This is a genomic window from Paenibacillus beijingensis (assembly GCF_000961095.1).
Lineage (GTDB): Bacteria > Bacillota > Bacilli > Paenibacillales > Paenibacillaceae > Paenibacillus_O > Paenibacillus_O beijingensis.
Genome location: NZ_CP011058.1, coordinates 2287501 through 2345171 on the forward strand (window position 1 = coordinate 2287501; position 57671 = coordinate 2345171).

The following is a 57671-nucleotide window of genomic DNA, read 5'->3' on the forward strand; positions in this document are numbered from 1 at the left end:
TTACCAAGTCCAGTCAAACTCCGAATGCCATAGACGTAAGACCGGGAGTCAGACGGTGAGTGCTAAGATCCATCGTCAAGAGGGAAACAGCCCAGATCATCAGCTAAGGTCCCCAAGTGTGTGTTAAGTGGGAAAGGATGTGGAGTTGCCCAGACAACCAGGATGTTGGCTTAGAAGCAGCCACCATTGAAAGAGTGCGTAATAGCTCACTGGTCGAGTGACTCTGCGCCGAAAATGTAACGGGGCTAAACACACCACCGAAGCTATGGCATGTACCTTTTAGGTACTTGGGTAGGGGAGCGTTGAATGCGGGTTGAAGTCAGACCGGAAGGACTGGTGGACTGCATTCAAGTGAGAATGCCGGTATGAGTAACGAAAAGATGGGTGAGAATCCCATCCGCCGAAAGCCTAAGGGTTCCTGAGGAAGGCTCGTCCTCTCAGGGTAAGTCGGGACCTAAGGCGAGGCCGAAAGGCGTAGTCGAAGGACAACAGGTTGATATTCCTGTACCACCGTAATCCGCTATGAGCGATGGGGTGACGCAGAAGGGTAGTGACGCGAGCTGATGGAAGTGCTCGTCCAAGCAGTGAGGCTGGTTGATAGGTAAATCCGTCAACCGTTAAAGCTGGGCTGTGATGGGGAGGGAAAATTACAGTACCGAAGGTCATGTGCTCCGGCTGCCGAGAAAAGCCTCTAGCCAGGAGAAGGTGCCCGTACCGCAAACCGACACAGGTAGGCGAGCAGAGCATGCTAAGGCGCGCGGAGTAACTCTCGTTAAGGAACTCGGCAAAATGACCCCGTAACTTCGGGAGAAGGGGTGCCTCGGTAGGGTGAATAGCCCGAGGGGGCCGCAGTGAAAAGGCCCAAGCGACTGTTTAGCAAAAACACAGGTCTGTGCGAAGCCGTAAGGCGAAGTATACGGGCTGACGCCTGCCCGGTGCTGGAAGGTTAAGGGGAGCGGTTAGGAGCAATCCGAAGCTGTGAACCGAAGCCCCAGTAAACGGCGGCCGTAACTATAACGGTCCTAAGGTAGCGAAATTCCTTGTCAGGTAAATTCTGACCCGCACGAATGGCGTAACGACTTGGGCGCTGTCTCAACGAGAGATCCGGTGAAATTTTAATACCTGTGAAGATGCAGGTTACCCGCGACAAGACGGAAAGACCCCATGGAGCTTTACTGCAGCTTGATATTGGACTTGGGTACGATCTGTACAGGATAGGTGGGAGCCTAGGAAGCCGGAGCGCCAGCTTCGGTGGAGGCGCCGTTGGGATACCACCCTGATCGTACTTGAGTTCTAACCCGCTACCGTGAAACCGGTAGGGGGACCGTGTCAGGCGGGCAGTTTGACTGGGGCGGTCGCCTCCTAAAATGTAACGGAGGCGCCCCAAGGTTCCCTCAGAATGGTTGGAAATCATTCGCAGAGTGCAAAGGCATAAGGGAGCTTGACTGCGAGACCTACAAGTCGAGCAGGGACGAAAGTCGGGCTTAGTGATCCGGTGGTACCGAATGGAAGGGCCATCGCTCAACGGATAAAAGCTACCCTGGGGATAACAGGCTTATCTCCCCCAAGAGTCCACATCGACGGGGAGGTTTGGCACCTCGATGTCGGCTCATCGCATCCTGGGGCTGAAGTAGGTCCCAAGGGTTGGGCTGTTCGCCCATTAAAGCGGTACGCGAGCTGGGTTCAGAACGTCGTGAGACAGTTCGGTCCCTATCTGTCGTGGGCGTAGGAAATTTGAGAGGAGCTGTCCTTAGTACGAGAGGACCGGGATGGACGTACCGCTGGTGTACCAGTTGTTCCGCCAGGAGCACCGCTGGGTAGCCAAGTACGGACGGGATAAGCGCTGAAAGCATCTAAGCGTGAAGCCCCCCTCAAGATGAGATTTCCCAGTATGTAAGACCCCTGGAAGACGACCAGGTTGATAGGTTCGAGGTGGAAGCGCGGCAACGTGTGCAGCTGACGAATACTAATCGGTCGAGGGCTTATCCTAATGGGTTTTCCAAGTGAGGAAAACCGCAAGGCATATGATTCAGCTAAGGAAGCACAAGCAATCTTTCGCATCTAGTTTTCAAGGTGTAAAACCTTAACGTTCCGAAGAGGAACCCGTTTGGTGGCGATGGCGGAAGGGAACCACGCGTACCCATCCCGAACACGACCGTTAAGCCTTCCAGCGCCGATGGTACTTGGACCGCAGGGTCCTGGGAGAGTAGGACGTCGCCAAGCACGAGGAACCCGCTGCATTCGCAGCGGGTTTTTTGTTGTTCGGTTAAGTATATTGTCGTCCCTTTAAGTATTCGCTTTAAACGTTGATGAATTCGGTATATGATCTCAGAACAGAAATCGACATCAAGAAATAGAGTTCGGCAAGTTTCCGGAGAGGGAAAAGAGTTAGCGATGATAGAACGATATTTCCTGCCCGTCCATCTTCACGACCCCGTCTTTTCGCTGTTTTCGGAGACGGTAGGAAACAAACAGCCGGGGCGCCAGATACCAAATATGCCAGACGGATAAGCTGATCAGCAAAGATTCCGAACCCCACGGATAAAATAGAGCTATCATGCAAAATCCGAGCCAAAATGAATGCCGCTGCGTTTTTCGAAACAGTGCATTTTCAATCGGCAAACCGGGTAAATAACCTACAAAAGGAAGTCCGAGCCGCCATCCCCAGCGCCTGCTTCGAACGATTCCGGCTATGCGCAGCAGCGTCAAGCGAACGATCGCAAAGTGCAGGATCGGGACAATGAAAAAACCGGCAACCAGCGAGGCGGCGCCTGCCCAGGAATAGAAGGCCAGCAAAAATGCAGCAATGATTAACGCTGCGGCGTTATAGCTCCATACAAGCTCGCGTCGAATCGAGAGGCGCTGTATGAGCTGATATTGATATATTGTAGCTTCCTGCTGCTCAGAAAGCGGCTGCACCATTGTTTTCCCTCCACAAAAGTACGATACCATGTATTATCGGAAGGAAGGCGCTCAACTTGTAGAAACCGCATTAAATTTTACGGGTCAGGCACCAGCCGGCAAAACCGTTCATAGCTTATATAAAATCCTCTTGCATGGATCTGAAAGATTTTGCGGACGAGAGTGGAATAAAATGATAGAATGTCGGGAATACTAGTGCTAGCTGTATTTTGCGAAAGGCGGTAGAATCAAAAATGGGAGAAAACAGCGTTTGCCGTTGTATCATATGCGAGCAGCAGAAGCCTATTCATGAAGGAATACACATCGTGTCAGAATTTATTTGCGGCAGCTGCGAAGCCGAGATGGTCCGGACCGATGTAAAAGACGATAAATATCCGTTCTACGTTCACCAGCTAAAGCAAATATGGATGCAAAACAATGCATGAACTTTCTTTCGAAATCGATAGAAAGTTCTTTTTTTATTTTCGCCACATCGAGTCGATCTTTCGATACAATAGAAAAATATATTGAAATAAGAAAGGACGGGCCGTATGAATACGTTTGTCGCACCGCTGCTGGAGGCATTGATATTCCATCAATCGCGTAATCCGGTCAGCTTTCATGTGCCTGGCCATAAATACGGTACGATGCTGTCGGACGTGAACATAGGAAAAAGGGTACCGGAAACCGATACACCGGGAGCGACGAGGCTTAAAAGCTGGTTCGAGCAGATCATGAAGCTCGATGTAACCGAGCTTTCCACGACCGACGATCTTCACCATGCGGAAGGTGTCATTAAAGAGGCTCAGCAGCTCGCAGCGAGATGCTTCGGAGCGGAGGAAACGCACTTTTTAACCGGCGGAAGCACAGCGGGAAACATCGCGCTCCTTATGGCCGCTTGCAACCCCGGCGATATCATCATCGTGCAGCGCAATGTACATAAATCGGTGCTGAACGGACTTATGTTGTCCGGAGCGAGAGCGGTATTTATCGGATCGCAATTGGACAAGGAAAGCGGACAATATACGATCCCCGCTCTGGACACCGTACAGGAGGCGCTGCGGCGGTATCCGGAAGCGAAAGCGGTCTTTTTGACCAACCCGAATTATTACGGCATGTCGACCGGTTTGAAAAAGTATGCGGAGGCTGCACACCGCCAAGGTGCATTATTGCTTGTCGATGAAGCGCACGGTGCGCATTACGGCCATCATCCGGAATTGCCCCAGTCGGCCCTTCAGGCCGGAGCGGATGGTGTTGTTCAGTCGACTCACAAAACGTTAAGCGCGATGACGATGGGCGCAATGCTCCATGTGCAGGGACATCGGTTAAATCGTGCCGCGCTTTCCAATGCGCTGTCGATGATTCAAAGCTCCTCACCCTCATATCCTATAATGGCGTCCCTTGATATTGCCCGGGCAATATTGGATGCATTTGGAGAAAAATGGTTTGAAAAAGGGCTGAATGCCGCTTCATTCCTGCGAAATTGGTTGAATCGGAACGATCATCCGTTCATATTATTGGAACAAAGCGGCTCTTCCGCTTTTGATCAATTGGATCCATTGCGGATCGTAATACGCGATATGACCGGAACGCTGAGCGGGTATGAGCTGCTTAAACGTCTGGAAGAGAAAGGCTGCTGGGCTGAAATGGCCGACAACCGGCATGTCGTGCTTCTCATAGGAGCGGCTTGCGGGAACGATGAGGCGGTGCGTTTAACGGACGCCCTCATGGACATCGCTTCTGAATCCGGCTTGCGCATGGTAAAGGAAAACAGCTGCAAATCGACTGCATCGGCATTCGCTTCGACAAGCGCCGTTTTTTCGACGAATGCATTCGCTTCGACTAAAACCGTTATTGAGGCTGACATCACGGAACCGATCGCTTTTGAGCGGCGCAGTTTGACCGAAGCAGAAGTGATGACAGTGGCGGTCGAACACGCGGCAGGATACCGGTCGGCGGAACAAGTGACGCCCTATCCGCCTGGAATTCCGCTCCTTTATGCCGGTGAACCGATCACCGAAGGCAAGGTAAAGGCGCTGCGTATATTGTCGGATAGCGGCGCAAAATGTCAAGGAGCGGCGGATTCCAGCCTCCGGACGATACGGGTAATAAAACGCGAGACGAACAAGTAATCAGATCTTTACCCGCCTGGGCAGCCGCATTTATTTGAAGAAACTCCCCTTTATAAGAGCTCTTTTTTGGCGAAACTGTCAGGTTAGAGCTGTTTTTGTGCTATGATTTAGAGGGAGTTGCTTAGCAGTATGAATAACGGCGGTAAGGAGCGTCCAGCGTTGAATAATGGCATGTTGATTACGATAGAAGGCGGAGAGGGCGCGGGAAAAAGCTCGATCATCCAAGCGCTCGCCGCATATTTGGCCTCCAAAGGCGTGACCGCGGTAACGACGCGGGAGCCCGGGGGCATTCCGATTGCGGAGCAGATCAGAAACGTGATATTGGATCCGGCTCATGTGGGCATGGATGCCCGCACAGAGGCACTGCTCTATGCCGCGGCGCGCAGACAGCATCTTGTCGAAAAAGTGATTCCGGCGCTAAAGGAAGGCCGGTGGGTGCTGTGCGACCGTTTCATCGACAGCAGCCTGGCTTACCAGGGGTATGCCCGGGGACTCGGCATGGAGGAGATTATGGCGATTAATTCGTTCGCGATTGCCGAAACGATGCCGGATCTGACGCTGTATCTCGATGTTTCGCCGCAAACGGGCTTGAAGCGGATTGCCGAGGCAGGTGTCAGAGAAGTGAACCGGCTCGATCTGGAAACGATGACGTTCCATGAGCGGGTCCGCGAAGGATACCGGCAGCTCGTTCGGAAATTTCCGCAGCGAATCGTCCAGGTGGATGCCGAAGGGGCGCCTGAGCACGTATTAAACGAGGCGACCCGCGCTATCGAGCGGCGTTTTGAAGGAATATTTGCAGCGGGTGTCAAAAAGATATAGATACCGACAAATTCCGAAAGACCCATCAACCAGGAGGGATGAACGATGAAACTTGTTGTGGCGATTGTTCAGGATAAAGACAGCAACCGGCTTTCAAATGCGCTAGTCCGGGAAGGATTCCGCGCAACCAAGCTTGCCAGTACGGGCGGCTTTCTGCGGGCCGGAAACACGACGTTTATGATCGGGATCGAGGATGAACGGGTGCACGAGGTGCTGCATTGCATTCGTTCCAACTGCAAAGTCCGCGATCAGCTCGTCACGCCGGTTTCGCCGATGGGCGGAACGACCGAGTCGTATATTCCGTTCCCGGTAGAAGTGCAGGTTGGCGGGGCGGCGGTTTTTGTCGTACCGGTTGAACGTTTTGAACATTTCTAAAGCAATGGGTGTGAGCGGAAGATGAAAATTGATCCCGGCTTCAGGACGATTGGACAGGAGCGGACCCGAAGCGACGGCAGCGGCCGGCCGGCTGCGCCCAAAGCATTTGCCGATGTAATGCATCAGCACGATCAGGAGCGGACGCACGAAGAACTGCAGCAGAAGCTGCAGGATATACAGCTGCAGGGAGAGCGGCTGACCCGGTCGATGACGGTGCGTGAATTGAAGCTGTACCGCCATATGGTCAAGCAGTTTTTGGAGCTGACGGTGCGCAGAGGGATCGGGCTGAAGGAAGTACAGGCGATGGACCGCCGCGGCCGGATCAAACGCCATAAGCTGCTCGATGAAATTGACGAAGCGCTCGTGTCGATGGCCGATGAGCTGCTCGACAGCGAGCACGGACGAATCGAGCTGCTGCAGAGAGTCGGCGACATTAGAGGACTGCTCATTAATCTTTTGTTCTAAAAAAAGGGTGAAGAAGTACGATGAATATCGCAGCAGTGCCGGGACAGACGAAAGCGAAACGAATCCTGCAGTATGTGCTCAAAAGCGGTAAAGTATCGCATGCGTACTTGTTCAGCGGGCCTTCCGGAACGGGTCGAATGGCGCTCGCTCTGGCATTTGCCAAAGCGTTGTTTTGCACCGCAGGCGGCGATGACGCTTGCGGGGAGTGTCTGGAATGCCGCAAATTCGAGCACGGGAACCAGCCCGATCTGCACCGGGTCGCTCCGGATGGCGCTTCCGTCAAGCTGGGGCAAATTCAGGAGCTGCAGCGGGAAATGGCTTTTCGGACGACTTCGCAGCACCGGAAAGTTTACATTATGGAGCATGCGGAGACGATGACGGTGCAGGCGTCGAACAGCCTGCTGAAATTTCTGGAAGAGCCGCTGTCGCCGACGGTTGCCATTTTGCTGACGGACAATCCGCTCGCCGTGCTGCCGACCATCAGGTCCCGCGCTCAAATCATTCCGTTTCTGCCGTTTCCGCCGGAACAAATGCTGCAGGAGCTCGTGAATGAAGGCCAGCCGCATCTTCTTGCGCGCGCTGCCGTTCATTTGGCGTCCGGCATTGACGGCGCCCGCCAGTTAATTCAGCAGAATGGGTTTGCAGAAATGAGAAACGTAGTGATACAATTAGGCAAGGAGGGCTTGACCCGATTCACCGCGGCGATGATTACCGCCCAGCAGCGTCTGTTCAAGACGGAGCTGGGAGAGCAATCGGAGCTGTTCCTGTCATTATTGTTGCTGTGGTTTAAGGATATGATACATTTTCAGGCCGGCAGGCAGGAAAAGATGGTTTTTATAGATCAGAGCGAATGGATTGGCACCCATGCTTTCGCTCACTCGGTCGATTATTGGGTGGAATGTATGGAGCATACGCTTGAAGCCGGCAAACGGATCGCCGCCAATGTGGCGCCGCAGCTGGCCGTTGAGCAATTACTGGTGAATCTACAGGAGGGCTAAGTTCTTGTACAATGTCGTCGGTGTCCGCTTTAAGAAAGCGGGCAAGATCTACTACTTTGATCCGGTCGAGCATCCCGTTGACAAAGATCATTTCGTCATTGTCGAAACGGCACGAGGCATCGAATACGGCAAAGTGGTAGTGGGACAGAAGCAAGTCGGTGAATCGGATGTTGTCCTCCCTCTGAAGAAAGTGATTCGCATTGCCGGCGAGAGCGACGCACAGGTGGTGGAAGAGAATAGAAATGCCGCCCAGAATGCGTTCGGCACTTGCCTGGACAAAATAAAAGCCCATCAGCTAAAAATGAAGCTGGTCGATGTCGAATTTACGTTCGACCGCAACAAAATCATTTTTTACTTCACCGCTGAGGGGCGAGTCGATTTTCGTGAGTTGGTCAAAGACTTGGCCAGCGTATTCCGTACCCGGATCGAGCTGAGACAGATCGGTGTCCGCGACGAGGCGAAGATGCTGGGGGGCATCGGACCTTGCGGACGGATTCTCTGTTGTTCGTCGTGGCTCGGCGATTTCGAGCCGGTGTCGATCAAGATGGCCAAAGACCAAAACTTGTCGCTTAATCCGACGAAGATATCCGGATTGTGCGGGCGGCTGATGTGCTGCCTGAAGTACGAGCATGACAACTACGAGAGCACCCGGGAAGAGATGCCTGCGATCGGCAAGATCGTAATTACGTCTTACGGAGAAGGCAAGGTGACCGGAATTAACGCCTCATCCAAGTCCGTATACGTGCAATTGTTTGAAACGGGCGGCAAGCCGAAAGAGCTTCCGCTTGACGATGTAGTTCTGAAATAGTGAGAACGCAAGCTATGCTTGAAAGCTCTGGGGTGAAAACTTGGAGAAAAAAGACCTTTTCTTGCAGATGAATGAGCTTGAAAACCGGCTTGGCGGCATCCACGGGGAGCTGGGCTTAATGAAGCAGCTTGTGAAGCAGCTGCTGGAAGAGAATAAAAAGCTGTCGATCGAAAATCAGCAGCTGCGCGACGTGCTGAAGCGGGAGACGTCTCCGAAACCGGAGCCGGTCAAATCCGCTTCGGCCGCACGCCGCAGTTCATCTCCGGCAGGAGCTGCTTCGGTGACGGAAAGCGCGGCTGCGGACAGCGGTGCGGTTGGGGAGGGCTATGACAATCTGGCCCGGCTGTACCACGAGGGGTTCCATATTTGCAATGTCTATTATGGGCACCTTCGGACGGAGGGCGATTGTTTGTTCTGCCTTTCTTTTCTGAATAAATAGCTTTCATTTCAAGGACCCTTATAGGGTCTTCTTTTTTGTCATCGTTTACTTAGCTTTCAACGCGAAACCTTTTTGTTCGGCGAATAAGTCGGCAATAGCCGTTTTTGCTTGACGAACGGAATGAAAGGAAGGCAAAATGTCGAATATTGAAAATGAGCTGCTGCCGAGCGAGCGGCTCGATGATCTGCTGACCCACCAATTGCGCATTATCCAGAGCAGGGAAGTGTTCAGCTTCTCGATGGATGCGGTGCTGCTCGCCCGGTTTGCGGGCGTGCCCCGCTACGGCCGGATAGCGGATTTGTGCACGGGCAACGGGGTTATTCCGCTGCTGCTGACGACCCGTACGCAGGCGAAAATCGACGCGGTCGAAATTCAGCCCCGGCTGGCCGATATGGCAAGGCGGAGCGTAAGGCTCAACGGGCTCGAGGAGCGGATTACGATTGTAGAGGGCGACCTGCGTGATTATCCGAAGACGGCCGGTTACGGCGTGTATGATGCCATCACGGTCAATCCTCCTTATATGCAGGGGAACAGCGGCGATACGAACGAAAATCCTTACTATGCGATGGCGAGACACGAAATGCACGGCACATTGGAGCAGATTGTCGAGGCATGCGCAAGGCTCGTCCGTACCGGGGGCAAGGTTGCCATGGTGCACCGCCCCGAGCGGCTCGCGGATATTATCGTATCGATGCGGAAATGGAAGCTGGAGCCGAAACGGCTGCGCTTTGTCCACCCTTATGCCGAAGCGGGGGCGAACATGGTGCTCATTGAAGCGGTGCGGGACGGAAAACCGGCGGTCAAGGTGCTTCCGCCGCTCATCGTGTACAACAAGGACCGCCGCTATGAACGCGAGCTGATGGAAATTTATTATGGACCGGAAACGGGGAATGATTCGTGATGCATGTGCAAAAGAGCTTTGCCGCCGCAGAAACGCAGCGCAGCGGCACGTTATATTTGGTCGGCACGCCGATCGGCAATCTGGAGGATATGACCTTTCGTGCGGTGCGGACGTTAAAGGAAGTTTCGCTGATCGCGGCCGAAGATACCCGCCAGACGCGCAAGCTGCTGACGCACTTTGACATTTCAACCCGGCTAGTCAGTTATCATGAGCATAACAAAGAGCGGAGCGGCAGCGGGCTGCTTTCGCTGCTGGAAGAAGGAAACAGCATCGCCCTTGTGAGCGATGCCGGAATGCCGGCCATTTCCGATCCCGGCAGCGATCTGGTGCGGGACGCGGTCCTGCGCGGAATTGCGGTCGTTCCGGTGCCGGGCGCGAATGCCGCCTTGTCTGCGCTTGTCATTTCCGGCCTGCCGACCGAAAGATTCACGTTTGCCGGGTTTCCGCCACGCGAACGCAAAGAGCTGCTTCAGTGGCTGGCGTCGCTCGAACAGTTGGAAGGCACATTAATCGTCTACGAATCGCCTCATCGAATCGTCAAAACGCTTGGAGCGATGCTGGAGCAATGGGGGGAGCGCAACATCGCGATGATCCGCGAGCTGACGAAGCGTCACGAGGAGGCGGTCCGGGGCGGCATATCCGATTGCTTGACGTGGCTGGAGCAGCATCCTCCGCTTGGCGAATATTGTTTGGTCATCGGGGAAAGAAGCGAGGAGCAAAAAAACGAAGCGATAGGGCCGCCCTGGTGGGAGAAGCTGAGCCTCGAAGAGCACGTCCTTCATTATGAAGCGGAAGCCGGGGACCGCAAGGAAGCGGTCAAACGGGCTGCACAGGACCGCGGCCTGCCGAAGCGGGAGGTTTATAATGAAGTGATGAAGAAGAAAGCGGATTAAGCAGATGAGGGCGGTCATCCGGCCGACAAAAAAAAGACCTTCCTGAGCCGTGATTCAGCGCAGGAAGGCAATAAAGGAGTATAAAAAGGTTAGAATTACCGAATATCGCAAATTAATTATAACCGATCTTTCTTATTTTGTCACAGGGGTAGGCATTTCAGAAAGACAAGTATTGCAAACAATTTTGCCTTTGAAGTAGGCTACGTTTTCGGCGTTGCCGCAGAAAATGCAGGCAGGCTCGTATTTTTTGAGCATGATGCGCTCGCCGTCCACGTAGATTTCGAGAGCGTCCTTCTCGCCGATGCCAAGCGTACGGCGAAGCTCAATCGGAATGACAACACGTCCCAATTCATCAACTTTACGAACAATACCAGTAGACTTCATCATAATCTATCGTTTCCCCTTTCAATAATTGTGTTCGCCATCGTTCGACATGGTTTTACTTTTTATGATTTTTATAATACCAACCATTCCCATAATAGTCAACCTAAAATATTAAAGAAACTAGAGAGAAACACTGGAAATATGTTAAGAAATAAGGTTTTACAGCTCTATCACTCTTGTAAAATGATACTTTACAATTGCTCCATTTGGAAATTATTTTACGACATTAATCGACAAATGTCTTGAGATGATGTCGAAACAGAAGCTAAAATATTCGACAAGAGGTGAGATCGATGCAGCTGGCAGAAGAGAAAGTGTTTAAGGATCCCGTTCATAAGTATATTTACGTCCAGGATCAGATCGTTTGGGACTTAATCAATACGCCGGAATTTCAACGGCTGCGCCGCATCCGGCAGCTTGGAACGTCCTATCTGACTTTTCATGGAGCCGAACACAGCCGGTTCTCGCATTCGCTCGGCGTCTATGAAATTACGCGTAAAATCATCTCGCAGTTTGAGCGGAGCGGATACGCCGATTGGCCCCGGGAAGAAAAACAAGTGACGCTTTGCGCTGCCTTGCTGCATGACCTGGGTCACGGTCCTTTTTCACATTCGATCGAAGAAGTGTTTGATACCCATCATGAAGATTGGAGCTGCGAAATCGTGCTCGGAGATACGGAAGTGAACCGGGTGCTGCGCAGGGTCGATGACCGTTTCCCGGAGCAAGTGGCCGCCGTCATACGCAAGACGTACCCGAAACCGATTGTCGTTAATCTTGTGTCAAGCCAGATGGATGCCGATCGTATGGATTATTTGCTGCGTGATGCGTACTTTACAGGCGTGAATTACGGAACGTTTGACTTGGAGCGGATCTTGCGGGTGCTGCGTCCATATCGGGGACGGATTGTGGTGAAAGAAAGCGGCATGCATGCGGTCGAAGATTATTTGATGTCCCGCTATCAAATGTACTGGCAAGTTTATTTTCATCCTGTAACCCGCAGTTCGGAAATTATATTACGGCACATTTTTCGGCGGGCAAAGGAGTTGTACGGAGCAGGGTATCCATTCCAATGGCTGCCGATGCCGATGAAGCGGATGTTGGAAGGTTCTCTCGATGTAGCGGATTATTTAAAGCTCGATGAAGCGCTTGCACAGACTGTTTTTGCCGCTTGGAAAGAAGAGCGCGACGTTATACTTGCCGATTTATGCAGAAGGTTTCTAAACCGACAGCTGTACAAATATATAACCGTTGACAAAGAAAATGAAACACTCGTGAAGCAGCTTTGTTCGGAATTAACGGAAGCGGGATTAAATCCGGACTATGGACTGGAAATTGATTCTCCTTTCGATCTTCCTTATCATGTGTATCGTCCCGATTCCGGATCGTCGGATGGCGGCGTTAGCGAAAAACCGCCGATTTTGCTCCTTGACGGTGAGGAAAAGGTGACGGAAATTTCGCTTCGTTCCGACATTGTGCGCTCGATTACCGGTTTGCATCGGGGCATGTATCATTTATATTATACGGAGGAGGAACTGCAAAAAATCGCTCCCCGTTTAAACGAAAAAACCCGCAACCGGTTCAGACTATGAATCCGTTTGCAAACCATCGAGAAAATCACTCTTATTATAGAAGAAAGACAAAAGTAAATAAAGTGAAAATATCCAAAAAATGTATTAATTTTTGTCTCTCTCCACTCTAGCAAAAAGGAGTCGTTTTATGATGAATTTAATCGACACGCATACCCATTTGGACAACCCGAAATTCGACAATGACCGTGAAGCGGTAATCGAAAGAGCGCAGGCGGCAGGCGTTACGAAACTGCTGAATGTCGGCTTCAACCGCGAAACGATTCCGACAACGATAGCGCTCGCCGAAAAATATCCGTTTATTTATGCCATCGTCGGCTGGCACCCGGTGGATGCAATCGAGATGAGAGAAGGGGACCTGGAATGGATCGAGGAGCTGACCGCTCACCCGAAAGTGGTTGCAGTCGGGGAAATCGGGCTCGATTACCATTGGGACACGTCCCCCAAAGACGTCCAACAGCGGGTATTCCGCGAACAAATCCGGCTTGCCCGCAAAGTGGGCAAACCGATCGTCATTCATAACCGCGACGCTCATGAGGATGTCGTCCGTATATTGCGGGAAGAAAAAGCGGAGGAAGTCGGAGGCGTGATGCACTGCTTCTCCGGCAGCTGGGAGACTGCGCGCAAATGCCTTGATATGAACTTCTATATTTCGTTCGGCGGACCGGTCACGTTCAAAAATGCGAGAGTGCCGAAAGAGGTGCTGGCCAAGGTGCCGCTTGACCGTCTGTTGATCGAAACGGACTCCCCGTATCTTGCTCCCGATCCGTATCGCGGGAAACGAAATGAGTCTGCATATGTCACCCTCGTGGCGCAGGCTGCAGCGGAAATAACAGGAAAAAGTAAGGAAGAAATTACAATTTTAACTACTGAAAATGCTACAAATTGTTTCCGCTTGAAATGAAAACCGGTGAAATTCGAAGAGAAAATTACCTTTAAGTCGTTAAAACTGATTTTCCTTGCGAAAACTGCTCTGAAATTCCGCATTTTTCTTTAAATTTGCCTTAAATCGTCTTTAATCTGTTCTTTACAATGGGTGCATGAAGAATGTATGATTCATTTCAGAGCTTTGAATATTGTATTGGATTTCCAATTTCGCTTAATCTCCCGGCAGGGAGAGCGGGGGAACCAAACGATGGTTCGCACTTGATTGTTTGCATCGTACATAGAGATGCGAAAGGCAAGGGCCGTGTCGGTAAATTCCTTGGGGTGAATTGCAAGTGTTGCCACGAGCAGGGCAATGACTTGCATAGGGCAGCTCTCTTAGCCCGAACCCGGCAGCTAACCTCGCAAGCGCATAAAAGAGAGATCAACCTCGTGCATCCACTTTCCTAGTTTTGGCGTGACTAACCCGGGAAGCCACGAAACAGATCCTCTGTCGACGGCTTCTTTTTGTTTGAATATTGGCTAAACCGTCGACATAGGGTTAACGTAGGAGGTGGGAGAGGTTGATAAATGGAGCGTGTTTGCTCACACGCCAATAACCCAATAGTTACCGTCCTAATTAATCATGCGTAACACTAGGCGGCGGGACTATGAAGGAGGACCGAAGAAGTGGGCGCAATTCCGTTAAAGGACACCCATGTAAAGCGATCATCCAGCATGTCTTTCGCAAGGCGATGGAAGCATGAAAACCTGCGTTTGATTTTACTTAGTGGAATCATCTCAATCGCGATGATATTCATGTTATTGGTGTTGTTGTACGGATCGTCTGAGAAGCACGTATCCGTCGTGTTGAATGGACAAGAAACCGTTGTGAGCACGAAGCAAGGAGTCCTGCAACGCCTACTGGATGAACAAGCTATTACGGTCGGACCGCACGATAAAGTTTCCGTTCCTTTGGACTCGAAGATCAGCGATGGAGACAAGATCATTATCGAGCTGGCGATTCCGATTACCGTAAAGGCTGATGGCAAGACATCAACAGTATATACGACAGAGAAAACCGTGGAGTCAGCGATCGGGGAGTTAAATATTACACTTCGCGATCTCGACAAAATTACGCCTTCGCTCGGAACTGTACTGAAACCGAATACAACGGTGAAAGTGGTGCGGGTCGACAAGAAGATTTCGCACACTGAGCATGAAATTCCGTTTAAAGTTGTGAAGACAACAGATGCAACGATGGAAAAGGGTAAATCGAAGATGATAACGGCCGGAAAGAACGGTCATATCGTCAAAAGTTTTGAGCATATTTTTGAAGACGGGGTTCTCGTTTCCACAACCCTGGTCACCAAAGTCGTTGAAAAATCGGTCGTCAACAAAGTTGTGGCGGTCGGTACGAAGAAAAAGCCTCAAGTATCGGTTCTAAGCGCATCCCCGGAATTTGGCTCCATTACAGCTAAAGGGTTCAAAGCACGCAAAACGCTGAACAATGTGACGTTAACCGCCTATACGGCAGGAGTGGCGTCCACAGGAAAAAGCGCAAGCCATCCCCAATACGGCATTACCGCCTCCGGCGCCAAAGTCAAGGAAGGAAGGACGATCGCGGTTGATCCCGACGTTATTCCGCTCGGCTGGTGGGTTTACATTGAAGGCATCGGCTTCCGGCGCGCCGAAGATACCGGCAGCGCGATCAACGGCAATAAAATCGACGTCTATTACGAGAGCGAATCGTACGCGAACAAGTTCGGAAAAAAACGCGGGTATACCGTCTACGTGCTTGGACCGACGAAACCGAGTTCAAGCTAGCCATTTTGCCGTCTTTGAAGCGTCCTTAGAATGATCTCGTGATTTATTCATATCGTATTTCGGAATGGAATATGCCAATATAAGAAGAGGCGAAGCCTCTTCTTTTTGCGTGTACAGCGATAACAAGGGAGTGGAATTAACCGTCATGATTAAGGAAGTCATCGTGGTCGAAGGGAAGGACGATACGGCCGCCATCAAACGGGCGGTTGAAGCCGATACGATCGAGACGAACGGTTCGGCCGTCGGCGAAGAAGTGCTGAAGAGGATCGCACTGGCGAAGGAAAGACGGGGCATCATAATATTCACGGACCCCGATCATGCCGGCGAGCGCATCCGCAAAATCGTCTCCCAGCGCGTTCCGGGCTGCAAGCATGCGTTTCTTCCGCAGGAAGAGGCGCTTTATAAAGGGGATATCGGGGTGGAAAACGCTTCGCCGGAGGCGATCCGCAGAGCCCTCCGCAGCGTGCGCACGGAAGCCGAAGGAGGAGCCGGCGAAATCAGCTGGGACGATCTCGTGAAGGCGGGGCTGATCGTCCATCCCGACGCGGCCCGCAGAAGGCTGCTGATGGGCAATTTGCTCGGAATCGGCTACGCCAACGGCAAGCAATTTTTTAAACGGTGCACCAGCTTTCGGATTACAAAAAGCGAATTCGCGGCGGCGCTGCTGACAATGGAGGAGGAAAGAAGTCGTGAGTGAGCAGGATACAAGCGGGGGCGGACGCCATTCCAAACCGGCCGAGGTGGCGACGCCGAAGCGGACACAGGACATTATTAAGCGGCACGGCTTTTCGTTCAAAAAAAGCCTGGGCCAAAACTTTTTGATCGACAGCAATATTTTGCGCAAAATCGTCGCGGCAGCAGGCCTGGACAAAAGCAAGGGAGCCCTTGAAATCGGGCCCGGTATCGGCGCGCTGACCCAGCATTTGGCCGAGGAGGCTGCCGTCGTGACGGCGGTGGAGATCGACGAGAGGCTGATCCCGATTCTGGGCGAAGTGCTGTCGGATTATGACAACGTAGAGATCGTGCACGGCGATGTGCTGGGGCTTGATCTGCACGAGCTGTTCCGCAGGCGGTATGCGGACGTCACCGGGGTAAGCGTCGTCGCGAACCTGCCTTATTACGTGACGACGCCGATTCTGATGAAGCTGCTGGAGGACAAGCTACCGCTCGAGCATATCGTGGTGATGATCCAGAAGGAAGTGGCGGAGCGCATGGCGGCGTCGCCGGGAAGCAAAGCTTACGGCAGCCTCAGCGTCGCCGTCCAGTATTATTGCGAACCGGAGCTGGTCTGCATCGTGCCGCATACGGTGTTCATCCCCCAGCCGAACGTCGATTCGGCCGTCATCAAGCTCAGCCTGCGCAAGGTGCCGGCGGTTCAGACGCCGGACGAAGCGTTCTTCTTCCGTACCGTTCAAGCCAGCTTCGCACAGCGCCGCAAGACGCTGTGGAACAATTTGCAGTCCTGGATCGGCAAGGACAAGCGCGAGCTGCTTGAGCGTGCGATGACGCAGTCCGGCATCGACCCCATACGCCGGGGGGAAACGCTGTCGCTGGACGAATTTGCGAAGCTCAGCTTCGCGCTGTACGAAGCGGGAATAAGATAAGCGAGTCACCAAACCCTCCTTACGCCCATAGGATAGCTCTTAGAGGTGATTTGCCCATGAAGCAGGGAGATTTGGTCATCCGCAGCTCATACGGCGGGGACGTTGTTTTTCGAATCGAGTCGTTATTCGCCAATTCCGCTGTCATTAAAGGGATCGACTACCGTTTGCTTGCGGATGCTCCGGTTGCCGATTTGTCGATTGTGGACGATCCGGATCAGACGGCTGCGTCGCGGCAGGTGCGGTTGAAAGTATACGAGACGACGAAGCGGATGCGCGAGGGCATGGCACAGCAGTCTTTGGAAGCCGATTTTAACCGCCGTGACAGCTCGCCGGACGCTTCCAGCTCGTCTTATTTTGAAATACCCGGTAAAGTGCTTCATCTGGACGGGGACCCGAATTATATGCGAAAAAGTATGGAGCTGTATACGCAGCTGCGCGTCCCCGCTCACGGCATCTACGCTCACGAGTCGCAGATGGCCGATCTGCTGTACCGCATGCTCCCTCAAGTCAAACCGGACATCGTCGTCATCACCGGCCATGACGGACTGCTGAAGCACCGGCGCAGCACCGAGCTGTACAGCTTGAGCAGCTACAAAAACTCTCAGCATTTCGTCAACGCCGTCGGCGTCGCCCGCGAGTATGAGAAAAACAAGGATGGCCTCATTGTCGTTGCGGGGGCGTGCCAGTCGCATTATGAGGCACTGCTGCAGTCGGGCTCGAATTTTGCCAGCTCCCCGGGGCGAATCCTGATCCATGCGCTCGACCCGGTCTATATCGCGATCAAAGCGAGCTATACGTCGATCCGCGAGCCGGTTCAGCTCGGCGACGTCATCCAAGGCACGATCAGCGGCATTGACGGCATCGGCGGCATCGAGACGCTTGGCCGCTACCGGATCGGTCTTCCGAAGCCGAAAATGTCTGCGGTCTCAGAGACCCAATCCTTTTCTGCCGCTGGGCCTCAGCCGTCAGGTCCTTCTATGGTCAATCCGGCCGTGCCGCCGCAAGCGGTGCCCGTGCAAGCGCCTTATCCGCCGTATGCGCCGAAGCCAAACAGTTATTATGTGTAAGACGCAGTAAATTATACCGGATAGACCCAAAAAAAGCTGACAATACCGTTGACAAAATCTTTAGACTGCTGATATAATATTTTGCTTAATTTGACAACCACCCTTTTCTTAGGTATAATGGACAAGGAAAGAGGTGGTAGTGGACAATGGCAAAAAATGCGCTGTTGGAAATCAAACGCAGTTTGGAAGCCCACGTAGGTGCCAAAATTCGTCTTCGAGCAAACGGTGGCCGTCGTAAGACCATCGAACGTACCGGCGTTCTGGAAGAAATCTACCCATCTGTTTTCATCGTCAAGCTGGATCAGGAGCAGCATGCGTTCAAGCGCGTCTCATACAGCTACGCGGACATTTTGACCGAATCGGTTGAAGTCACGGTATGCAACGACGACGGTCAGGTACGCATTAACTATATCCAGTAAAAATAAATAAGTCTCCATTGGGGAAAGATAAGTACGGATCCAAACAATCCGTACTTTTTTTTGTATTAAGGAGGGACGGCGAATGAGCCGCAGACGTCGCAGCGTGATGTCCGAACAATTGAAGAATGAGCTCGCGAAAGATCTCGGATTTTACCATACCGTCCAGCAGGAAGGCTGGGGCGGGATTCGCGCCAAAGACGCCGGCAATATGGTGAAGCGCGCCATTCAGCTGGCGGAACAATCGGCGGCCAAGAATCAGCGGTAAAGGCCGGGCGGTTTTTCCGTGTAACGGAGTTAATGTGCAGCCGGGAGAGCGGCGTTTTCTCAGACAGAGAAGAACCGCTCTTTCCGGCTGTCTTCGCTTTTCTGCCACCTGTTTGCTATAATGGATGCAGCTAAATCTACGAACGGGTGAACGATGTGAAAATATACGAAAAAGCGCCTGCCAAAATTAATCTATTGCTGGATGTGTTGCGCAAGCGGCAGGATGGATACCACGAAGTCGAAATGATTATGACGATGGTAGATTTGGCCGATCGTCTGGAGATGGAGGAGCTGGGCCGCGACGCCATTATCATTTCCAGTCAGGCCGGCTATATTCCGCTCGATGAGAAAAACCTCGCCTTTCAAGCCGCACGGCTGATCAAGGAGCGTTATGACGTCCGCAAGGGCGTTTATATCCACCTCGACAAGAAAATTCCCGTCGCCGCCGGCCTTGCAGGCGGAAGCAGCGATGCCGCCGCGGCGCTGCGCGGTCTTAACCGGCTCTGGAAGCTGAATATTCCGACCAGTGAGCTGTGCCGTCTCGGCGCCGAGCTTGGCTCCGACGTGCCGTTCTGCGTGACGGGGGGAACGGCGCTGGCAACCGGCAGGGGCGAAGTGCTGCAGCATATCGATAATCCCCCGCAATGCTGGGTCGTGCTGGCCAAGCCTCCGATCAACGTTTCCACCGCGGATGTATACGGGCGCTTCCGGGCCGATGAGGTGCGGCGGCATCCTTCGCTGAGCGGCATGATGAATGCGATTAAACAAGGATCGCTGCACGGGGTATGCAGCGAGCTCGGCAATGTGCTCGAGGATGTGACGCTTTCACTCTACCCGCAGGTGATGCAGCTGAAAGAAAGCATGCAGCGGCTCGGTGCCGACGGCGTGCTGATGTCGGGAAGCGGGCCGACCGTATTCGGGCTTGTATCCAAGGAAGCGAAGCTGGCCCGTATTTACAACGGACTGCGCGGTTTTTGCAAAGAAGTGTATGTGGTAAGAATGCTGACATAAATAAGCGGTTTTTCTTGATTAAATCCGTATAAAGATGTTATATTGACATTATATTATTCGGATTTAGGGCGGAGGGAACAAACCGTGAAGAAGCTAAAGCGCAGCGCAAGATTGGTTGAGATGACTCAATACCTGTTAAACCGCCCCCATACGTTAATTTCGCTTACAGCGTTCGCCGATCGTTATCAATCCGCCAAATCGTCGATCAGCGAGGATTTGGCGATTATTAAAGAGGTTTTCGAAGAAGAAGGCATCGGTGAACTGCACACGCTCGCCGGAGCGGCCGGCGGGGTTAAATATATACCGAAGATGACGACCACAGCGGCGGTCTCGATTATGCACAACATCTTTCGCCAGCTGGAACAGCCGGAGCGCGTCCTGCCGGGCGGCTATCTGTATATGACGGATATGCTCGGACAGCCGGAGCTGCTGCACGATGTCGGGCGCATCTTTGCCACCGCTTTCGCCGACCGCAGCATCGATGTCATTATGACCGTCGAAACGAAAGGCATTCCGCTTGCCTACGCGACCGCGACCTGCCTGAATCTGCCGGTTGTCATCGTGCGCCGGGACAACAAGGTGACCGAAGGGTCGGCGGTGAGCATCAACTATGTTTCCGGCTCCAATAAACGGATCCAGACGATGTCGCTGGCCCGCCGCGCGCTGAAGGAACGTTCCCGCGTCCTTATTATCGACGACTTCATGAAAGCGGGCGGTACCGTGCAGGGGATGATGGATTTGCTCTACGAGTTTAATGCCACGGTTGCCGGGGTCGGCGTGTTTGTGGAATCCGGAGAAGTCGGCAGCGAGGACCGGCTGCTGGAAGATTATATTTCGCTGGCGAAGCTGACCGCCGTCGATATGAAGACGAAACAAACGACGGTTGTGCTCGGCAATTATTTTGACGATAAAGTGTAAAGAAGAGGCACGAATGCATTCGCTTTTGTAGACGGATTTTTACCTTATCTAGCCGATAAGTTGAAAAATCCGTCTACAGGTGCGAACGAAACGGACATGCCGTATATTACGCCAACGCTTTATTATTTTTTTTCCAATTCTACCAAAGAGAGGAACGTTAAAAATGAAATTGCAACCCATTGAAGCGAAACAGGCTCCGGCCGCGATCGGACCGTATTCACACGCGATCAAGATGGGCGGTTTGCTGTTCACGTCGGGACAAATTCCGCTGCTGCCTAGCGGAGAGCTGGTAGAGGGCGGCATTGAGGAACAGACGCGTCAAGTGTTCCGCAATTTGGAAGCTGTTCTGCAGGCGGGGGGAGCTTCGCTGTCCAGCGTCGTGAAAGCGACCGTGTTTATGAAAGATATGAACCAGTTCGCAGCGGTCAATGCGATTTACGGCGAATACTTCGGCGATCATAAGCCGGCCCGTTCGGCAGTGGAAGTGGCGCGTCTGCCGAAAGACGTTCTTGTCGAAATCGAAGTCATTGCCACGACCGATGTCGAATAGCGGCGGGACATCCATTTTTCCAAAAATTTTTTCCTCCTAAAGCATTAAATTACCAGATTTAAGAAGGATTTTGCATAAATTTGTGGAAGTATACACCAAGTCTTCTTAAGGCAAAGGTGGTGAACACAAGTGCAAATTACCGATGTCAGACTCCGCCGCGTAAATTCGGAGGGACGCATGAAGGCCATCGCTTCCATTACCATTGACAATGAATTTGTTGTTCATGACATCCGCGTGATCGACGGAAACAATGGGATGTTTGTTGCGATGCCGAGCAAGCGTACGCCGGATGGAGAATTCCGGGATATCGCCCATCCAATTTCTTCTACGACCCGGGAGAAAATCCAGGCAGCCGTTCTTGCAGAGTACGAACGTGCGGCAACCGATGATGCGGTTGCGATTGAAGAAGGCGCCTAAATTGTTCCAACATATTCAGCAAAGTAAGAATACTTAGTGGGGAGAGCTAAAGCGCTCTCTCTTTTCTTTTGTTCTGGAATGGGATATATTTTGTATCAAGCAAACAATCTGGGAGGGACTTCAACGTTGAACGTTATGGCGGTTGTGCTTGCGGCCGGACAAGGCAAGCGGATGAAATCGAAACTGTACAAGGTGCTGCACCCGGTTTGCGGCAAGCCGATGGTCGGTCATGTGCTTGAAGCGGTAAAGGGAGCGTCCTGCAAACGGACGGTCGTCGTCGTCGGACACGGAGCGGAAGCGGTGCAAAGCTACCTCGGGGATGCGGCGGAATACGCGCTGCAGGAACAGCAGCTCGGTACGGGCCACGCGGTGCGCCAGACCGAATCGCTGCTGGGCGGCGAGGAAGGCACAACGATCGTCATTTGCGGCGATACGCCGCTTGTAACGGCGGAGACGATTCGCGCGATGCTGGAGCTGCATCAGACGAGCGGCGCGGCGGCAACCGTGCTGACGGCGGCGTTAGACGACCCGACGGGTTACGGACGCGTCATTCGCGGGGATAGCGGCGTGGAGCGCATCGTCGAGCAGAAGGACTGTACGCTGGAGGAAGCGGCGGTTAACGAAATCAATACGGGGACGTACTGCTTCGATAACCGCAAGCTGTTCGCGGCGCTGGGCGAAGTGACGAGCAACAACGCGCAGGGCGAATTTTATTTGACCGATGTGATCGGCATCTTCCGCCGGGCGGGCGAAGGAGTGGAAGGGCTCTGCCTGTCCGACAACGCTGAAGCGATCGGCGTCAACGACCGCATTGCGCTGTCCGAGGCGGAGCGGCTGATGCGGGAGCGTATCGTCAGAAAGCATCAGGTGAACGGCGTAACCGTTATCGATCCGGCATCCACTTACATCGAAGCGGGCGTTAAGATCGGAGCGGATACGGTCGTATACCCCGGAACGGTGCTGCGCGGGGAGACGGTCATCGGCGAAGACTGCATCATCGGACCGCAGGCCGACATTGAGCGATCGGTCATCGGAAGCGGCGTGAGCGTCCGTTATTCCGTCATCAACGAATCGGTCGTGGGCGATGAAAGCGCGGTAGGTCCGTACGCGAACTTAAGGCCGGGCTCCAAACTGGGTAAAGAAGTGAAAATCGGCGATTTTGTCGAGCTGAAGAACGCGACGCTTGACGACGGAACCAAAGTTTCCCATCTCAGTTATGTGGGCGACGCGGTCGTGGGCAAAGACGTCAATATCGGCTGCGGTGCCATTACCGTCAATTATGACGGCTTCAATAAATCGAAAACGGTCATCGGCGACGGCGCTTTTGTAGGCAGCAACGTCAATCTGATCGCGCCGGTGACGATTGGCGACGGCGCCTACGTCGTTGCCGGCTCCACGATCACGAGCGACGTGCCGGGAGGCGATCTGGCCATCGCCCGCGAACGCCAGGTAAACAAGCCGGGCTACGCGGACAAAATCCGCGCGCGCGCCAAGGCGAAGAAAGAGCGGGCGGGCAAGTAGCCCGCCTTTTTTATAGGGATCCGGCTGCAGCAAGGGCATCATTTTCATCCGACTGGAGCCAAGGTCTTCATGTTCGATAAAGCTTGGCGTGTTTAGGAGACGGCTGGAATGGGTAAATTGTTATGGATACTGAATACGGTGATCATTCTCACGGTTGGACACGCTCCTTGAACCGGAGTTTCGTCGTCCATGCGAATGAAAATTCCTTAGGAGGGGATTCACGATGTCGTTATCCATGACAGCCGAGCATCGTCCCGTCGGCACGAAAGGCAGTCTCCATCAGTTAAGAAAGCAGGGAAAGGTGCCTGCAGTCGTCTATGGCAAAAACATTCAAGGTTCGGCGCCGCTTGCGATTGAGGAGAAGGAACTGCTGGCGCTGCTGCGTTCCCATCCCCACGCCGTCATCGACATTGAGGTTCCGGGTTCCGGCAAACAGCCGGTGATGGTGACGGACGTTCAGCGGGATCCGCTGACGCGGCAGGTGCTGCATATCGATCTTCACCAGATCAATATGAACGAAGAAGTGAAGACGCAGGTGCGTTTGGAATTAACCGGCGATTCCGCAGGCGTGCGCGAAGGCGGCGTGTTGTCCCTGCTGCAGCACGATATTGAGATTCAGTGCTTGCCGGCCAACATACCGGAGGCGATCGAAGTGGACGTTTCGGCGCTCGACATCGGCGATATGCTGCACGTGAGCGATTTGAAGCTGCCGGCGAATGTACAAGCCGTCTCTGTTCCGGATCTCGCCGTTGTAAGCGTCATGGCGCCGCAGAAAGATCTTACCGCAGAGGAAGCGGAAGATGCCGCTGTGGAAGAGAAGGAAGCCGACTCCCGCGCCGAAGAGGCGGAGCTGGAAGAAACGAAGTCGCTATAAACACAACGTTCGTGCTAGGTTGCGATCAAACCGAAATACCGGGTTTTGCCATCGCTTAACATACCGTTTACACAGGGCTGTCCCATAGGTTTTCGTGGTGGAATCCATACAGCTACCGATAAGCTTCAAAAACGTAAAAACGAACCGGTCAAAGGCTACCCTTGACCGGTTCGTTTGCGTTTGAGGTCTGCCGCCTCGGATCCTCGTTTGTTGAATTGTTACGAACTCCGTAGACGTTATTTGAAGGAAATGAAGCACTTTAAAATTGTAACGGATCCCAGCGATGCTATTCACTGAAACAGAACGTATTTCGTCTGTTTATCTGTGCAATAGCGAATCTGGTGAGGCTGTCGATTAATTGTGGTCAGTATTAATGTGAACGGACACATGCAGAGAATGTATATGATTTTTCGGATACATATACAGAATCAGGGCTCAAATCACATTTTGTATATGAATTTTCGGATAGAATCGACTGATTCGGTGTGTGTGCCGCTCATTATGTATGATTTTTCGCATACATTTTGTGGTCTCCCGCAGATTTCCGAAGTTATGAACAGATAATCGACAGGCTCCTGGTGTCCGTTACTTTTGAGATATGGACATTTTAAGGCAAATAAGAGCAATGAGGTTCGCTATGGATCGCCCACCGGGTGGAGGAGGATATAACGACAAAAAAGCGTGCCTGCTCAGGGCACGCTTTTTTGTTCAACTATAGACACAGGTTGTTTCACGCTTATGCAAGCTTATTATTTCGCTATAAAACGAAATTTCCGATGAAAGAGCCGTTTTCGACTGATGCGTCTACACGTACATTGTGCCGGATTAATATCCGGGCCGCGAAATAAACGTAAACAGGCTGCGGTTGTACAATATGTTGTTGATGCGCACAAATTTTGCCGTGAAATTTTCGATAAAGCCGATATCGCTGTGCTGCTTGCCGCAATAAATCTGGACGGGTACCCGATATTCGATATGATCCTTGAAATGTCCATCCTCATAAATCGTCTGACCGTTCAAGTACATCGCTTTTTCCCCTTCTTTATGATAAATTTGTCCATACAAACGTTTCGTATACTTAGATGACAATCAGGGGGGCGCAATCGTTGCACCCGCTTAAAAAATTTTTTTGGAAAAAAGGGAGAGGGCGTTCAAGCATGAAATGGATTGTAGGGCTCGGCAATCCCGGAGCCGCTTACGAAGATACGCGTCACAATATCGGATTCAAAGTGATCGACGCGCTGGCCGAGCGCTGGAACATAAAAGTGAAAGACAGCAAATGCCGGGGGCTGCTGGGCGAAGGCAACGTGCGGGGAACGAAGGTGGTGCTGCTCAAGCCGATGACCTATATGAACTTGTCCGGAGAGTCGGTACGCGCGCTGATGGACTATTTCAAGTCGCCGCTGGAAGACGGCCTTATTATTTATGACGACATGGATACGGCAACGGGATCGATCCGTTTGCGCTATCAGGGCGGACCGGGGGGCCATAACGGCATCAAATCGATTATCCAGCATACCGGAACGCAGCAGTTCAACCGGATCCGGATGGGCGTCTCCCGCCCGCAGCATCCAGGCGTCAACATCGCCGATTACGTGCTGTCCAATTTTCCGAAGAGCGAGCGCGAGGCGGTCGGCTCGATGATCGACGCCGCTTGCGAAGCGTCGGAGTTTTCACTGGCCAACACGTTTGAGCATACGATGGGGAAGTTTAATAAATAGGCTTAGCGGCTTGCAGCGCCATTTTTCTTTATTCGCCTTCTAAATCTCCGCCAACCTGGACATACTGAAGCGTATAACGACTGTCCAGGAGGCATAAAATGGCTGTACATTACATTTGCCGGCATTGCAAATCGAATCTCGGTTCCATCGGCAGCGACGTTCGGGTTACGGAGCATCAGCTTGGCTTCGATTTCTTGACCCCCGAGGAACGCAGCGATATAATAGCGTATGACCTGAGCGGAGACGTGCGGGTGAATGTAGTATGCGAGTACTGCAGCGAAGCGCTGGAGAACAACCCCGAACTGCTGCTGGTATCGAGTCCGCTGCAGTAAGCGGCCTCTCCCGGCCTCATGCGGTTTATGGTTAAGAGCCTTGGCAACACAAGCTGAGGCTTCTTTGCGTGTTTAAGACGACGTCGTTTCCGAACAAGGGGGGCCGTTCCCGGCCTGTGGCAGACCGCCGGGGCATGGACGCGGAAGGGAAGGAACGGGCGTCAAAGCGAGTGTTTCATGGGAATAGAAAAGAGGTGCCGCAGACGTTGAAAGCGTTACTAGAGGCTTTTGCCGCGGATTCGGATTTTCAGTCGGTCGTTACCGGTATCCGCAACGGAATGAAAGAGCAGTTAATATCGGGTCTTGCGGGCTCTTCCCGCCAAGTGATGATGGCTGCGGTAAGAGGGCAGCTGGAGCGGCCGATGCTTGTGGTCACCCACAATATGTTCGCGGCCCAGAAGATCGCCGAAGACCTGCAGGAATGTTTGCCGGAAGGCGACGTCATGCTTTATCCCGCCAACGAATTGGTGGCAGCCGAAGCGGCGATCTCGAGCCCCGAGACGCTCGCGCAGCGCATGGATGTGCTGATCCGGCTGTCGCAAGGGTTTCGCGGGATTGTTGTCGTGCCGTTCTCCGGCGTCCGCAGGTATTTGCCCGTGCGCGGCGTCATGGCGGAAGCGCAAATCGAGCTAAACGTCGGCGATACGCTGCCGATGGAACAATTTCTGCGGCGGATGAACGGGCTCGGTTATGTGCGGGCGGACCGCGTTGAGAACAAGGGCGAGATGAGCGTCCGCGGCGGGATCGCGGATTTCTATCCGCTAACGGTTCCGTATGCGCTGCGGATCGAGTGGTTCGACGACGAGATCGATTCCATCCGCACGTTCGATCCGGCCGACCAGCGCTCGATCGATAAGCTGCAGTCGTATGTCGTTCCGCCGTGTCAGGAAATCGTCGCCGACGAGCGCCGGTATGCGAATGCGGCACAGCATGCGTCCGAGCTTCTGGAAGCTCAGCTCGAGAAGATGAGCGACCGCGCGGCCAAAGACCGGCTGCGGAGCGAGATCGGGTCGGAGCTGGAGAAGCTGCGGCAGCACATTCATTTTTCAGAAATTTATAAATATATCGCATTGCTGTACCCCGAACGCCAGACGCTGCTCGATTATATGCCGGCGGACACGCTGCTCGTGTTCGACGAGCCGACGCGCCTGATCGAGACGGCGCGCCAGCTCGAGCGGGACGAGGCGGAATGGGCGACGCATCAGCTGGGGAGTGGCAAGACGCTGCCCGGCTTCAAGGTGGCCCGGGACAGCGAGGAGATTTTGCACCACCGCCCGTTTCCTTCTTTGTTCCTCTCCTTGTTTCTGAGGCAAATTCCGCATACGCAGCCGCAAAATATTTTGAACTTCATGTGCCGCGGCATGCAAAATTTCCACGGACAGATGAATGTGTTGAAAGCGGAGATGGAGCGCTGGAAAAAGGCCGGGGCGAATGTGATGATGCTTGCCGGCAACGCCGAGCGGATGGAGCGGATGCGGCGCGTGCTCGGCGATTACGGCATCGAGCCGCCGCAGCTGCTTGAAGGCAACCTGCAAAGCGGGTTCGAGCTGCCGTCGACCCATCTGGTCGTCATTACCGAGGGCGAAATGTTCTCGCAGAAGCAGCGCAAGGTGCGCCGGCTGGACAAAAAAATCGACAACGCCGAGCGGATCAAAAGCTATACCGAGCTGAAGGTGGGCGATTATGTCGTTCACCAGAACCACGGCATCGGCAAATATTTGGGCATTGGCACACTGGAAATCGGCGGCATTCATAAGGATTATATGCACATTATGTACGCGGCCGGAGATAAGCTGTCGGTTCCGATCGAACAGATCGACATGATTCAGAAATATGTCGGCTCGGAAGAGAAAGAACCGAAAGTATACAAGCTGGGCGGCAGCGAATGGACACGCGTCAAAAATAAAGTGCGCAGCTCCGTCCAGGACATTGCCGACGACCTGATCAAGCTATACGCCGAGCGTCAGGCTGCCGAGGGATACGGCTTCGGCAAGGACACGCCGTATCAGCAGGAGTTCGAGGCGATGTTTCCTTACGACGAGACGCGCGACCAGCTGCGGGCGATCGAAGAGATCAAGAAGGACATGGAGACGGCTCGTCCGATGGACCGGCTGCTGTGCGGCGATGTGGGCTATGGCAAGACGGAGGTGGCGGTGCGCGCCGCATTCAAGGCGGCGATCGAGGGCAAGCAGGTCGCGATTCTCGTTCCGACGACGATTCTCGCGCAGCAGCATTACGAGACGTTCCGCGAGCGTTTCGCCGAATATCCGTTCAACATTCAAGTGCTCAGCCGCTTCCGTTCGCGCAAGGAGCAGAACGAGACGATGAAGGGGCTGAAGACGGGCGCCGTCGATGTCGTCATCGGCACGCACCGGCTTTTGTCGCAGGACGTTATTTTCAAGGATTTGGGTCTGCTCATCGTCGACGAAGAGCAGCGCTTCGGCGTATCCCACAAGGAGAAGCTGAAAAAGCTGAAGGCGAACGTGGACGTGCTGACGCTGACGGCGACGCCGATCCCGCGGACGCTCCATATGTCGATGCTCGGCGTGCGCGATTTGTCGGTCATCGAGACTCCGCCGGAAAACCGGTTTCCGGTACAGACCTACGTGGTAGAGTACAGTCCGGCGCTCGTGCGGGAAGCGATCGAGCGCGAGCTGGCGCGCGGAGGGCAGGTGTACTACCTGTACAACCGCGTGCAGGGCATTTACCAGATGGCTGAGCAAATTACGGCGCTCGTTCCGGATGCCAAGGTGGCGGTCGGCCACGGGCAGATGTCCGAGCAGGAGCTGGAAAAAACGATACTCGACTTCCTCGACGGGGAGTCGGACGTGCTCGTGAGCACGAGCATCATCGAGACGGGGGTGGACATCCCCAACGTCAATACGCTGATCGTGCATGACGCCGACAAGATGGGCTTATCCCAGCTGTACCAGCTGCGCGGACGCGTCGGGCGCTCGAACCGGATCGCTTACGCCTATTTTACGTACCAGCGCGATAAAGTGCTGACGGAGGTGGCGGAGAAACGGCTGCAGTCGATCAAGGAGTTTACGGAGCTCGGCTCCGGCTTCAAGATCGCGATGCGCGATCTGGCGATCCGCGGGGCCGGCAATCTGCTCGGGGCGGAGCAGCACGGCTTCATCGCCTCGGTCGGCTTCGATCTGTACTCGCAGATGCTGGCTGATGAAATCGCCCGCCGCAAAACGGAAATGTACGGCGCGGACAGCGTTCCCGAAAAGACGGTCCAGACGAGTATCGATTTGAGCCTGGACGCTTACTTACCGTCGGATTACATCTACGACAGCATTCAGAAAATCGAGATTTACAAAAAGGTGGCGACGATCCGTTCGCTCGAAGAAGCGGAGGATCTGCGCGAGGAGCTCGTCGACCGCTTCGGCGATTTGCCGCAGGCGGTCGAGACGCTGCTTGCGGTCGGGCGTCTGAAAGTATACGGAGCCGAATGCGGCATCGAGTCGGTCGGCGGCAAAGGCGACGACTGGTCGTTCAAGCTTGCGCCCGGCGAAGCGGCGCGCACCGACACGAAGAAGGTCGATCTGCTCTGTCTCGAGTTCGAAAACCGCTTCAAACGAAATCCGACAAAAGATGCGCAGCCGGAGCTTCAGCTTCGCGGCAGAGGGCTTACGGCCGAGCAGAAGCTGGAGCTGACCGAGCGTTTCCTGCAGCGGTACCGGGAAGCGGTCTCCCCCCGCGCCAAAGCGAAGGAGGGGAAATCACCCGGGCCCGCTGCGGAAACGGATGAAGCCGCGGGCGGGGCGGAGCGTGCGCAGCCTGCGGACCGGACGGGAAGACGAGGCCGCGAAGATATGGAAAATGTGGCACCATAGCGAAGAACGAGATTTTTTACTGCACTAGAGCAATGTCAAAGAGCTGAAAGGGGACACACCATGTTGCATAATAAAGAGCGGTCCGTGTGGCGCGTAAGTCTGCTGCTGCTGCTGACCGCGGCTCTCATGCTGACGGCTGCGGCTTGCGGGAAGAAGGACGACAGCGCAGCTTTTTCGGGAGCTGGAAAAGGAACCGTCATCGCGACTTACAAAGACGGAGAAGTGACGGACAAGGAGTTTGACAATTTTCTGAACGTATTCGGATTGATCAACGCCCAGTACGCGTCCGTCATTACGATTCCCCAATACAAGGACGAGCTGCTTAAGCAGTATATCGGCTATAAAATTTTGTACGACCGGGCTTCCGGCGACGCCAAGAAAAAAGCGAAAACAGAGGCGGACACGCAGTACAAATCGTTTGCGCAATCGACGGTAGGCGAGCAAACAGCAGCCGCCGCGATGAAAGCGAAAAATATTTCGGAGAGCGACGCGAAAGCGTTCTTTAATCTTGTGATGACGGTATCCGAGGGCATGAATGAAAAGGTGACCGACGACAAATTGAAGAAGCAGTTCGATAGCTCGAAGAATGATTTCACCGTCGTTACGGTGCGCCACGTTCTGGTTGCAATGAACGATGCGCAGACCGGCAAGGAATTGCGCAAGAAGGAAGCGGCGCTTGCACGAGCACAGGATGTGAAGAAGCTGCTTGCGGCGGATGATACCGAAGCGAACTGGAAGAAGATTGCAGCCGAATATTCCGACGATCCCGGCTCCAAGGAGCAGGGCGGCCAATATGCCGATCAGGCGGTGGGCAACTGGGTGGCGGCCTTCAAAAAGGCGGCTCTGGAACAAAAGGTCGGCGTGATCGGCGATCCGGTCGAGACCGAATACGGATACCATGTCATCAAGGTCGAGAAGCGCGAGCCCGTTACGTACGACAAGCTGTCCGAAAATCAAACGGGCGAGCTGAAAAACTCCGTCGTCAACAATGAGATGACGACATTTATGGAAAAAGAGCTGCCGACGCTCATTACGAAGCAGACGAAGTTTGCGGATGAGCAGCCGAAGTCCGGCGGAAACGGGACGGACGACAAGGCGAAAGAGGACGGCGGCTCAGCGGATAAGAAGGAAGACGGAAGCTCGAAATAATCTCGGGCAGCGTCAAAGAACGGCAAGTACGAAACAAAAGGCACAGGGCGTGTTGCGCTCTGTGCCTTTTTGCTGTGTTAAGGCCGCAATATAGGTTCATGACAGAAAATCTGCCACATTAAAACGTCATCTGAAGTTTAAAATTGGCGGCTCTGATCCATTTGATCATTGAAATGAATAATTACATCATAATTATGAAATACACGAACATTTTAGAATAACCCTGTTTTTAAAAACAGGAATAATTATGCATTTATTTTTTTAAAGATATCATTAGCTAATGATATGATAAGGACTAATTTCCTTATTTTAATCATATTATTCGATTGGATATGCAAGAAAAAGCGGGTTTTAGATCGTAATCTGTCGATGTTTGGAACGAGAGTAGATCGAAAGCACTGATTAATTTAAACATATGTTTCCATTATTGACATCAAATAAGGGCGATACATATAATCTGAATGACGAACGTTATAAAACCTTACATAAAAAACGTTCGTAAAAAGAGAGTCAGGGGTGTGTTATGAGATGGGGAGAACGGAGAAGAAACCGGTTCGGCTGATGCTGTTGGTGTTTGCGGTCATCCTGGCGCTTGCGGGATGCGGCAAAGCAAATGAACCTGCAGCGGGAACTACGGAAACAGGCGGGGAGAAGGCGGCGGAAGAGTCAGCTTCATCCGGCGATGCCGGCGGTGAAATCAAAGTAGGCGTTCTTCATTCGCTCAGCGGAACGATGGCGATCAGTGAAGTATCCGTTAAAGATGCCGAATTGATGGCGATCGACGAAATTAACGCCAAAGGCGGGGTGCTGGGCAAAAAGCTTGTGCCGGTCGTGGAGGACGGGGCTTCGGATTGGCCGACGTTCGCGGAGAAGGCGCGCAAGCTGCTGTCCGAAGACAAGGTGGCGACCGTGTTCGGAGGCTGGACCTCTTCCAGCCGCAAAGCGATGCTGCCGGTCTTTGAGGAGTTGAAAGGTTTGTTGTGGTATCCCGTTCAGTACGAAGGGCTGGAGACGTCCCCGTATATTTTCTATACCGGCGCGACGACGAACCAGCAGATCGTGCCCGCGGTATCGTGGCTGCTGGAAAACCGGGGCAAAAAGTTTTATTTGCTCGGCTCCGATTACGTATTCCCGCGCACGGCGAACAAAATTATTAAAGAGCAGCTGAAAGCCGAGGGCGGAGAAATGGCCGGCGAGGAATATACGCCGCTCGGCCATACCGATTACAGCACCATCATTAGCAAAATCAAGGCGGCGAAGCCGGATGTCGTGTTCAACACGCTCAATGGCGACAGCAACGTAGCCTTTTTCAAACAGCTGAAGGACGCCGGCATTACGTCGAAAGATTTGACGACGCTCTCGGTATCGGTCGCGGAAGAGGAAATCCGCGGGATCGGGACGGACGTGCTGGCCGGCCACCTGGCCGCCTGGAACTATTTCGAGACGACCGATACGGCGGCGAACAAAACGTTTTTGGACAATTACAAGAAAAAGTACGGCGCGGACCGTGTGACGGCCGACCCGATTGAAGCGGGCTACACGGCGGTGTATCTGTGGGCGGCGGCCGTCGAGAAAGCCGGCTCCACCGATGTGGAGAAGGTGAAGGAAGCGGCGAAGGAGCTGGAGTGGGACGCACCGGAGGGCAAAGTGAAGATCGACGGCGCCACGCAGCATCTGTACAAGACGGCCCGGATCGGCGAGGTGCAGAGCGACGGGCAGTTCAAGGAATTGTGGAACTCGGGCGAAGCGCTCAAACCGGACCCGTACTTGAAATCGTATCCTTGGGCGGCCAGCTTAAGCTCGGGCAGCTAGAGGATCGGCCAACGCTTCAGGCGCCGGCAGCGGCAATCGCCCGGCGCCTGAAGGCGTGCTCAGGGCGCCAGACGCCCGATAGGGGAAAGAGGGTGATTGAATGGACGTGTTCATGCTGCAGCTGTTCAACGGCGTAAGCGTCAGTTCGATTCTGCTGCTGATCGCGCTCGGTCTTGCCATTACATTCGGACTGATGAACGTCATTAATATGGCCCATGGCGAGCTCATCATGATCGGGGCTTATGCGGCTTATGTGACGCAGAATCTGTTCCGCAATTATGCGCCGGCGTCGGTATTCGATTCGTATTTTATCGCCGCGATTCCCGTCAGTTTCCTGGTCGCGTTTCTATTCGGGCTGCTGCTTGAAACCGTACTGATCCGGTTCATGTACGGGCGTCCGCTCGACAGCCTGCTCGCCACCTGGGGGGTGGGACTGGTGCTTCAGCAGCTCGCGCGCTCGATCTTCGGGGCGCCGAACGTAGGCGTAACGTCCCCGAAGTGGCTGGACGGAGGCATGACGGTGGCAAGCGGCGTCGTGCTGCCTTACAAGCGGCTGTTCATTATCGGGCTCGTCATCGTCTGCCTGCTGGCTATGTACGTCTACATTTACCGCAGCAATGCCGGACGCCGGATGAGAGCGGTGATGCAGAACCGCGAGATGGCCGCGTGTCTGGGCATTTCCACCCGCCGCGTCGATGCCGTCACGTTCGCGATCGGCTCCGGCATCGCCGGCATCGCGGGCTGCGCCCTGACGCTGCTCGGTCCGATCGGACCGTCCATCGGAACCTATTATATCGTCGACGCGTTTATGGTCGTTGTGCTCGGAGGAGTCGGGAAGCTGGTCGGCACCGTATTCGGCGCGCTCGGGATCGGGCTGACGAATACGCTGTTCGAATTTTGGACGACGGCATCGCTGGGCAAAGTGCTTGTCTTTCTGTGCATTGTCGCCTTCCTGCAGTGGAGACCGAAAGGGTTTGTGGCGATGCGGACGCGTTCGCTGGATTAGATAAAGGGAGATGAGAAGAATGCGAGCAGAGCGAAGCGGCGGATGGTTCACGCCGCGCACATTCCCGGTTCTGGTCGGTTATGCGGCTGCAGCGGCCGCCCTGTTCTCGGCGCCGCTCTACATCAGCGACTTCAGGCTGAACCTGCTGGCCAAGTTTCTGGCGTTCGCGATTGTGGCCGTCGGCCTGGACATGATTTGGGGCTACACCGGCATTTTAAGTCTGGGCCACGGCGTTTTTTTCGGACTGGGCGCTTACGCGATGGCGATGTACTTAAAGTTGGAAGCGAGCGGCGGCCGGCTGCCGGATTTCATGGACTGGAGCGGGATTACCGCGCTGCCGTGGTTTTGGAAGCCGTTCGGCAGCTTCGGCTTCGCCGTCATCATGGGCATTGCGATACCGGCGCTGCTAGCGCTCGTGCTCGGCTATTTTACGTTCCGCAACCGGATCCGCGGCGTTTATTTCACGATTTTGACGCAGGCGCTGGTTATCATTACCGTGACGCTCATTACCGGGCAGCAGGCGTATACGGGCGGAACGAACGGTGTTACCGGGTACTCCAAGCTGCTCGGCTATTCGCTTTCTTCGCCGGAAACGAAGACCGCCCTTTATATGATTACCGCCGCCGCGCTGCTGATCACGCTGATCGTCTGCCGGCTGATCGTGAAGAGCCGGTTCGGGAAAGTGCTGCGCGCGATTCGCGACGGCGAAAACCGGGTCCGGTTTATCGGATACAACCCGGCGCTGTACCAAATGGTCGTGTTTGCCGTCTCGGCCGGCTTTGCCGGGCTGGCGGGGATGCTGTTCGTCCTGCATGTCGGCATTATTTCGCCGTCGATGATGAGCATTGTCCCTTCAATCGAGATGGTGCTGTGGGTCGCCATCGGCGGCCGGGGCACGCTGTTCGGCGCGGCGCTCGGAGCGGTGCTGTTGAACTGGGCGAAGAGCGCGTTCAGCGAATCGTATCCCGATGCCTGGCTTTTCTTTATGGGCGCGCTGTTTGTGATTGTCGTCGTTTTTCTGCCTAAAGGGGTCGTGGGGCTGCTGCAGCTTCTGTTCCGGCGGCGAAAAAGCAAGGACGGACACGGACGCCGCGAGGCCGTTTATCCGGCGGAGAAGGAAGGTGCGGGCGCATGAACGATACGATTCTGAAGTGCGAGGACATTATGGTGGAGTTCGACGGCTTCAAGGCGGTGCAGGGGATGAGCCTGACGCTGAAGAGAGGCGAGCTGCGCTTTCTGATCGGGCCGAACGGCGCGGGAAAAACGACGATGCTCGACGCCATCTGCGGCAAGGTGCGCCCGTCGGGCGGGAAAGTCATCTTTAAAGGGACGATCGATGTGACGCGCAAGAAGGAGCACCAGATTGCCGAAATGGGCATCGGCCGCAAGTTCCAGGCGCCCTCGATCTTCCCGACGCTGACGGTGGAGGAAAATCTGGAAATATCGGTGCGCCAGGACCGCGGCGTGCTGGCGACGTTATTCGCGCGCATGAAGCCGGAGCAGCGGGAGCGGATCGACGCCGGGCTTGCGATGATCGGCCTGCAGGACAAAGGAAGCTGGCGCGCGGGCAGTCTATCGCACGGGGAGAAGCAGTGGCTCGAAATCGGCATGATGCTGCTGCAGGAGCCGGAGATTCTGCTGCTCGACGAGCCGGTGGCGGGAATGACCGACCGCGAGACGGAAAAGACGGGCGCGCTGCTGCAGACGATCGCAAAGGACCGCTCGATCGTCGTTGTGGAGCACGATATGGAGTTCGTGCGCAATTTTGCGAGCAAGGTGACCGTGATGCATGAGGGGAAGCTGCTTACGGAAGGGACGATGGAGCAGGTGCAGCAGGACGACCGGGTGACGGAAGTGTATCTTGGACAAAGGCGGGATCGGCATGCTGACGGTTGAACAGCTGGAAGCGGGATACGGCGAAAGCGTCATTTTGCGGGGCGTGACGCTGAAGGTGGAGCCCGGGCAGGTCGTTTGCCTGCTCGGCCGCAACGGGGTCGGCAAGACGACGCTGATGAAAAGCGTGATGGGCGTGCTGAAGGCGCGCAAAGGAACGGTGAGGTACGCGGGCAAAGATCTCACCAGGCGTCCTCCGGGGGAGCGGGCGCGCAGCGGGCTCGGCTACGTGCCGCAGGGGCGCGAAATTTTTCCGCAGCTGACGGTGCGCGACAATATAATGATCGGCCTCGAAGCTTCGCGCACCAGAACGAAAACCATTCCGGACGAAGCCGTCGCCAAATTCCCGGCGCTGCCCGCCATGTACGGCCGCAGAGGCGGCGATTTGAGCGGCGGACAGCAGCAGCAGCTCGCATTCGCGCGGGCGCTCGTGTCTCGCCCTGAGGTGCTTCTCCTCGACGAGCCGTGCGAAGGCATCCAGCCTTCGATCGTCGACGATATCCGTGAAGTGATCCGTTCCATCAAGGCGGCCGGCCGGACGGCGATTCTGCTGGTGGAGCAAAACGTGGAGTTCGTAAGAAGCGTCGGCGACTATTTTTATATATTGGAAAAGGGAACCGTTGCCTGGGAAGGCACGCCGGAGGCGCTGACCGACGATATCGTGCGCCATTATTTGACGGTATAACATGCAAGGCCGGCTGCGGCAAGGACATCCGAAGGGAGGCTTCGGATGCTTGCTCCGCTGCCGGCCCTGCTTTTGTACACTGCGCGCAAGCTCCGGGAACTCGTCTCGTAAGCGTGGTGATACTTGACGGCGGTCAACGTACGAACACGCTTCCGGCCTGGCGAGGCTGGCTGCACGGCATGACTACCGCCGGATCACATGAATGGTTATCTGCAGAACGGGAAACGGCGTTCCATTCTGCGAAAGCGTTTTTATTTTTCGCCGGACGCCTGTTTACGGCCATGCATAAGAAAATGGGAGCGGATGAATACTATGGGCAGATTCGAAACTTTACACACGGATCACTCCTGTTCCCAGATAAAAACTGCAACGTCCAGTCGACTTAACTCTTCAAGGAAAGCGGGGCAACATGACAATGAAAGCAACTGGAATTGTGCGTCGAATCGATGATCTTGGCCGGGTAGTCATACCGAAAGAAATCCGCCGTACGCTGCGCATCCGCGAGGGCGATCCGCTTGAAATTTTCGTGGACCGCGACGGAGAAGTGATATTGAAAAAATATTCCCCGATCGGCGAGCTTGGCGATTTCGCCAAAGAATATGCCGAGTCGCTGAACGAGAGCACGGGCCACATTACAATGATTTCCGACCGGGACGCCATCATTGCCGTTGCCGGCGCCTCCAAGAAAGAATATATGGACAAGCCGATCGGCTCGCTGCTCGAAAGCTGCATGGAAAACCGGAAGGCCGTTTTGGAAACGGGCGGCGAGTACGAAATTGTGAAAAATGCCCCGGAGACGTTCTCTTCAATCGTTGCCGCTCCAATTATTGCAGGCGGAGACCCGATCGGCACCGTCATCCTGCTCAGCAAGGAAGAAGGCGTAAAGATGGCCCAGATGGAGCAAAAAATGGCCGAGACGGCGGCCGGGTTTCTCGCCAAACAGATGGAGCAGTGAGATGGGCAAACAGGCTTCCACGCCGCGAAGAAAAAGTTCTTCCCGGCGCGGAAGCCTGTTTGTTTGGGCGGGGCGGTTGGAGGGGGATGCGGTCGACTGCCGTCACGCATGCCACACCGCGCGCTTGAAATTGCGCGCGGTACGAAATGGCGGCAAGCTCGCCAATAGCGCAGCCATTGTCTGCTCCTTCCTAGTGAAAAAGGAGAGCGGAGCGGACTAATTGTTCTGGAGAAGCGGAGCGTTCGCCTTTGTCCCCGGATTCGTACCTTTTCAAATTCGATTCAAAATGAATCCGGGGACAACAGCGATCGGAAGAATAATTAGTCCGCGCAGCCAGCACTTTTTCATCCTCCCCTCTCGTCGTGCAACAAAATCGTCTCCAGCGGCGGGTTTCCGCCCTTGATTCCGACCGCGATTGCGGTTGTGACCGTGCCGGGGGCAAACTCGATGGCGGCCGATTCCAGCAGCGGCCGGGGGGAACCGGTGGGCATGATCTGCAAATCGGCACAGAGCGGCGCAAGGGTCACATAAGAGGACGCTTCGGCAAATTCGATGTTGCGGTACAGCGTGCCCCCGTCCCTGAACATGACGTCGGTGCCGCCTTCCTGAGGAGCAAGATGAATGAACCGCGTTTTGGCGCATCCGTCCGCGACGGACCGTTCGTCCCGGAACAAACAGAGCCTCATTTCGTCCGGAGAACCGCCGGCCGCCGCCGCCGTGTAAGAGACGCCGCTCTCGAGATCGACGGTTTCCGTCAGCCGGACGAGCTTGCGCCGCGCTTCCGCCCAATGGAAGGTGCAGGCGCCCGGACGAACGTCGATATAATCGGTGATGCTCTTATAAGCAAGCGAAGCGGCGATTTGCGACCCGGCCGCATGGACGTCGAATGCCGGCGCGCCGGGACAGGCATTCAGCACACGCACCCGCGCGGACGGCTCCTTTGTGACCGGAGCATGAAGCGGCAGCGGCTCATTGCCCGGCGGCGGCGCGTTACCCGCCAATAGCCCGTACCCGTGACCCGGCATTGCCGCATATGCGTCGGGTACGGCGGCGAATTGGGCGGGCGGGCGCTCCGCCTGGAAGCTTTTCAATATCTGGTTGCCGTCGGGATAATAAGGCGGCGGAAACGGATAGGCGGCAGAAGTACCGGATACGGTTCCGGCGGTGCCCGGAGCAGGGAAGCTTGAAGCGCCGAACGGCGGATCGCGGTAAGCGCCGGAATCCGGAAAGCCGTAAGCGCCGGGCGCGGGATCGTTTAGAGCGCCGGAAGCCGGATGAGCGTCCATACCGGCTTGAACGGCCGTATCCGGACGGGGTTCATAAGAGCCGCCAGGATAAGCTAACGGGCCGTTGGGAGGAAGAAAGCTCCCGGGCTGCAGCGGATAGTAGGGCGGATCGTTATAACCGGACAGCGGGGCGGCATGCGCAAACCCGGGGAAAAACCCGGCTTGCATGTAAGGATCGCCATGGGCCGGGACAAGCGAGCCGCGGTCGCTGAACGGATCGCCGTAAGCATGCACCGCATCGGCAAGCTTGCGCACGCTGGCGATGTACAGTCCGTTGTAATGTTCGTGCAGATCGCGGTTTGAAGATTGATAGAGCTGGGCAAGCAGGCCGTAAAGGCTCGCTTTTTTCCATTCCATAATGGTGAAGTCGTGCGGCGTCATCGGTCATTCCTCCTTCGCATCCGTAAAGTCCGGGAGGCTGCCGCGAGCTTCGCCGCCGGAACCGGATCGGTAATGGGCCTTTCGCGGCGCAAACGGCAGCCGATGTATTACATGTATGACGATAAACGTCTCCTCATGCGGCCTCTCTGCCGGATAAGGGTTGTTCGCGTATGCGCAGGCGCGGTACAATGGGGGTTATAATGGCTGAAGCCGCTTCACATGAGACGTAGGAGTTGGATTTGTGAGAAACGGGAGGGCAAAGGTCGGCGGCATGTTCGGAGCCGCAGCCGTTATGGCCGGGGCGGCCCTCGTTTCCAAGCTGCTGGGGACGATGCAAAAGATACCGCTGCAAAATGTGGCCGGAGACCGGGTATTCGGCATTTATAACGCCGTCTACCCGTTCTACCAGCTGCTGCTTGTGCTCGCGACGGCCGGCCTGCCCGTAGCGGTGTCGCTGCTCGTGGCGCAGCGGCTGGAGGCGGGCGACCTTCGCGGCGCGCGCCGGATACGGACGGCCGGGCTGCTGCTGCTCGGCTCCGGCGGCGCGGCGGGCTTCGCGGCGATGTGGACCGGCGCGCCGGTGCTCGCCGGATGGATCGGCGATCCGGCGGTTGCCCCCGCCATACGCACCGTATCGCTGGCACTGTGGACGGTGCCGGCGCTCGCCGCGCTGCGCGGCTATGCGCAGGGCATCGGCGTGATCGCGGGTCCGGCGCTGTCGCAGCTGGCGGAGCAGACGGTGCGGGTGGCGGCCATGATCGCCCTGCTTGCGATCGGCTGGGAAGCGGGCTGGTCGGAAGCCGGGCTGGCGGCCGGAGCGATGTCCGGCTCCGCGTTCGGCGGTGCGGCCGGACTGTTGTTCATGGCGGTTTACTTGCGCGGCCGGCGCGGAGCGGATGAGACCGCAAGCGCCGTCGAGAGCCTGCCGGATGCGCGGACCCGGCAGCCGGGGGAGGGCCGAGCCGGCATGAGCTCCGACAGCCGTCATGCAGCGGTGGATGATGCGCCGGGCAAGGCACTGGATACGACGAGCGGGCAAAGAGGCATCGCAGTTGTCCGGCATCCGAAGAAGATCGCTGTGGAAGCGCATCTCCGCAACAACATACGAACATCGGCAAGTGCGGCCGCCTCCTTAAGGCAGCTGGCGGCGGAGATGAAGCGTCTGGCTGCGCTGGCGCTGCCGGTCGCGCTTGGAGCGATTGTCGTGCCGGTCGCCGGGGCCGTCGATGCGTTTACGGTTCCCCGGCTGATGCATCGAAGCGGCATGACCGCTGCCGAAGCGATGGAGCAGTTCGGCATTTACAGCCGCTGCCAGCCGCTTGTGCAGCTTGTTGTAATGGTTGCGGCCGCCGCCGCTTCGGCGCTTGTGCCTGCGATCGCCAGAGCCCGCTTTCGCGGCGATGCGGCAGGCGCGGCAAGGCAGGCTTCGCTTGCGATGCGGGCCGCATGGCTGATCGGCCTGCCTGCCAGCGCGGGACTGGCGCTGCTCGCCGGCCCGCTTAATGTGATGCTTTACGGAGACGATACGGGGCGGCTCACGTTCGCGCTGGTCGGCTCCACGGCGCTTGCCGGCGCGCTGAACGCCGTAGCCGCTCCGGCGCTGCAGGGGCTTGGCGCCGTGAGGCTGCCGGCCGCGTTTCTGCTGGCGTCGGCGCTGCTGAAGGCCGCGCTGAACGCGGCGCTTGTGCCCGCGCTCGGCATCGCCGGCGCCGCCTGGGCCGGCATCGCCGCGCTTGGCGCCGCCGCGCTGCTCGGCGCCGCCGCGGTCGCCCGCGCCGCCCGTGCCGCCGGCGGCGCGGCTCCGCTGCCCGCTCGCGGGCGGCTGCGCGCCGCCGCGGGCACGGCCGCTGCGCTCGCGGTCATGGCCGCGGCGCTGCTGGCGGCGGAGCGGGCGCTGCAGAGCCCGCTCGGCCGCATGCTGCCGCCGCGGGCGGCAGCAGCCGCGCTGGCGCTGACGGGCGTTGCCGTTGGCGCCGGCGCGTACGCCGCCGCGCTGCTCCGCTGCGGCGGCATCGGCGCGCGCGAGCTGCGCGCGCTGCCGGGCGGCGAAGCGCTTGCCGCCCGGCTTGAGCGCTGGCGGCTGCTTCCGCCGCGCCGCTGACGCTTTCCCGGCGCCCGACCGAAACGCCGGCCGCCCGGATTACATACACGAGCTGCCGTGCGATCGGCGCACAAGCCGTTTTTCACTGCACGGCCCAGCGCGTCGGCCGTGTTTAACCGGAACACTGTAGCGCAGCTAAGCAGATCAGCAGATCAGCCTGATCTTGACAAGCGCTTGCCGCTTCTCATGTTTCCGCATCGATAAAGGAGGGTAATCGCATATGGCTCTACGTAGCCTTACCGTCGCCGGGCTCGGCACCGGAGATCCCGACCAGCTTACGCTCGGCGTATGGCGGCGCCTGCAAAACGCCGCCCGCGTCTACGTCCGGACGGAAAAGCATCCCATGATGCATATGCTGCGCGATAACGGCATCGAGGCCGTATCGTTCGACCGGGTGTACGAGCAGTTCGACTCGTTCCCGGAAGTGTACGAGGCGATCGCAAGCGAGCTGATCGACCTGGCGAAGTCTGAAGCCGGCGGCGTCCTGTACGCCGTTCCGGGCCACCCGATGGTGGCGGAGCGGACGGTTCAGCTGCTGCGCGAGCGCTGCCCGCAGGAGGAGATCGCGCTTGAAATCGTCGGCGGCGAAAGCTTCCTCGACGGCGCATTCACCGCGCTCGGCTTCGATCCGATCGAAGGCTTCCAGTTGCTGGATGCGGCCTCCTTGCGCGCTTACGACATTTCGCCGCAGCTGCACACGCTAATCGGGCAGGTGTACGACGAATTTACCGCTTCCGATGTGAAGCTGACGCTGATGGAGCGGTATCCCGACGAGCATCCCGTTGTCATCGGCCACAGCCTCGGCGTAGCGGGAGAGGAGCAAATCGTGCGCGTGCCGCTCTACGAGCTGGACCGGACGCCCGGCTGGGGCAATCTGTCGCTCGTCTATGTGCCGCGCTCGGACGACGATGCGCTGCGCAGCCGCTCGTTTGACCGGCTCCATGAAATTGTCGCCATTCTCCGCAGTCCGGAAGGCTGCCCGTGGGACCGCGAGCAAACCCATCAGTCGATCCGCAAAAACTTCATCGAAGAGCTGTACGAAGCGCTCGAAGCGATCGACGACGACGATCCGGCCGGCATGAAGGAAGAGTTTGGCGATGTCATGTTGCAGGTGATGCTGCACAGCCAGATGGAAGAGGAAAACGGCGCTTTTTCCGTCTACGATGTCATCCAGGAGCTGAGTGAGAAGCTGCTGTTCCGTCATCCTCATGTGTTCGGGGAGCGGGGGGCGGCCGATGCCGACGAAGCGCTCGTCAACTGGGAGCAGATGAAGGCCGAGGAGAAGAAGCTGAAAGGGCGCGATACGGACCGGACCTCCGTGCTGGACGGCATTCCCCGCGATCTGCCGGCGCTGCTGAAAGCGTACAAGCTGCAGAAAAAAGCGTCCAAAGTCGGCTTTGACTGGGATGCGCTGGCGCCGGTGCTGGCGAAGATCGAAGAGGAGCTGCAGGAAGTGCGGGAAGCGGCGCAGGGCGAAGATGCGGACGCGAAGGCGGACGAGCTTGGCGACCTGCTGTTTGCCGTCGTTAATGCGGCGCGGTTTTTGGACGTCGATCCCGAAGAGGCGCTTTCCCGCACGAATGCGAAATTCCGCAGCCGGTTTCTCTATATCGAAGAGCAGCTTCGTATAAACGGCAAATCTTTTGACCAGACTGATTTAATAGAGATGGACAAATGGTGGGAGGAAGCGAAGGACAGGAGCCGTTAAACCGCCACTGTTCGCCAACTTCCGCTAAAAATTCGCCAATTTTTTTTTCGCATGACAGCAGGATTTCATCATGTTCAGGCCGAATTACTACCCCTTGAAGTCAGTGGGCAGCAGCCGTAAAGCGCATGAGACGCTTACGAATTTTCAAACAATGTACTTGGGAGGATAATAAAACATGAACAAAAACGATCTGATCAACAATATTGCAACGAAAAGCGGTTTGACCAAGCGCGACGTCGAATCCGTACTGAACTCTTTTCTCGGCGAAGTAACTGACGCTTTGTCCTCGGGCGAAAAAGTGCAGCTCATCGGCTTCGGCACGTTCGAAACCCGCACCCGTTCCGGACGTACGGGCCGCAACCCGCAAACCGGCCAGGAAATCAGCATTCCCGAATCCAAAGTTCCAGCGTTCAAAGCCGGCAACAAACTGAAGGAAGCCGTTAAGTAAGTTGCGTCTGGACAAGTTCCTTAAAGTATCGAGGCTGATCAAGCGCCGCACCGTCGCCAAGGATGTATCCGAGCAGGGGCGCGTCTGGATCAACGGCCGCGAAGCCAAGCCGAGCAGCACCGTCAAAGTCGGCGACGAGCTGAAGATCGGGTTCGGGCAGAAGTATATTACCGTCCGCGTCGAGCGGATTGCGGAAACGACCCGGAAGGATGAGGCGAGCGAGCTGTACACGCTGCTTAAGGAAGAAGCGCGCGAGCGCGAGGATTTGTTTTAAACGGGTAAACCGACGATTGTTTTATCTCTTCTAAAAGACCGCATGCTGCGGTCTTTTTTTAACAGGCTGTCCCAGTGAACACTGGCAATCGCTCTGCATCGACCCCAATCTCACGTTCAGGCGATAAAAGCCCGGAATTCCTGTACAATCGCGGGTATTCCCTCTCGAATGCGATTTTGTTGGATAATACCTGCACATTTGCAGGTATAGCGAGGAAGGACCTCCAACTCCGCTTTGCCAGCGGTAACTGGAGGTCCTTTTGCGTTATATTCGGGACTAGCTCATTCACGGGAACACGAGGGAGACAGCCCCTAAGCTTCGTTCCCGAATTAGGAAGGCGAATTCGTCCTTCCGTTGATTCGTCCTCGCTAAAAACGGGTCCCTCCATCTTAGAGGGAACTATTAGCACTATTGCTGACGGCCAGGCGCCTGGCTGGAGGACGGGTTCTCATTGAAGACCTCCGCCGCTTCCTCCGCGGAGAATTCCGTATCGTCTTCGCCCGGGGCGGGGATCTGATTCAATCGGGTCCCTTGGACTTCCGCTTTGGATGCTTGGTTGCGGCTATGGTTTTGCTCGTGGGGCATGGTGACACCTCCTTTTTTACAGTGGGCAACAAGCTATAGTTTCCCGTTTCGCTTGCTTTTTATGCAGCGCGGCGGCTCTCGATCAAGGATGGCAATCGGATGCGCGATCGATTACACTTTGGGGAAAGGAGTGGATATGCCATGACGACCCGGATCTTTACGCCAAGCGAAGCGAATGCATTACTGCCGGAGCTGATCAAGGACCTGCACCAATTGCAAGCCTTAACGCGTCAGTTCGAGGAGCGCTACCGGGAACTGCAGTCGAGGAAGGCGACCTACGCACAGTCGGCCGGACTCCCGGCATATTAAATACGTACAATCCTCTGGGATGGCGGCAATGAAAGTCTATCTGCCACCCAACCGAATTTCTCCATGTCAACAAACGTAATGGCAGCAGATGTAAAAGAAAAAGAATCAAATGCTACAATCGTGTCTGTAGCAACTGCGATGAATGTAGCAGAAACCTTTATTAAAAGTTCGAATTATAACCAAAAATGGAGCCAAACACAGCTAGTATTTTTCGAAAACCTGTATGATATTGATGAGAGTCTACTAGGTTATTATTTTATCGTACGAGATAATGGCGAATCCATCGGACATATCATCGTATCGGCGACGGAAGATAGGGGACCGGTTCTCCAATACGGTGACGGAGCATCGAACTCGAAAAAAACGGGCTTAAAAGCGTATTACGTCGGAGGTATTATACATGAAAAAAATGCAGCCGACGTCATACAGAAAGCTAAAACTAAGAACATTGATCTTAAACCCATGGCCTCGAATTCGGAAATCAGCAGGTCTGAATGGGAGAGCTCGAAGTCCGATATAGTCGCGTTATCCAGTCCTATTTCTAAGGAATGAGCGTTACAAGAATCTGGCAAAGATCTTCTGGAATAACGAATCAAGATTCGGCGTGCGGTCCGACTTCCGGGGCGATGGCGGCAAATTATCTGGCTGGAATTGGTCATAACTACGGAGCTCAACGTATTATGGAAGTAACTCTGCACTCGTTAATCATCTCTATTCAGAAATGGGTACTACCATATTCGGGACCAGCTTAGCTGATTTTAGTGTGGGCTTGTTGGATCATTTAAGACATAACGGGGAAAATTGGGTTGGAACTGAATACCGGGGAACCGACAGCATGGCATGGTATGCGTATACTTCCTCGATCGATAATAATTTGCCTGTCGGAATTCGTTTTGATTATTGGATTTCGGATACCACCTACACAAATTATCATTTTGTACTCGGTAATGGTTATGTGATGTACACACAAAACTACTTCGGTTTTAAAGACCCTGATTCCGGTCAAAACAATACTGGAACGATTTATAGAGTGTGGAGCGATAATGATCAGGATATCGGTTTCCTTGCTCTGTTTAAACAGCAGCTATAAGAACGAAAAGAGAATCGATAACCGGTATAGGAGTGAATTAAAGAATGTCGACGAAAAAAAGAGACGTCATCGTATTCGGTATTTCGTCCAGCTTAAGCGCGCTCTTATTTTTTCTGGCCTATCTGTTCACTTTGAAGTACCGAGGAACAAGCCATGGCATTTCCGGTAACGGGAATCTAGGGCTGATGTTCATCTTTCCTGCTATTCCCATCTATATTGTAGCGTTAATATATACTTATCGGACAAGCCGACAACTCCCTCTAGGGCCAGGGATGACGAAACTATCATTAATTGGATTAACCTTGTTGATAGTTGCATGCACTTATGGGGAATATGCCATGATCAATCGGCTTCTTCATCACTTAGGAGGGGGGACAAACGATCCCAACTCCGTCATTTATCGATATTCTTTTCTTAATCAATACACTAACAAGTTGTTTTTTAATGCGTACACATTTATGACAGGGTTATCTTTTGCTTCCGTGATTGCATTTGTCTTAAGAAAAGGGCAAAAGATCCGATAGTCTTACACAAACAGAGAATACAAAAACAGCCATGGTTCGCTCATTAGCGTCATGGCCGTTTTTGTACTCATGTTACCATAATGATAAACCATTTTGGAAAAACTCTAAGTCCGTCTATGCTACTCGTATGATGAACATCCAAAAAAGTATACTTTCCAACATTATAATCTTTTTCGATGATTAACTTCTCCACTTTTGACACCGCCATAAAAAAGTTAGTTGTATTGTCCTAGCGTTTAAGGTCAAACTTGTCTTGAATGGAATGACCGATGTAATAAGGAACCTTTATCATTTTGGTTCAGTTTAGTATTTAGTCTGTTTCTTCTTGATAAATAAATGGAGTTAGCTCAACATCACTGGCCCATCTCATTCCAGATACTTCGGCAGCTAAACTACGATGGTTTCCCCAATTAAACACATTGACATTTGCTAAATCAAGATAGGGTATCGAATTAATACTTTGAGAATTGCAAGCTGGGGCATGGGTAAAAATATTCAATCTTTCAGCTGCAGAAATTAAATATTCCCATTCTTATTTGATGGAGTAACCGTTCCACATAATCGGCCAACATAAACTTCGACGTTATTTGCGTCCTTGTTGAAAGACCAAGTTTCTTGATTGATTCGGGTACAAAATGACTGCTGTGATGCCTTTCCGATATAAATCAACTCACTTGGTCCGTATAGAGGATGTGAGCCGTATATCTGATAAAGGCCATAATCCCTTGTTCATCATTCAACATATGGAGTTGATTTAGTTCATGTGGACCTTCCCATGAAATATCAATTCTCAGCGTCCGCACCCCTTCATTGTCTTTAAATATGCTTATTGGTTGTGACCACTTCCATAATTATCATATCAAATTCGGCTCTTTTTCGTTGGGAAAAGTGAAGATGTTCATTTAACAATAACGTGTCACGAACATCCAATAAAAACGTACACGTATACTTAAACCGATTGGAGGATAACATGGCAAAGCTTATTTGTTTGGGATTCAGAAGAGCGGAAGCTCGAAGAACGATCTCCGGTTCGCGAACTTCGCGCGCAAGGGCGTGCTGCTCAAGATGGTCGAGCCCGGATTGATCGACTTTCCGGCGGTTGTGAACGGGGAGAATGTGCTGATCTGCTGGAAGCAAGGGGAGACGCACGTCACCCACTATCATGGCTGGCATGACGGGTATCAGGGGCGCAAGCCGCTGCCGGAGTCGTAGCCGGGAGAGCTGTACCATTGCTTATTTTTCACGGCAGTTGTTGTGGTCTGTGGTTGCTCGGCCTTTGCTTCTTATTGGAGGACTGGGGCCTGTTGCCCCCAAAAAAAGCGTTCCCCCGGCGCAGGTGCCGAAGGGAACGCTTTACCGCAATTTTTCAGCTCCCTAACGCCCGTCTATCTCGTCGTTGCCGTTCTCGCATTGAAGCTCGCCTCGATTTCTTCCAGCGTTCTGCCCTTCGTTTCGGGCACGACGCGCCAGGAGAAGAAAAAAGTGAACAGCGCCAGCGCTGCGAAGATCCAGAACGTGATGGCCGGTCCGGCCGTGCCGAGCAGCGGCGGGAACGACTGCGAGACGACGTAGTCGGCGATCCACAGCGCCATCGAAGCGATCGCGGTTGCCTTGCCGCGGACGCGGTTCGGGAAAATTTCCGAGAGCATGACCCATACGACCGGTCCGAGTGAAATGGCGAAAGCGGCGACATACAGCAGCACAAAGATCAGCACCATCCACCCGGACGTCTGTCCGGTTTGAAAAGCGAATCCGATCATAAACAGACAGATGGCCATGAGCGCCGAGCCGACAATGAGCAGCGCTTTGCGGCCGGCTTTATCGATGAGCCAGAGGGCGAGGATCGTGAACAGGAAATTGATGGCGCCGACGAGTATGGTCTGAATGAGCGCCGAGTTCGTTCCAGCCCCGGTTTCTTTGAAAATTTCCGGCGCATAATACATGACCGCGTTAATGCCGGTCACCTGCTGCAAAATGGCGAGCACGATGCCGAGCATGAGCGCAAAGCGCAGACCGGAGCTGAGCCTTTGGCCTTTCGTTTCTTTTTCTTCCTGGAACGAAGCTTTAATTTCCAGCACTTCCTTGCGGGCCAGCTCCTCGCCGTGAATCCGCAGCAGCACCGGCAGCGATTCCGCGGCGCGTCCCTGCTTGATCAGCCAGCGCGGGCTTTCCGGCACAAAAAAGAGCAACAGAAGAAACACGACCCCCGGGACGACGCCGATGCCGAACATCCAGCGCCAGGCGGTGGAAACCTGCCAAGCTTCGCTGCCCGCCCCGGCAATCCAGCGATTGACAAAGTAAACGAGAAAAATGCCTGTTACCGTTGCCATTTGGTTGAATGCGACGAGCCTGCCGCGGTATTTGGCGGGAGCGATCTCCGCATTATACAGCGGACAAAGCGTGGAGGTGATCCCGATGCCGACTCCGCCGATCATCCGGGCGATGATATATCCGCCAAATGTGGTTGGGATCGCCGATCCTGCCGATCCGATGATGAACAGGACCGCGGCGGCAATCAGTACTTTTTTGCGGCCGAACCGGTCGCTGAGCACGCCCGATACGGCGGCGCCGGCGATACAGCCGATAATGAGACTGGAAACGGCCCAGCCGACCGCAAAGTCGCTCAGCACGAAACGTTCGGTCATGAATCCGATTGCACCGGAGACAACGGCCGTATCGAAGCCGAACAGCAGCCCGCCGATTGCCGCGATCATGGAGACGAGTGTAACAAATTTCATATTTAAGGCGTCTTCCTTGCCGCTGCCCGTTATCGCATCTTGCTTTCTTTCCGCTGCTTTCACTTTCGCAGTCCTCCTTTATTCAATCTTTCTCTCTATATAACCTGTACGTCAAAAATAAAGCCCTTATATTTGTTGCAAGCAGCCATAAACGGCCGTAAACGGTCATGGCTCATGAACGCCGGAAACGGCGGGAGGAGGGGGCCGCCGCCCGGCTGTAGTAGCAGATGATTGTGATAGTGTTGCCTGCCCGGTTTCAGGCTATTCATCCCGGGGTAATGATGTCTACCCCCACTCGATATAGTTCTAAAACTCGTCCCTTCTCCATAGGCTTGTCGTATAGAGGAGGGGACGAGGCATGATCGAGCAGATCAAAGGGCAAAAGCGCCAGGAAGTAAAGATGCTGAACCGCAAGCTGCTGGAAATCAGCGGTGTCATGAATGTGGAAAGCTTCGACAACGAGGAGTTTTTGCTCGAAACCGAGCTGGGATTTCTGGCCGTTCGAGGTCAAAATCTTCATATGAAGCATCTTAGTTTGGAGCAAGGGCTCGTCGCAATCGAGGGACAGGTTCATTCACTCGCCTATCTGGACGGGAATACGTCCGCCAAATCCAAAGGATTGTTCGGGAAGCTGTTCAAGTGAGCCTGAATACGCAATGGTGGACGATGGCGATGATGCTGCTGTCGGGATTGGCTATGGGAGCGGTATTCGACGGTTACCGGGTCATCTCCCATGAGCTGCGCTTCTCCAGGTGGCTGATGCCGGTGCTTGATCTGCTGTACTGGGGGGCGGCAACGCTGACGGTATTCCGGGTGCTGTATGCCAGCAATAACGGCGAGGTGCGGGCATATGTGTTTCTCGGACTGCTCATCGGCATCGGATTCTACTTTTTGTTGTTCAGCAGGGCCGTCATGGCCGTTGTCCGCTGGAGCATCGAAGCGGTGCGGCGGCTGATCGCATTTCTGCTTCGCTGCATCGATGTGCTGATCGTGAAGCCTCTCATACTGCTGTACCGGCTTATTCGCATAATAGCCGGCTTTTTGATCGTCGTTACTATTTTCTTATCCAAACTTGTGCTACAATTGGTACGTCCGCTTTGGCTGCTCGCACGGTGGCTGCTGAGCCCGCTCGTGAGGCCGCTCGGCGTATGGCTGAGCAGAGCTGCGGCCCGTTTACGGCTGAAGGAAACCGGAATGCGTATCGGCCGGTTTTTGAAGAGGCTGTGGAACAAGCTGTTTTAAGGCGGCAGTCGTTTCTGCTTGCAGCATGCGGTAATGCGGTAACGGCCACTTTTTCAACGGTTGGGAGGGAATTCGCGTTATGGCGTCAGCCCCGGTTAATCAGACCACACAGACGACCGTGTATTCCGGCGCGAAACGCCGGCTTCGGATCTGGATGGCCATCATGGCGTTATTTCTTGCTTGGGCAGGATACAACCTTTTTTCCCAAATGCAGCGCCATTCCGCGGCGGAGGCGAAACTGGCGGCGGCACAGCACAAGATCGACAGCGTCAAGGCGGAAAGCGCCAAGCTGAACGAACAAATTAAGAAGCTTAACGATCCGGAATATATTTCACAGCTTGCAACCAAAAACCAAGGGCTCGTCAAGCCGGGCGAGAAATCGCTTCAATTCATCGACAATCCTTAGCCCCATAAGGAAATATGGACATCCGTCTGTTGACCTTGCTTTTGCGGGTGCGTTATAATTTGTGGTAGTACCGCCTCATTTCGGGGTAATTAACATAGGAAGACATCCGTTAGACGGTCATGCTTCGCATAACTTTTAGGGAGGAACATTTTATTTTATGGCAATTGAAGTGGGCGCCAAATTAGAGGGCAAAGTGACAGGCATTACGCATTTCGGGGCATTCGTCGATTTGTCGGGAGGTGTCACGGGGCTCGTACACATTTCGGAAATTGCCGATAACTACGTCAAGGACGTCAAAGATCATCTCAAGCTCGACGACATCGTCAAGGTGAAAGTGATCAATGTGGACAAAGACGGCAAGATCGGACTTTCCATTAAACAGGCGATTGACCGGCCTGAAGGCCAGCAGCCCCCGCAACGCGAACGTTTTAACAGCGGCGGCGGAGACCGTTTTAACCGCGCTGGCGGTGGCGGTAACAGCGGCGGTGGCGGCGGTCGTCCATTCAAACCATCCTCCGGCGGCGGCAGACCTTCTTTTGGAAAACCATCATACGGAAAACCGTCATTCGAGGATAAGATGTCCCGTTTCCTTAAAGACAGCGAAGAGCGTATTTCGTCCCTTAAGAAAAATACCGAAGGCAAACGCGGCGGTCGCGGAGCCAAGCGGGTATAAATGACTTTTACGAGAGCGGAGCCGGAAGGCTCTGCTCTTTTTGCGTCTTCGGTGATCCTTATTTGCGGCGCTTTGATTCGCAGCCCATCGTTCGACCGAATCGGCGCCTTCAAAAATAGACCAAAAACTTTTCCCCTGCCCTCCCATAAACCCGACACAATCGGACGTCATTTTCGCTGCCGCAAAGCGAAAGGGGACGTTTTTTTGTTGTAAAAATGGTAAAAATTTCACATTTTCACAATGGTGCACAGGCAGCCGGATGCTGCGCCGCCGCTAAGGTTGGCTGCTGTTCCGACAGGCGCCCGACAAGCCGCGGAGCCCCGTGTTCTTTTGTCGGAAAAAACTTTCGTCCCGCCAACGCTTTCTGACAAACTTTATGAAACCGCCCCTCTATAATGGGGATCACACTAATTCGGAAATGGTGGTGCCGTATGAAGGACAAAGAAAACGTTGTTCTGTTTCCGGGCATGCCGCGCAGCGGCAGGGCGAGCCAGTGGCTTCGCAAGTGCAAAGAATGGGTGGGAGGCCGGAGAAGCGTCCAGCTGGTTGCGGCCAAGAAATGGACGATCCTGCTCATGCTGGTCGGCTTCCTGCTCGGACGGGCCGTTATTTTGGAAAATTTGATGCCATTTGCGCCCGCATACTTTGCCGTTATCTTTTTTCTGCGGCGGGATGTGTACAAGCAGGCGGCCATAGCGCTCATCGCGGGCAGCTTCTTCGCCATTACGCCCAGTCCGATCCCGATTGCGATGGAGATCGGCGTGCTGTTCCTGCTGCTGAAAGGATTGGAAATGTACGAGCGGGCCGAGCTGTCGTACGCTCCGGTACTCGTGTTCGTATCGACGATGGTCGTGAAGCTGTTCGGCGTTTTTATCTATAACACGCTCGGGTGGTACGATCTTCTGATGGTTGCGGTGGAATCGGCGCTCGCGTTCGTGCTGACGCTCGTATTTGTCCAGGCGATTCCGGTGCTGACGCTAACACGCAAGAGCAATGCGCTTAAGAATGAAGAAATCATCTGCCTGATGATCATGCTGGCGGCCGTTATGACCGGGGCGGTCGGCTGGACCGTATCCGGTCTGTCGGTGGAGCATATATTGTCGCGTTATATGCTGCTGATGTTCGCGTTCGTCGGCGGAGCGCCGCTCGGCGCTTCGGTTGGTGTGGTGGCGGGACTCATTTTAAGCTTAGCCAATTTGAATGCCGTCGTTCAAATGAGCCTGCTCGCCTTTTCCGGGCTGCTTGCAGGGCTGCTCCGCGAAGGCGGGCGGATGGCGGTGGCGTTCGGCATGCTGCTCGGCACGTCCATTCTTTCGGTTTATATCGGCAATCAGAGCGATGTGATGGATTCCACTTGGGAATCGGTGGCGGCGGCGGCGCTGTTTCTGCTGACGCCGAGGAGCGCCGTGCGGACTGTTGCCCGCTTTGTGCCGGGAACGAGCGAGCACGCCAAATCGCAGCATGAATATGCGAAACGGGTTAGGGAGGTAACGGCCCAAAGGGTGACGCAGTTCTCGGAGGTGTTCCGGCAGCTCTCCCGCAGCTTCGGCCAACTGGTCCCGCTGCAGGAAGTGAAGAAGGAGGAGGAGATCGGCCACTTTATGAACGCGGTCGCGGAGCGCACCTGCGCCGGCTGCCACCGCAAGGACATGTGCTGGAACGCCAAATTTTACGACACGTACAAGCTGATGACCGAAATGATGACGGCGGTGGAGAACGGGAGCTACGGGGGCAAGAAGGATACGCCCAAGTCATGGACGGTGCACTGCATCAAGACGCCGCAGGTGATGGCGGTGCTGCAGCAGCAATATGAGCTGTACAAGCACGACCTTTATTGGAAAAAACAGATCGGCGAATCCCGGCAGCTTGTAGCCGATCAGCTCTCCGGCGTATCACAGGTGATGGAAGATTTGGCGCGGGAAATTACGAGGGAAGGCCAGACGCTGCATCTGCAGGAGGAGCAGATCCGCGATGCGCTGGAATCGCTCGGGCTTTCGATACACGGGCTGGACATTATTAACCTTGAGGAGGGGAACGTGGAAATCGAAGTGTACCACACGTTTGCGAGGGGGTTTGACGAAAGCCGCAAAATTATCGCGCCGCTGCTCTCCGATATTCTCGGCGAGCCGATCGCGGTGAAGACGGAACGGTATCCGGATAAAGAAGGGGAGCCGGCCATGGTATTGTTCGGTTCCGCCAAGGAATTCGAGGTCGAGACCGGCATCGCCGGCGCGGCCAAAGGAGGCGATTTACTGTCGGGGGACAGCTTCAGCACCGTCGAGCTCGGCAACGGCAAGTTCGCGGTCGCCATCAGCGACGGGATGGGCAACGGGGAGCGGGCGCGGCTGGAAAGCAGCACGGCGCTGACGATTCTGCAGCAGCTGCTGCAGTCGGGTATGGACGAGAAGCTGGCGATCAAGTCGGTGAATTCGGTGCTGATGCTCCGTTCGCCGGATGAAATTTTTGCAACGGTCGATGTGGCGCTGATCGACATGTACACGGCGAAAACGACGTTTCTGAAAATCGGCTCGACGCCGAGCTTCATTAAGAGGGGCGGCGAGGTCATTGAAGTGACCGCGAGCAATTTGCCGATCGGCATTTTGCAGGAAATCGACATCGACCTCATCTCGATGCAGCTTTTGCCGGGCGACACGCTCATCATGATGACCGACGGCATCTACGACGCTCCGGGACATGCGGTCAACAAAGAGCTTTGGATGAAGCGCATCATCCAGGAAATCGATTCGGACGATCCGCAGCAAATCGCCGATATGATGCTTGAACGCGTCGTGCGCCATCATAAAGGAAACATCGTGGACGACATGACCGTCGTGGTGGCAAGGGTGGACAAGCATTCGCCGGAATGGGCGACGTTCCGCTGGCCGGGCTTGAATAAATTCGAGCGTCCGCGAACGGTAAGCTGACGATAGCAAATCGGATTCTTTGCCGTCATTGACTCCTACGCGGGATTGATCAAGCGCGAACGGTTTCGCTTTCGCAGGTAGGGATGTGCCGGATTCCAGTGCTGCAAGGAACTGCAAGGAGATGGATTAACGAAGAGGAGGAATCGAATTGATGGGTAAATTAATGCGCAAGTCTTCCGAAGGTGTCCGTTCCCGTAAAAAAAGAGAAAGTCTGCTGCTGAAGCAGCAGCAGCGGCTTGAAGAGCAGCGAAGAAGCGAGCTTGAGCAGCAGCGCCGGCTGGCGGAACGCCGCCGGGCGAGAGCGGAACTGGAGCGCCGCCTCGCAGCGGCGAAGGAGCAGCGCCGGCTGGCGGAACTGGAGCAACGACTGCTGCTTGGCGCACACAGGCGCCGTATTCAGCTGGACTTGCTGTACCGGGCGTTCGATAAAGTGAAATTGACGGTCAAGACGAAAGCGGCCGGAGCTGCCGGGACCATCATGACGTTCGTCACCAAGACCCGGGCGCAATGGGCCGGAGTGGTTAATCCGGCAGAAGCGGCGGCTGCACATGCGGCGGATAACGGGATTTCCGGCCGGCCGTCAGCGTCCTTGCCGGACTCGCGTTCCAGGTTGATCGGACGAATCGGGAGGCGTCGTCATCCGGCAGCCGTCGCCGCCGCTTCGATCCGCAGCAGGAGGAAGCGTCGGCAGAGCGAAGCCGTAACGGGTCAGCGCCAGGAGCCGTATTTACGGCCGCTCCTGAACAAATATTGGAAAGTCCGGCAGCAGCAGCGACGGCCACCAGCGGAGCAGGCCGAGCGGGCGGCAAAGCGGCGATTACGGCGAAGACTGGCGAGGAGCCCGTGCCGGTTCGGACGGAAGGAAATGGAGGTGATGATCCGGCGGAGCTGGTGATCAAACAAACGCATATGAGCGGTGAAGGAGGTTAAGAGAGCAGCGAATCAACCGGACCATAGAAGCGAAATACTTGCATTTGCCTAAGGCCGTCTCCCCCCATTCGGGGTGACGGTCTCTTTTTCTGCCGGATGGGTCCGGGTGCAAGCGGGCGGGCCTATTTGGGGGCATAGGGAGCGGTTATACATGAGTAGGCGCCGAGTGCGCCTTTTTTCTTTTCCCGGGAAATTGTTTATAATAGGGGGGAAAACAAGTTTAAAACGGTGCGGTTATGAACTCTTCCAAAACAGGGAAGGCTGATAGAAAGAAGCCTAGATTGCATGTTTTTGGGAGGTTTTCAGACGTGAAACAAATACTGCTCATTACCGACGGCTGCTCGAATGTCGGCATCAGCCCGGTCGTAAGCGCCGCCCATGCCCTGGCGGAAGGTATCGTTGTCAATGTGGTCGGCATTCTGGATCATGGGGATGTCGGCGAATTCGGAGCGAAGGAAATTGAAGAGATCGCCCGCTCCGGCGGAGGGATGAGCCGGCTGGCGGATACGCGCCAGCTGTCGCAAACGGTGCAGATGATGACACGCAAAACGGTGATGCATACGATTCAGCAGGCCGTTCAGAAAGAATTGAAGCATGTGCTCGGCTCCTCGTCGATCGAGGAACTGCCGCCAGAGAAGCGCAGCGAGGTCGTGCGCGTGATCGATGAGCTCGGCGAGAGCAGCAAGCTGAGCGTCGCGCTTTTGATCGATGCCAGCGCCAGCATGAAGCCGAAGCTGGCGGCAGTGGAGGAGGCAATCCGCGATTTGATGCTGAGCCTTCAATCCCGGCAGGGAGAGAGCGAGCTGGCGGTGTTTCATTTCCCGGGCTCGGCATACGGCGACGATTGTACGATGGATCTGGGCTGGACCGATAATTTGAGCGGAGTCCAGTCTATTTTTCCGAAGCTGCAGATGAGAGGCACGACGCCGACGGGTCCTGCGCTGCTGCAGGTCGTCGAATTCTACCGCGGCAGCCGCGCAGAGCGGCGAGGCGGAGTCGAAACGGACGGGATGATGAGTGACGACGTCGTTTAAGCTGGTCTTGGAACGGGGAGCGGTTGTGACCGGCAAATGGAAGCAGCGCCGGTACCGGGTCGATCGTCTGCTAGGCGAAGGGGCGAACGGCAAGGTGTTTCTCGTTTCGCGGGACCGCAGCTGGTACGCGCTCAAAGTGGGCTCAAGCGCAGTTGACCTGCAGTCGGAGGTCAACGTTTTGCAGTCGCTCGCCGGCCAGCAGCTTCGCCGGCGCGACGCGGGCGAACCTTTTCTGATTGATGTGGACGATCTGCAGGCGCGGGACGGCCGGGAATATCCCTTTTATGTAATGAAATACGTAAAGGGCGTCAAGCTGTCCGACTACTTGCGGGCAGAGCGTCGGGAGTGGTTTCCGGTTGTCGGCTGCAATCTGCTGAAGAGGCTGTGGGAGCTGCACCGGGCGGGCTGGGCGTTCGGCGATCTGAAGATGGAAAATGTGCTCGTCGCCGATTACGGGCGCGTCGAGCTGGTCGATTACGGAGGCGTGACGGAATTTGGCAAAGGGGTGCGCCAGTTTACCGAAATCTATGACCGCGGCTTCTGGAACGCCGGGAGCCGAAGCGCGGACGCGGCGTACGATTTGTTCTCGTTTGCGGTTCTGTGCGTTCAGCTCCACGAAGGGCGTCGCCTGCAGCAGCTAAGCGCCGCTCAGCTTCCGCAGACGCGCTCGCCGGAAGAACTGCTGAAGCTGGTGCAGGCGAACCCGACGCTGAAGCCGTTCTCCGGCTGGATCAGCCGCGCAATTGCGGGCGGTTTCCGGGACACGGGTGAAGCGGTGTCGGCCTGGCAGGCCGTCATGCACCGGATCGGCACCTATCACAACTCGCAGCCTGCTCCGCGTTGGATGAAGGGGCTGTTCGTCGCCTGCGCGCTGGCGCTGGGGGCGACCGTCTACTGGATTGCACGGACGGGCTTGTAACGGCCGAAGGAGATTCGAAAGAACATGAATGAGAGCTGCGAACTGGAACAAAAACTGGCGGATATCGGAGCGGCGGAGCGGCTGTGGCAAGCCGGCGACACGCTCCTTGTCGCCGTGTCCGGAGGTCCCGATTCGATGGCGCTTCTGCATGCGCTGCACCGGTTATCCGAACGGCTTGGGCTGACGATTGCCGCCGCGCACGTCGATCACCGCTTCCGGGGCGGCGAATCGGAGCGGGAGGCGCAAGGGGTACGGGCCTTTGCGGCAAGTTTGGGCATCCCGTGCGAAAGCGCGGCGATCGACGTTCCCGCTTATATAGAAGAGACGGGAATGAATTTGCAGGCTGCCGCGCGGCTGCTGCGGTATCGATTTCTGCATGAGTCTGCCGCGCGCCTGGGCGCATCGCGCATCGCGCTCGCTCATCATGCGGACGATCAGGCGGAGACGGTGCTGATGCGGGTGCTGCGCGGCACCTCCACCAGCGGCCTGGCCGGAATCCCGCTCAGGCGGCGCGAAAAAAATGTGGAACTTATCCGTCCCTTACTCCGTATGTACAAAAAGGAACTGATTCGCTATTGCGAGGACAATTCCATTTCATATTATGTGGACAGCAGCAACGAAAAGCGCGACTACTTCCGCAACGAAATCCGGTTGGATGCGCTTCCGT

At 55.0% G+C, this 57671-nt stretch carries 57 protein-coding genes, 2 rRNA genes and 1 riboswitch (2 of these 60 only partly in view); of the genes, 53 read left to right on the forward strand and 6 right to left on the reverse strand.

What is annotated here, in order from left to right; genetic code table 11:
• Positions 1–1990 (forward strand): 23S ribosomal RNA (locus tag VN24_RS10250) (it extends 943 nt beyond the left edge of the window).
• Between the two features lie 116 nt (positions 1991–2106).
• Positions 2107–2223 (forward strand): 5S ribosomal RNA (gene rrf / locus VN24_RS10255).
• 165 nt (positions 2224–2388) lie between these two features.
• On the opposite strand, the gene VN24_RS10260 is transcribed toward rrf, so the two are convergent.
• Complete coding sequence (locus tag VN24_RS10260) at positions 2389–2922, reverse strand: hypothetical protein (RefSeq protein WP_045670332.1); 534 nt, start codon at positions 2920–2922, stop codon at positions 2389–2391.
• Between the two features lie 233 nt (positions 2923–3155).
• Between VN24_RS10260 and VN24_RS10265 the strand changes: the two genes are divergently transcribed.
• The 10 genes from VN24_RS10265 to rsmI all read left to right on the forward strand — a co-directional run bounded on the left by VN24_RS10265 (position 3156) and on the right by rsmI (position 10731).
• Positions 3156–3347 (forward strand): sigma factor G inhibitor Gin, encoded by a 192-nt coding sequence (locus tag VN24_RS10265; protein WP_045670333.1) that lies wholly within the window; start codon positions 3156–3158, stop codon positions 3345–3347.
• 105 nt (positions 3348–3452) lie between these two features.
• On the forward strand, positions 3453–5033 hold the full coding sequence (locus VN24_RS10270; protein WP_045670334.1) for an aminotransferase class I/II-fold pyridoxal phosphate-dependent enzyme: 1581 nt from the start codon (positions 3453–3455) through the stop codon (positions 5031–5033).
• A gap of 159 nt (positions 5034–5192) precedes the next feature.
• A complete protein-coding gene (gene tmk / locus VN24_RS10275) occupies positions 5193–5852 on the forward strand; it encodes a dTMP kinase (protein WP_238590880.1) in 660 nt (219 codons plus the stop codon).
• A gap of 45 nt (positions 5853–5897) precedes the next feature.
• Positions 5898–6227, forward strand: a complete 330-nt coding sequence (locus VN24_RS10280; RefSeq protein ID WP_045670336.1) for a cyclic-di-AMP receptor — start codon at positions 5898–5900, stop codon at positions 6225–6227.
• Positions 6228–6248: 21 nt separating this feature from the next.
• The gene (locus tag VN24_RS10285; protein ID WP_045670337.1) at positions 6249–6692 is read left to right on the forward strand and encodes a YaaR family protein; all 444 of its coding nucleotides are present in this window, start codon (positions 6249–6251) and stop codon (positions 6690–6692) included.
• Between the two features lie 20 nt (positions 6693–6712).
• Complete coding sequence (gene holB, locus VN24_RS10290) at positions 6713–7690, forward strand: DNA polymerase III subunit delta' (protein ID WP_045670338.1); 978 nt, start codon at positions 6713–6715, stop codon at positions 7688–7690.
• Positions 7691–7694: 4 nt separating this feature from the next.
• Entirely contained in the window at positions 7695–8498 is an 804-nt protein-coding gene (locus VN24_RS10295; RefSeq protein WP_045670339.1) for a PSP1 domain-containing protein, read from the forward strand.
• A 40-nt stretch (positions 8499–8538) separates the two neighbouring features.
• Positions 8539–8937, forward strand: a complete 399-nt coding sequence (locus VN24_RS10300) for an initiation-control protein YabA (RefSeq protein WP_045670340.1) — start codon at positions 8539–8541, stop codon at positions 8935–8937.
• Between the two features lie 136 nt (positions 8938–9073).
• Positions 9074–9838: a tRNA1(Val) (adenine(37)-N6)-methyltransferase gene (locus tag VN24_RS10305; RefSeq protein ID WP_045670341.1), complete on the forward strand. Its 765-nt coding sequence runs from the start codon at positions 9074–9076 to the stop codon at positions 9836–9838.
• Positions 9838–10731, forward strand: a complete 894-nt coding sequence (gene rsmI / locus VN24_RS10310) for a 16S rRNA (cytidine(1402)-2'-O)-methyltransferase (protein ID WP_045670342.1) — start codon at positions 9838–9840, stop codon at positions 10729–10731. The genes VN24_RS10305 and rsmI overlap by 1 nt, the downstream gene beginning before the upstream one ends.
• 132 nt (positions 10732–10863) lie before the next feature.
• Here rsmI and VN24_RS10315 read toward each other — a convergent pair whose 3' ends face one another.
• Entirely contained in the window at positions 10864–11118 is a 255-nt protein-coding gene (locus VN24_RS10315) for an AbrB/MazE/SpoVT family DNA-binding domain-containing protein (protein WP_045670343.1), read from the reverse strand.
• Positions 11119–11408: 290 nt separating this feature from the next.
• On the opposite strand from VN24_RS10315, the gene VN24_RS10320 reads away from it, so the two are divergent.
• From VN24_RS10320 to VN24_RS10390, 14 genes are all read left to right on the forward strand, one after another.
• A complete protein-coding gene (locus VN24_RS10320; protein WP_045670344.1) occupies positions 11409–12704 on the forward strand; it encodes an HD domain-containing protein in 1296 nt (431 codons plus the stop codon).
• Positions 12705–12831: 127 nt separating this feature from the next.
• Positions 12832–13605, forward strand: coding sequence for a TatD family hydrolase (locus VN24_RS10325; RefSeq protein ID WP_045670345.1), 774 nt, complete (start codon positions 12832–12834; stop codon positions 13603–13605).
• Positions 13606–13787: 182 nt separating this feature from the next.
• Positions 13788–14012, forward strand: a riboswitch (cyclic di-AMP (ydaO/yuaA leader).
• A 243-nt stretch (positions 14013–14255) separates the two neighbouring features.
• Positions 14256–15392, forward strand: a complete 1137-nt coding sequence (locus tag VN24_RS10335; RefSeq protein WP_045670347.1) for a resuscitation-promoting factor — start codon at positions 14256–14258, stop codon at positions 15390–15392.
• Positions 15393–15537: 145 nt separating this feature from the next.
• Positions 15538–16089, forward strand: coding sequence for a ribonuclease M5 (gene rnmV, locus VN24_RS10340; RefSeq protein WP_045673169.1), 552 nt, complete (start codon positions 15538–15540; stop codon positions 16087–16089).
• Positions 16082–16996, forward strand: coding sequence for a 16S rRNA (adenine(1518)-N(6)/adenine(1519)-N(6))-dimethyltransferase RsmA (gene rsmA / locus VN24_RS10345; protein ID WP_045670348.1), 915 nt, complete (start codon positions 16082–16084; stop codon positions 16994–16996). Before rnmV ends, rsmA begins: the two co-directional genes overlap by 8 nt.
• 56 nt (positions 16997–17052) lie before the next feature.
• Positions 17053–18063 carry a sporulation peptidase YabG gene (gene yabG / locus VN24_RS10350; RefSeq protein ID WP_082083710.1) on the forward strand — a complete coding sequence of 337 codons (1011 nt, stop codon included), beginning with the start codon at positions 17053–17055 and terminating at the stop codon, positions 18061–18063.
• A 146-nt stretch (positions 18064–18209) separates the two neighbouring features.
• A complete protein-coding gene (veg, locus tag VN24_RS10355; protein WP_045670349.1) occupies positions 18210–18482 on the forward strand; it encodes a biofilm formation stimulator Veg in 273 nt (90 codons plus the stop codon).
• An 82-nt stretch (positions 18483–18564) separates the two neighbouring features.
• Positions 18565–18747, forward strand: coding sequence for a small, acid-soluble spore protein, alpha/beta type (locus VN24_RS10360; RefSeq protein WP_045670350.1), 183 nt, complete (start codon positions 18565–18567; stop codon positions 18745–18747).
• Positions 18748–18902: 155 nt separating this feature from the next.
• Complete coding sequence (gene ispE / locus VN24_RS10365) at positions 18903–19757, forward strand: 4-(cytidine 5'-diphospho)-2-C-methyl-D-erythritol kinase (RefSeq protein WP_045670351.1); 855 nt, start codon at positions 18903–18905, stop codon at positions 19755–19757.
• An 84-nt stretch (positions 19758–19841) separates the two neighbouring features.
• Positions 19842–20675, forward strand: a complete 834-nt coding sequence (gene purR, locus VN24_RS10370) for a pur operon repressor (protein ID WP_045670352.1) — start codon at positions 19842–19844, stop codon at positions 20673–20675.
• Positions 20676–20838: 163 nt separating this feature from the next.
• Positions 20839–21225: a RidA family protein gene (locus VN24_RS10375; RefSeq protein WP_045670353.1), complete on the forward strand. Its 387-nt coding sequence runs from the start codon at positions 20839–20841 to the stop codon at positions 21223–21225.
• A gap of 129 nt (positions 21226–21354) precedes the next feature.
• Positions 21355–21642 carry a septation regulator SpoVG gene (spoVG, locus tag VN24_RS10380; protein WP_045670354.1) on the forward strand — a complete coding sequence of 96 codons (288 nt, stop codon included), beginning with the start codon at positions 21355–21357 and terminating at the stop codon, positions 21640–21642.
• Between the two features lie 126 nt (positions 21643–21768).
• Entirely contained in the window at positions 21769–23163 is a 1395-nt protein-coding gene (gene glmU / locus VN24_RS10385; protein WP_274520430.1) for a bifunctional UDP-N-acetylglucosamine diphosphorylase/glucosamine-1-phosphate N-acetyltransferase GlmU, read from the forward strand.
• Positions 23164–23386: 223 nt separating this feature from the next.
• Positions 23387–24037 (forward strand): 50S ribosomal protein L25, encoded by a 651-nt coding sequence (locus VN24_RS10390; protein WP_045670355.1) that lies wholly within the window; start codon positions 23387–23389, stop codon positions 24035–24037.
• A gap of 825 nt (positions 24038–24862) precedes the next feature.
• Here VN24_RS10390 and VN24_RS10395 read toward each other — a convergent pair.
• Complete coding sequence (locus tag VN24_RS10395; protein WP_045670356.1) at positions 24863–25063, reverse strand: hypothetical protein; 201 nt, start codon at positions 25061–25063, stop codon at positions 24863–24865.
• Positions 25064–25194: 131 nt separating this feature from the next.
• On the opposite strand from VN24_RS10395, the gene pth reads away from it, so the two are divergent.
• The 10 genes from pth (at position 25195) to spoVT (ending at position 37432) form a co-directional block, all read left to right on the forward strand.
• A complete protein-coding gene (gene pth / locus VN24_RS10400) occupies positions 25195–25758 on the forward strand; it encodes an aminoacyl-tRNA hydrolase (RefSeq protein ID WP_045673172.1) in 564 nt (187 codons plus the stop codon).
• 98 nt (positions 25759–25856) lie between these two features.
• Positions 25857–26090, forward strand: a complete 234-nt coding sequence (locus VN24_RS10405; RefSeq protein WP_045670357.1) for an anti-sigma-F factor Fin family protein — start codon at positions 25857–25859, stop codon at positions 26088–26090.
• Positions 26091–26296: 206 nt separating this feature from the next.
• Complete coding sequence (mfd, locus tag VN24_RS10410; RefSeq protein ID WP_193790127.1) at positions 26297–29932, forward strand: transcription-repair coupling factor; 3636 nt, start codon at positions 26297–26299, stop codon at positions 29930–29932.
• A gap of 60 nt (positions 29933–29992) precedes the next feature.
• Positions 29993–31081 (forward strand): peptidylprolyl isomerase, encoded by a 1089-nt coding sequence (locus tag VN24_RS10415; RefSeq protein ID WP_045670358.1) that lies wholly within the window; start codon positions 29993–29995, stop codon positions 31079–31081.
• Between the two features lie 528 nt (positions 31082–31609).
• Complete coding sequence (urtA, locus tag VN24_RS10420) at positions 31610–32893, forward strand: urea ABC transporter substrate-binding protein (RefSeq protein WP_045670359.1); 1284 nt, start codon at positions 31610–31612, stop codon at positions 32891–32893.
• A gap of 100 nt (positions 32894–32993) precedes the next feature.
• Complete coding sequence (urtB, locus tag VN24_RS10425) at positions 32994–33899, forward strand: urea ABC transporter permease subunit UrtB (protein ID WP_045670360.1); 906 nt, start codon at positions 32994–32996, stop codon at positions 33897–33899.
• A gap of 19 nt (positions 33900–33918) precedes the next feature.
• On the forward strand, positions 33919–35034 hold the full coding sequence (urtC, locus tag VN24_RS10430; protein WP_045670361.1) for an urea ABC transporter permease subunit UrtC: 1116 nt from the start codon (positions 33919–33921) through the stop codon (positions 35032–35034).
• On the forward strand, positions 35031–35795 hold the full coding sequence (urtD, locus tag VN24_RS10435) for an urea ABC transporter ATP-binding protein UrtD (protein WP_045670362.1): 765 nt from the start codon (positions 35031–35033) through the stop codon (positions 35793–35795). The genes urtC and urtD overlap by 4 nt, the downstream gene beginning before the upstream one ends.
• Positions 35782–36477, forward strand: a complete 696-nt coding sequence (gene urtE / locus VN24_RS10440) for an urea ABC transporter ATP-binding subunit UrtE (RefSeq protein WP_045670363.1) — start codon at positions 35782–35784, stop codon at positions 36475–36477. The genes urtD and urtE overlap by 14 nt, the downstream gene beginning before the upstream one ends.
• A 415-nt stretch (positions 36478–36892) precedes the next feature.
• Positions 36893–37432, forward strand: coding sequence for a stage V sporulation protein T (gene spoVT / locus VN24_RS10445; protein ID WP_045673174.1), 540 nt, complete (start codon positions 36893–36895; stop codon positions 37430–37432).
• Positions 37433–37776: 344 nt separating this feature from the next.
• Here the strand turns inward: spoVT and VN24_RS10455 are convergent, their stop codons facing one another.
• On the reverse strand, positions 37777–39099 hold the full coding sequence (locus VN24_RS10455; RefSeq protein ID WP_045670365.1) for a DUF4397 domain-containing protein: 1323 nt from the start codon (positions 39097–39099) through the stop codon (positions 37777–37779).
• Positions 39100–39340: 241 nt separating this feature from the next.
• Between VN24_RS10455 and VN24_RS10465 the strand changes: the two genes are divergently transcribed.
• The 4 genes from VN24_RS10465 to VN24_RS10480 all read left to right on the forward strand — a co-directional run bounded on the left by VN24_RS10465 (position 39341) and on the right by VN24_RS10480 (position 43630).
• Positions 39341–41200 carry an oligosaccharide flippase family protein gene (locus tag VN24_RS10465; protein WP_052702890.1) on the forward strand — a complete coding sequence of 620 codons (1860 nt, stop codon included), beginning with the start codon at positions 39341–39343 and terminating at the stop codon, positions 41198–41200.
• Positions 41201–41420: 220 nt separating this feature from the next.
• On the forward strand, positions 41421–42908 hold the full coding sequence (gene yabN, locus VN24_RS10470; protein ID WP_045670367.1) for a bifunctional methyltransferase/pyrophosphohydrolase YabN: 1488 nt from the start codon (positions 41421–41423) through the stop codon (positions 42906–42908).
• 175 nt (positions 42909–43083) lie between these two features.
• Positions 43084–43356 carry an HU family DNA-binding protein gene (locus tag VN24_RS10475; protein ID WP_045670368.1) on the forward strand — a complete coding sequence of 91 codons (273 nt, stop codon included), beginning with the start codon at positions 43084–43086 and terminating at the stop codon, positions 43354–43356.
• A gap of 1 nt (position 43357) precedes the next feature.
• Positions 43358–43630 (forward strand): RNA-binding S4 domain-containing protein, encoded by a 273-nt coding sequence (locus VN24_RS10480; protein ID WP_045670369.1) that lies wholly within the window; start codon positions 43358–43360, stop codon positions 43628–43630.
• A 408-nt stretch (positions 43631–44038) separates the two neighbouring features.
• Here VN24_RS10480 and VN24_RS27820 read toward each other — a convergent pair whose 3' ends face one another.
• The gene (locus tag VN24_RS27820; RefSeq protein WP_169751044.1) at positions 44039–44215 is read right to left on the reverse strand and encodes a hypothetical protein; all 177 of its coding nucleotides are present in this window, start codon (positions 44213–44215) and stop codon (positions 44039–44041) included.
• A gap of 141 nt (positions 44216–44356) precedes the next feature.
• On the opposite strand from VN24_RS27820, the gene VN24_RS26875 reads away from it, so the two are divergent.
• From VN24_RS26875 to VN24_RS28145, 4 genes are all read left to right on the forward strand, one after another.
• A complete protein-coding gene (locus VN24_RS26875) occupies positions 44357–44524 on the forward strand; it encodes a DUF2203 family protein (protein WP_158453666.1) in 168 nt (55 codons plus the stop codon).
• A 78-nt stretch (positions 44525–44602) separates the two neighbouring features.
• On the forward strand, positions 44603–45076 hold the full coding sequence (locus VN24_RS10485) for a Spi family protease inhibitor (RefSeq protein WP_148505221.1): 474 nt from the start codon (positions 44603–44605) through the stop codon (positions 45074–45076).
• 211 nt (positions 45077–45287) lie between these two features.
• The gene (locus tag VN24_RS10490; RefSeq protein WP_148505222.1) at positions 45288–45614 is read left to right on the forward strand and encodes a hypothetical protein; all 327 of its coding nucleotides are present in this window, start codon (positions 45288–45290) and stop codon (positions 45612–45614) included.
• 1508 nt (positions 45615–47122) lie between these two features.
• A complete protein-coding gene (locus VN24_RS28145) occupies positions 47123–47350 on the forward strand; it encodes a DUF2203 domain-containing protein (RefSeq protein ID WP_238590881.1) in 228 nt (75 codons plus the stop codon).
• Between the two features lie 173 nt (positions 47351–47523).
• Here VN24_RS28145 and VN24_RS10505 read toward each other — a convergent pair whose 3' ends face one another.
• A complete protein-coding gene (locus VN24_RS10505) occupies positions 47524–48939 on the reverse strand; it encodes a sugar porter family MFS transporter (protein WP_045670373.1) in 1416 nt (471 codons plus the stop codon).
• 295 nt (positions 48940–49234) lie between these two features.
• Between VN24_RS10505 and yabP the strand changes: the two genes are divergently transcribed.
• The 9 genes from yabP to tilS all read left to right on the forward strand — a co-directional run.
• The gene (yabP, locus tag VN24_RS10510; protein WP_045670374.1) at positions 49235–49519 is read left to right on the forward strand and encodes a sporulation protein YabP; all 285 of its coding nucleotides are present in this window, start codon (positions 49235–49237) and stop codon (positions 49517–49519) included.
• Entirely contained in the window at positions 49516–50118 is a 603-nt protein-coding gene (yabQ, locus tag VN24_RS10515) for a spore cortex biosynthesis protein YabQ (protein WP_045670375.1), read from the forward strand. The genes yabP and yabQ overlap by 4 nt, the downstream gene beginning before the upstream one ends.
• Before the next feature lie 79 nt (positions 50119–50197).
• Positions 50198–50524, forward strand: coding sequence for an FtsB family cell division protein (locus VN24_RS10520; RefSeq protein ID WP_045670376.1), 327 nt, complete (start codon positions 50198–50200; stop codon positions 50522–50524).
• Positions 50525–50681: 157 nt separating this feature from the next.
• Positions 50682–51197 (forward strand): S1 domain-containing RNA-binding protein, encoded by a 516-nt coding sequence (locus VN24_RS10525; RefSeq protein ID WP_045670377.1) that lies wholly within the window; start codon positions 50682–50684, stop codon positions 51195–51197.
• Positions 51198–51628: 431 nt separating this feature from the next.
• On the forward strand, positions 51629–54121 hold the full coding sequence (gene spoIIE, locus VN24_RS10535; RefSeq protein WP_045670379.1) for a stage II sporulation protein E: 2493 nt from the start codon (positions 51629–51631) through the stop codon (positions 54119–54121).
• 151 nt (positions 54122–54272) lie between these two features.
• Positions 54273–55016 carry a hypothetical protein gene (locus tag VN24_RS10540; protein WP_045670380.1) on the forward strand — a complete coding sequence of 248 codons (744 nt, stop codon included), beginning with the start codon at positions 54273–54275 and terminating at the stop codon, positions 55014–55016.
• Positions 55017–55359: 343 nt separating this feature from the next.
• On the forward strand, positions 55360–56085 hold the full coding sequence (locus VN24_RS10545; protein ID WP_045670381.1) for a vWA domain-containing protein: 726 nt from the start codon (positions 55360–55362) through the stop codon (positions 56083–56085).
• Positions 56069–57004, forward strand: coding sequence for a protein kinase domain-containing protein (locus VN24_RS10550; protein WP_045670382.1), 936 nt, complete (start codon positions 56069–56071; stop codon positions 57002–57004). The genes VN24_RS10545 and VN24_RS10550 overlap by 17 nt, the downstream gene beginning before the upstream one ends.
• Before the next feature lie 24 nt (positions 57005–57028).
• On the forward strand, positions 57029–57671 hold the beginning of the coding sequence (tilS, locus tag VN24_RS10555) for a tRNA lysidine(34) synthetase TilS (RefSeq protein ID WP_045670383.1). 821 nt of this gene lie beyond the right edge of the window; only the first 643 of its 1464 coding nucleotides appear in the window; its start codon is at positions 57029–57031; its stop codon lies off the right edge, out of view.

Excerpts from the sequence above, each read along its gene's own strand:
- VN24_RS10525 (WP_045670377.1), top strand. The coding sequence starts at position 50,682 with ATGGCAATTGAAGTGGGCGCCAAATTAGAGGGCAAAGTGACAGGCATT.
- veg (WP_045670349.1), top strand. The coding sequence starts at position 18,210 with ATGGCAAAAAATGCGCTGTTGGAAATCAAACGCAGTTTGGAAGCCCAC.
- spoIIE (WP_045670379.1), top strand. The coding sequence starts at position 51,629 with ATGAAGGACAAAGAAAACGTTGTTCTGTTTCCGGGCATGCCGCGCAGC.
- holB (WP_045670338.1), top strand. The coding sequence starts at position 6,713 with ATGAATATCGCAGCAGTGCCGGGACAGACGAAAGCGAAACGAATCCTG.
- VN24_RS10270 (WP_045670334.1), top strand. The coding sequence starts at position 3,453 with ATGAATACGTTTGTCGCACCGCTGCTGGAGGCATTGATATTCCATCAA.
- urtD (WP_045670362.1), top strand. The coding sequence starts at position 35,031 with ATGAACGATACGATTCTGAAGTGCGAGGACATTATGGTGGAGTTCGAC.
- VN24_RS10540 (WP_045670380.1), top strand. The coding sequence starts at position 54,273 with ATGGGTAAATTAATGCGCAAGTCTTCCGAAGGTGTCCGTTCCCGTAAA.
- VN24_RS10315 (WP_045670343.1), bottom strand. The coding sequence starts at position 11,118 with ATGATGAAGTCTACTGGTATTGTTCGTAAAGTTGATGAATTGGGACGT.
- yabG (WP_082083710.1), top strand. The coding sequence starts at position 17,053 with ATGAAGCAGGGAGATTTGGTCATCCGCAGCTCATACGGCGGGGACGTT.
- urtE (WP_045670363.1), top strand. The coding sequence starts at position 35,782 with ATGCTGACGGTTGAACAGCTGGAAGCGGGATACGGCGAAAGCGTCATT.
- VN24_RS26875 (WP_158453666.1), top strand. The coding sequence starts at position 44,357 with ATGACGACCCGGATCTTTACGCCAAGCGAAGCGAATGCATTACTGCCG.
- urtA (WP_045670359.1), top strand. The coding sequence starts at position 31,610 with ATGGGGAGAACGGAGAAGAAACCGGTTCGGCTGATGCTGTTGGTGTTT.
- VN24_RS10405 (WP_045670357.1), top strand. The coding sequence starts at position 25,857 with ATGGCTGTACATTACATTTGCCGGCATTGCAAATCGAATCTCGGTTCC.
- VN24_RS10260 (WP_045670332.1), bottom strand. The coding sequence starts at position 2,922 with ATGGTGCAGCCGCTTTCTGAGCAGCAGGAAGCTACAATATATCAATAT.
- VN24_RS10395 (WP_045670356.1), bottom strand. The coding sequence starts at position 25,063 with ATGTACTTGAACGGTCAGACGATTTATGAGGATGGACATTTCAAGGAT.
- VN24_RS10520 (WP_045670376.1), top strand. The coding sequence starts at position 50,198 with ATGGCGTCAGCCCCGGTTAATCAGACCACACAGACGACCGTGTATTCC.
- VN24_RS27820 (WP_169751044.1), bottom strand. The coding sequence starts at position 44,215 with ATGCCCCACGAGCAAAACCATAGCCGCAACCAAGCATCCAAAGCGGAA.
- VN24_RS10265 (WP_045670333.1), top strand. The coding sequence starts at position 3,156 with ATGGGAGAAAACAGCGTTTGCCGTTGTATCATATGCGAGCAGCAGAAG.
- VN24_RS10285 (WP_045670337.1), top strand. The coding sequence starts at position 6,249 with ATGAAAATTGATCCCGGCTTCAGGACGATTGGACAGGAGCGGACCCGA.
- pth (WP_045673172.1), top strand. The coding sequence starts at position 25,195 with ATGAAATGGATTGTAGGGCTCGGCAATCCCGGAGCCGCTTACGAAGAT.
- VN24_RS10455 (WP_045670365.1), bottom strand. The coding sequence starts at position 39,099 with ATGACGCCGCACGACTTCACCATTATGGAATGGAAAAAAGCGAGCCTT.
- VN24_RS10280 (WP_045670336.1), top strand. The coding sequence starts at position 5,898 with ATGAAACTTGTTGTGGCGATTGTTCAGGATAAAGACAGCAACCGGCTT.
- VN24_RS10390 (WP_045670355.1), top strand. The coding sequence starts at position 23,387 with ATGTCGTTATCCATGACAGCCGAGCATCGTCCCGTCGGCACGAAAGGC.
- VN24_RS10475 (WP_045670368.1), top strand. The coding sequence starts at position 43,084 with ATGAACAAAAACGATCTGATCAACAATATTGCAACGAAAAGCGGTTTG.
- yabN (WP_045670367.1), top strand. The coding sequence starts at position 41,421 with ATGGCTCTACGTAGCCTTACCGTCGCCGGGCTCGGCACCGGAGATCCC.
- VN24_RS10320 (WP_045670344.1), top strand. The coding sequence starts at position 11,409 with ATGCAGCTGGCAGAAGAGAAAGTGTTTAAGGATCCCGTTCATAAGTAT.
- urtC (WP_045670361.1), top strand. The coding sequence starts at position 33,919 with ATGCGAGCAGAGCGAAGCGGCGGATGGTTCACGCCGCGCACATTCCCG.
- VN24_RS10485 (WP_148505221.1), top strand. The coding sequence starts at position 44,603 with ATGGCAGCAGATGTAAAAGAAAAAGAATCAAATGCTACAATCGTGTCT.
- VN24_RS10375 (WP_045670353.1), top strand. The coding sequence starts at position 20,839 with ATGAAATTGCAACCCATTGAAGCGAAACAGGCTCCGGCCGCGATCGGA.
- rnmV (WP_045673169.1), top strand. The coding sequence starts at position 15,538 with ATGATTAAGGAAGTCATCGTGGTCGAAGGGAAGGACGATACGGCCGCC.
- rsmI (WP_045670342.1), top strand. The coding sequence starts at position 9,838 with ATGCATGTGCAAAAGAGCTTTGCCGCCGCAGAAACGCAGCGCAGCGGC.
- VN24_RS10305 (WP_045670341.1), top strand. The coding sequence starts at position 9,074 with ATGTCGAATATTGAAAATGAGCTGCTGCCGAGCGAGCGGCTCGATGAT.
- VN24_RS10415 (WP_045670358.1), top strand. The coding sequence starts at position 29,993 with ATGTTGCATAATAAAGAGCGGTCCGTGTGGCGCGTAAGTCTGCTGCTG.
- VN24_RS10360 (WP_045670350.1), top strand. The coding sequence starts at position 18,565 with ATGAGCCGCAGACGTCGCAGCGTGATGTCCGAACAATTGAAGAATGAG.
- VN24_RS10325 (WP_045670345.1), top strand. The coding sequence starts at position 12,832 with ATGATGAATTTAATCGACACGCATACCCATTTGGACAACCCGAAATTC.
- yabP (WP_045670374.1), top strand. The coding sequence starts at position 49,235 with ATGATCGAGCAGATCAAAGGGCAAAAGCGCCAGGAAGTAAAGATGCTG.
- spoVT (WP_045673174.1), top strand. The coding sequence starts at position 36,893 with ATGAAAGCAACTGGAATTGTGCGTCGAATCGATGATCTTGGCCGGGTA.
- urtB (WP_045670360.1), top strand. The coding sequence starts at position 32,994 with ATGGACGTGTTCATGCTGCAGCTGTTCAACGGCGTAAGCGTCAGTTCG.